The sequence below is a fragment of the Hydrogenophaga sp. FW305-3-2-15-A-LB1 genome, assembly GCF_058787875.1.
The window spans coordinates 1-56,224 of sequence record NZ_JBYTAE010000031.1 but is presented as its reverse complement, the minus strand read 5'-3'; the positions used below and the strand labels follow the sequence as shown (position 1 = coordinate 56,224).

Genomic DNA, 56,224 nt, shown 5'->3' with positions numbered 1-56,224 from the left:
GAGGAGTTGGGTGGGGCGGACCATGCGGGCATTTTGCGGCAAGGCGCCGCCGCGCGCTGACGCCCGCGCGGCGCAGGGCGGATAATCGATGGCCATGCACATCCGATTCACCAAGATGCAGGGCGCCGGCAACGATTTCGTCGTGCTTGACGAGACGCGAGGCCGCCTGGGCCTGAGCGCCGCGCAGTACCGCTTTCTGGCCGACCGCCACTTTGGTGTCGGTGCCGACCAGATCCTCAGCGTGCGCGCTTCGCCCGGGCGCGGGCTGGACTTCGAGTACGTGATCCACAACGCCGATGGCGGCCAGGTGGAGCAATGCGGCAACGGCGCGCGCTGCTTCGTGCGCTACGTGCACGACAAAGGCCTGAGCACGAAGAACCCGCTGCGCGTGAAGGTGATGAACGCCGAGCTGGAACTGAAGATGCACACCGATGGCCGCGTGACGGTGGACATGAGCCCCCCGGTGTTCGCGCTCGATCGCGTGCCTTTCAACGCCGAGGGCCTCACGCCCGAGCCCATGGGCGGCTTCGAGCGCTGGCCGCTGGCGCTGCCCTATGCCGGCGATGTGCCGGTGGCCGTGCTCTCCATGGGCAACCCGCACGCGGTGCTGCTGGTGGACGACGTGCAGGCCGCCCCGGTGCCGTCCTGGGGCCCCTGGATCGAAACGCACGAACGCTTTCCCCGCCGTGTCAACGCCGGTTTCCTGCAGGTCGTCAGCCGCAGCGAGGTGCGCCTGCGCGTGCACGAGCGCGGCGCGGGCGAGACCCTGGCTTGCGGCACGGGCGCCTGCGCCGCCGTGGTGGCCGGCATCCGCCTGGGCCTGCTCGACGAGCGGGTGGACGTGCACACCCGGGGCGGCGTGCTCACCATCGAGTGGCAGGACACCCCCAGCCACGACCAGCCGGTTTTCATGACCGGCCCCGCCACCACCGTTTTCGACGGTGAGATCGACATTCCCGACCTCGCCTGACCCCGCCACCGAACCGCACACGCCATGAACGCCAACCACATCCCGCCCATCACCGAAGACGACATCGCCAACTACCTGGCGAACACACCCGACTTCTTCGAGCGCCACGCCAGCCTGCTGGCGGCGGTGCAACTGACCAGCCCACACGGCCAGCGCGCGGTGAGCCTGCAGGAGCGCCAGGCCGAGATGCTGCGCGAGAAGATCCGGGGCCTGGAGCTCAAGGGCGCGGAGATGATCCGACACGGCAACGAGAACACCGTGATTGCCGACAAGCTGCAGCGCTGGACGCGCGAACTGCTGCTGACCCGCGACGCGCGCGAGCTGCCCGAGGTCACCACGAAGGCCATCGCCGACCATTTCCTGGTGCCGCAGGTGGCCATCAAGGTCTGGGACGTGGAGCCCGCGTACGCCGAGGAAGCCTTCGCCCAGGGCGCCAGCGACGACGTGAAGGCGTTTGCCTCGTCGCTTATGCGCCCGTACTGCGGAGCCAACCCGGGGCTGGAGGCGGCGCAGTGGCTGGCCGATTCGGCCTCGGCCGCCTCGCTGGCCCTGATTCCCCTGCGCGCGGGCATCGCGCCGCAAGCCTTTGGCCTGCTGGTGCTGGCCTCGCCCGACACCCAGCGCTTCGCGCCCGACATGGGCACCGACTTCCTCGAACGCATCGGTGAGCTGACCAGCGCGGCCCTGTCGCGCCTGCGCCCCCCGTACTGATTCTGGCGCCCATGAATCTGCCCGAGCGCTCCCTGGCTGGCCCGACCGGGACGGGCGACGATGCCGCGCTGGTGCAGGCCTACCTGAACCACGTCCGGGTGGAAAAGCGGCTGGCGGACCGCACCGTCATCCTGTACACGCTCGACCTGGAGCGCCTGACGGCCCATGCCCGCGAGGCCGGTGTGGCCCTCAGAGTCGTTCATAACGCCCACATCCGCCGCTGGATCGCGCAGATGCATGGCGCCGGGCGCAGCGCGCGCGGCATCGCGCTGATCCTTTCGGGCTGGCGCGGTTTTTATGTGTGGCTGGGCCGCCAGGGCCTCGTGGATCACAACCCGGTGCAGGACGTGCGCGCGCCCAAGGCCGGCAAGCCGCTGCCCAAGGCTTTGGGGGTGGACGATGCGGTGCAGCTGGCTTCGCACCAGGAGGCGTCGGACGACCCGGCCCTGGAAGCGCGCGACGCGTGCATCACCGAGTTGCTGTACGGCTGCGGCCTGCGCATCGGCGAGCTGGTGGGGCTGGACGTGGCCGCCAGTGGCAGCGCGCGCGGCTGGATCGATGCGCAGGACGGTGAGGCCCACGTGCTGGGCAAGGGCTCCAAGCGGCGCAGCGTGCCGGTGGGGCGCCAGGCGCTGGCGGCGCTCGCGGCGTGGCTGGCGCAGCGCGCGGCCTGGGCCGGCGAAGACCCCGCCCTGTTCATCGGTTCGCGCGGCCAGCGGCTGACGCCGCAGCACATCCGTGTGCGGCTCAAGCGCCGCTCCCTGCTGGCCGGGTTGTCCACGCCGGTGCACCCGCACATGCTGCGGCACTCGTTCGCGAGCCACGTGCTGCAGTCCAGCGGCGACCTGCGGGCGGTGCAGGAGCTGTTGGGCCACGCGAGCATCAGCACCACGCAGGTGTACACCCGGCTCGATTTCCAGCATCTCGCGCAGGTGTACGACGCGGCGCATCCGCGCGCGGGCAGCCGGGCCGGCCAGGCGCCCGAGCCGCTGACCGGCCAGCCTGTGGCGCCGGTGCCGCGCACCCCGCGTTCACGCTGAAGCATGCCCCCTGGTGGCCCTGGCCCGGGGCATTGCTTGTAGGATGCTGCACCGCCCCGAGCGACCGTTCCATTTCAATCTTCCGGAGACCTTCATGTTCAAGTTCCTCGCCGTGCTCAAGACCCTGATGCTGGGGGCCGTGCTGGCCACGTCCCTGCAGGCGCATGCCCAGGCCCAGGCCCAGCCGGCCGTCAAGGTGGTCTACCACCTGAGCGATGGCATTCCGCAGGCCACGCGCGCGATTCAGAACATCCGCAACCACCTGGCGGCGGACCCCACGGCCAAGATCGTGGTGGTGACGCACGGCGCGGGCATCGATTTCCTGCTGGACGGCGCCAACAACACGGCCGGCCAGCCGTTCTCCGGGGCGATCGGCGACCTGTCGGCCAAGGGGGTCGGCTTCTTTGTCTGCAACAACACTTTGGTGTCGCGCAACATCGATCCGGGCAAGGTGGCCATGGAAGCCAAGATCGTGCCTTCTGGCGTGGCGGAAGTCGCCCGCCTGCAGGCGCGTGAAGGCTTTGTTTATCTGCGGCCCTGAGTTTTTCTTTCTGAGACCTCGCGTCGGGCCGGTGGCGATGCCCGACTGCTCCGGCCCTGCTCGCGGGTGACTGCCCGGGTCCATCGCAACCCCCTCGTCAACACCAGGTTGGCACGCAGCCTCTGTGGCAACCGCGAATGGGGGCCTGCGCATTCGGGCATCGCCACCGTCCCGCAAGCAGCGCAGGCACACCACCGAGGGCGCGCCAAATTTTGTAGTGGGTCGGGTGGAGCGAACCGAGGAAAGCAACCCCATCAGGCCTGTTTTTTGCATATCCCGAAAGAGGCACAAAACGCGAGGGTGGCATACACTTCCCGGTTGCCCATTTCGCCACCCCCTCATCTGCCAGCGCCTGCCATGTCACTCATCCCCGCGACCATCCTCACCGGCTTCCTCGGCTCTGGGAAAACCACGCTGCTCAAGCGCGTGCTCAGCGAGGCACACGGCCAGAAGATCGCCGTGGTCGAAAACGAGTTCGGTGAAGAGAACATCGACAACGAAATCCTGGTGGCCGACACCACCGAAAACATCATCCAGATGAGCAACGGCTGCATCTGCTGCACCATCCGCGACGACCTGCGCGCCACGCTGCAGGACCTCGCACAGAAGAAACGCAAGGGCGAACTCGACTTCGAGCGCGTGGTTATCGAGACCACCGGGCTGGCCGATCCGGGCCCCGTGGCCCAGACCTTCTTCATGGACGACGAGATAGCCGAGCAATACCTGCTGGACTCCATCCTCACGCTGGTCGACGCCAAACACGCCGCCGAGCAACTCAACGAACGCCAGGAAGCCCGCCGCCAGGTGGGCTTTGCCGACCAGATATTCATCAGCAAGTCCGACCTCGTGAGCGAGGAAGACCTCGGCGCCCTCACGCACCGCCTCAAGCACATGAACCCGCGCGCCCCCATGCGCCCGGTGCATTTCGGCGACGTGGCGCTCAAGGAAGTGTTCGACCTGCGCGGCTTCAACCTCAACGCCAAGCTCGACATCGACCCCGACTTCCTCAAGGTCGATGACCACGATCACGCGCACGACCATGGCCACGACGACCATGCGCACGAGCACCACGACCACGAGCACGATGAGCACTGCAACCACCCCTCGCACCAGCACGACCACGGTGGCCATGGCCACCATCACCACCACGACGACGATGTGAAAAGCTTCGTCTACCGCGCCACGCGCCCGTTCAGCCCGGAAAAGCTCGAAGACTTCCTGGGCGCGATCGTGCAGGTGTATGGACCGCGCATGCTGCGCTACAAGGGCGTGCTGCACATGCAGGGCACCGACCGCAAGGTGATCTTCCAGGGTGTGCACCAGCTCATGGGCAGCGACCTCGGGCCCGTGTGGGCCGAAGGCGAGCCGCGCACCAGCAAGATGGTCTTCATCGGCATCGACCTGCCCAAGGACATCCTGGTGCAGGGCCTGGACCAGAGCCTGGTCTGATGATGGCGATGGGCCGTGACCCCTTAGCCCCCCGTTCCGATCGGAGCTGAACGTGCCGTTTGTCTCGCTTCTCCAACGACGGGCCCGGGCCCCGGTGCGGGATTCCGGGAGGAACAGGCGGGGCTCGTTACAATCGCGGCCCAAGTTGGCCGGCCGGCCGCCTTTGCGGGCACCGATCGACCAATGCCGAGAGCCGTTCGGCAATGAGGGTATAACGTCGCATCCGGCGGCCCACCGTGATGCATCTCGGGCCCAGCCCGCCGCAGCGCACCGCCCGAGATCCCGCTTCGTCAGTCACTGAGAGGAGACCCGTTGTGAAAGCCCCGGCAACCAGGACAGCGAAATCAGGCAAACCCGCCGCGTCGGGAGCCAAGGCACGCGCGTCGGCGGCGAAAAAGACCACAACGGTGGCCAAAACCCAGAAAACGGCCGCCAAGCCCGCAGCCAAACCCTCCAAACCCGTGGCCAAGGCCGCGGTCAAAACCGTTGCCAAGACCCCTCTGAAAACCCCCGCCAAGACCGACGCGAAGCCTGCCGCCAAAGCCAAGACCCCGGCCAAGCCGGTGGTGAAGGCAGCGGTCAAGGCGGTCGCCAAGGGCAAGGCGGTGGTGGCCAAGAAGTCACCCGCCCCCAAGGCCACGCCCGCCAAAACCGCCGCGCGCGCGCCGGTGAAGGCGGCCACCCCTGCGGTCAAACCGGCGGCCAAGGCCGCCCCCAAAGCAACGACCCAGTCCGCTGCCAAAGCGGCTGTATCCTCCGTGACCCCTTCGGTTCCCAAGGCCGCGCCTGCCGCAGCCCCTGCTTCCAAACCTTCCAGCGCCAAGCGCCCGGCGGCTCCCCCACCGGTCGTGGTGGAGCCCACCCCTCGCCCTCTGGGCAAGCGGGCGGCCAAAAAGGTCATGATGGAGCAGATGACGCAGGCCGCCGTGGTCCCCACCCACGCCCCAGACGCTGTCAAAGCGACTTTCTCCCATATGAATCAACGTGCCGTCATGACCCCTCCCGTGCCATCCTCCATCCAGAAAGACCCCAAGCGGGCCAACAACTGGAAGACCCTGCCGGTCGAGCAACTCACCGACCTGGACGTGCAAGCCATGCCCGACAGTGAGTACATGAGCGACCTGCAGCTGGCCTACTTCCGTCGCAAGCTGTCCCAGCTCAAGGCCGACATGCTGGCCAACGCTGGCGAAACCACCGAGCACCTGCGCGAAGACACCGTGGTCGTGCCCGATCCGGCCGACCGCGCGACGATCGAAGAAGAACACGCGCTCGAATTGCGCACCCGGGACCGGGAACGCAAACTGCTGAAGAAGATCGAACAGGCGATCGCGCGCATCGACTCCGGCGACTACGGTTACTGCGAAGAAACCGGCGAGCCCATCGGTGTCGGTCGCCTGATGGCCCGGCCCACCGCCAGCCTTTCGCTCGAAGCCCAGCAGCGCCGGGAGCTCAAGCAGAAGATGTTCGGGGACTGAGCCCAGTTCCTCGCCGTTCGTTTCAGTTTCCGTTTCATTTCCGGTACCGACTTTCCATGTCCAAGGACGACTCCAGCGGCGGCTTCCTGTCCAAGGTGGTGAAGTTCGTGCGCCATCCGACCACCAGCTGGTCGGACCTGGACACCCGGACGGCCGATCGCGAGAGCGAGTACAGCAAGGCCGCGCTCAAGGAAATGATCGAGCGCAAGCGGCGCAACGACTTCGTGCGCAAGCGCGAGTTCGACATGCTGCGCAAGATCCGCAGCCGCGAGGGCACCGGGGCCGAAGGGCCCGGCATGCGTCCTTCGTTCTTCCAGAGCAGCCTGCCGTCCAAGCCGGACGACCGGGCCGAGACCCTGAAGAAGATCGATGAGATCGAGGCCCAGATGTCGATGCAGTGGTGGAAGACCAAGGGGCCCGATTCCCTGGTCAGCACCGGCTCCGGCCTGAACACCGGCACCCACGGCCCTGGCAACCTTGCCTCCGCCAAATCCAAGCAGGTGCCCCTGGCGCCCAGCGTGCCCGAGTCCAGCGTCCGGCAGCGCAAGGCGCAGTACGACGAGACCGAACCCGGTCCCTTGCCCAATCCGACCGCCTCCGCGCCTGCGACGGTGCAGTCGCTGGACATCCCGGCGCTGAACATCCCGGCGTCCGCCTCGGCGCCCGCTGCCCTGCGCAAGAGCTGGAGCCCGGCGCAGGAACGCGAGGTGGCGTCCGCCGCCCCGCCGCCGCCTCCACAGCCGCCTGCGCGCACCGGCTTGGTGGCGCCCACGGCCACGAACGAGCACCGCAGTTCGGGCCAGGAGTTCTCGGCCTCGCATTTCTACGCCCTGGATGTGCAGGAGATCGCGCAGGACCCCGAAGTGGAGGAGGCCGCGATCCGTTTTGCCAACGGCGACGACGCCGGGGCGGAGCAGGGCCTGCTGGAGGTCTTGGGTGAGGGGGGCGCCAAAGCCGACGAAAAGGAAGACTGGCTGGCCCTGTTCGACCTGTACCGCGCCACGGGACAGCTCGCCCCCTTCGAGAGCCGCGCGGTGGATTTCGTCAACCGCTTCAGCCGTTCCGCGCCCCAGTGGTACGACATGCCCGAGACCGTGGCCGGCATGACCGGCAAGGTCTATGTGCCCTCCACCGGCCACAACCGCGCGGTGTGGGTGAGCGAGCCGGAACTGGACGCGCACGCGGTGGGCACCCTGCAGAACGTGCTGTTGCGCGCGGCACAGCCCTGGGTGCTCGACTGGACGCCGCTCGAAAGCATGGATCTCAAGGCGGCGCGCGCGCTGCTGGGCATCTTCACCTTGTGGGGCGACCAGGAAGTGGAGTTGCGCTTCCAGGGGTCGTCGCCGTTCCGGGACTTGCTCAAGAGCCAGACGCCCTCGGGCCGCCGCGACGTCGAACAGCTCTGGTGGGAGTTGCGCATGGCGGTGCTGCGCGTCATGAACCGGCCGGACGAGTTCGAACTCACCGCGCTCGATTTCTGCGTGACCTACGAGGTGTCGCCACCGGGTTGGGAAAAGCCGCGCTGCTACTACTCGTCGCAGTCGGCGGACAGGCCCGGCGAGGCCGGCCAATCGGTGCTGGGCGAGTCCGTGCTGGAGCAGGTGGCGTCGGGCTTCCCGCACAGCGAATCGGTGCTTGACAGCGAAGCGGGTGACTACAGCCAACTGGGTCTGGTCGAGCTCTCGGGCGAGATCCGAGGCGATCCGCAGGTCACGCTCGAAGCGCTGGAGCGCAAGCTCAAGGGCGCCGACGTGCTCATCATTTCCTGCCGCAACCTGATCCGGGTCGACTTTTCGGCCGCGGGCACCTTGCTCAACTGGGTGTCGAACCACCATGCCGAAGGGCGTGTGGTGCAGTTCGTGGACGCGCACCGACTGGTGTCGGCGTTCTTCCACGTGATCGGCATCACTGAATACGCCAAGGTGGTCGTCCGCATCGACTGACCGAGGCCGCTGCCGGCCCTCCTTGCATTTCTGTTGCACAAACGCGCGCGCCGCCGTTGCAATCGCACAGACCGTCCTCAACTGAAGCGCCATGGAATCATTTCACGGAACCACCATCGTCTGCGTGCGGCGCGAGACACCCCAGGGCGTGCAGGTCGCCATCGGCGGTGACGGCCAGGTCACGCTGGGCCACATCGTCGTCAAGGGCACGGCCCGCAAGGTGCGCAAGCTCTACCGCGACCAGGTGCTCGCGGGTTTTGCCGGCGCCACCGCCGACGCCTTTACATTGTTCGAGCGCTTCGAAGCCAAGCTCGAGAAGCACCAGGGCCACCTGGTGCGCGCGGCCATCGAACTCACGCGCGACTGGCGCACCGACCGCGTGCTGCGCCGCTTGGAGGCCATGCTCGCGGTGGCCGATCACAGCGCTTCGCTGATCATCACCGGCAACGGCGACGTGCTCGAACCCGAGCACGGCATCGTGGCCATTGGCTCGGGCGGCGCTTACGCGCAGGCCGCGGCCAAGGCCCTGATCGACCACACCGACCTCAGCGCGGAAGAGGTGGTGCGCAAGTCGCTCGCGATCGCGGGCGAGCTGTGCATCTACACCAACATGAACCACACCGTGGAGGTTTTGTAATGTCCTCCATGACGCCCCAGGAAATCGTTTCCGAACTCGACCGTTTCATCATCGGCCAGAAGGGCGCCAAGCGCGCCGTGGCCATCGCCTTGCGCAACCGCTGGCGCCGCCAGCAGGTCGATGAAAAGCTGCGACCCGAGATCACGCCCAAGAACATCCTGATGATCGGACCCACCGGTGTGGGCAAGACCGAGATCGCGCGCCGCCTGGCCCGACTGGCCGATGCGCCCTTCATCAAGGTCGAGGCCACCAAGTTCACCGAGGTGGGCTATGTGGGCAAGGACGTGGACAGCATCATCCGCGACTTGGCCGACATCGCGATCAAGCAGACGCGAGAGGTCGAGATGCGCAAGCAGCGCACCCGCGCCGAAGACGCCGCCGAGGACCGCATCCTGGATGTGCTCATTCCGCCGCCGCGCGGCGTGGCGGGCGAGCCGTCCGCCGTGGCCACGCCGGAGGGCACCGCACGCCAGAACTTCCGCAAGAAGCTGCGCGAAGGCCAGCTCGACGAGCGCGACATCGAGATCGACCTGGCCGAGGCGCGGCCGTCGATGGAGATCATGGGCCCGGCCGGCATGGAAGAGATGGCCGAGCAACTGCGCGGCATGTTCAGCCAGATGGGAGCCGGCAAGCGCCAGACGCGCAAGCTCAAGATCGCCGAGGCCATGAAGCTGCTGATCGACGAAGAGGCGGGCAAGCTGGTCAACGAGGAAGAGATCAAGACCCGCGCGCTGCACAACGCCGAGCAGAACGGCATTGTGTTCATCGACGAGATCGACAAGGTCACTTCGCGCAGCGACGCGGGCGGGGCCGAGGTGTCGCGCCAGGGCGTGCAGCGCGACCTTCTGCCGCTGGTGGAGGGCACCACGGTGTCCACCAAATACGGTGTGGTCAAGACCGATCACATCCTCTTCATCGCCAGCGGTGCGTTCCACCTCGCGCGGCCGAGCGACCTGATCCCCGAACTGCAGGGCCGTTTTCCGATCCGCGTCGAGCTGCAGTCGCTGTCGGTGGAGGACTTCGAGGCCATCCTCACGCAGACCCATGCCTCGCTGGTGAAGCAGTACCAGGAGCTGCTGGCCACCGAAGGCGTGACGCTGGCCTTTGCACCCGACGGCATCCGCCGCCTCGCGCAGATCGCCTACGACGTGAACGAGCGCACCGAGAACATCGGTGCGCGCCGTCTCTCCACCGTGATGGAGCATTTGCTGGACGAGGTGAGCTTCGACGCCACGCGCCTGCAAGGCCAGACCATCACCATCGACGCGGCCTATGTGGACGCCCGCCTGGGCGAACTCAGCCGCAACGAAGACCTTTCGCGCTACATCCTCTGAAGTCTCTCAGGGCCTCGGCTTCGCGCCGAGTGCCCTTTCGGCCCGTCCGCACCCCGTGTCGCGGGCGTCGCGCCAGCCTTTTTCCTCCCACCTGATCATTCATACAGCCCTGCATGTAACAGGGTTTTGAAGCTTCACATGCAGTGCTTGTTGTAAGTGCTTGCTTTTAATGTGTTTTTGACCGCGATAAAGCTTCTAAATGCTTCCTAAGTGGTTGATTTCATTGAAAAAATGTGTAGCTGGCCCGTTGCGCGCCGGGTATTTCCTGATAAAGTGGAAAAAAGTGCAATTAAGTGGTGAAAAGTGTCTTCTAAGGGCTAAAAGCGGTGTTCCAGGGTGCGTCTTCTCTCAGTCTCGATGTGAAGGGCCGGCTGTCCATGCCGACCCGGCACCGGGACGCCCTGGGCGCGGCACTCACCATCACCAAGCACCCCCACGGCTGCCTCATGGTATTCCCCCGCAGCGCCTGGGAACAGTTCCGTGACCGCATCGCCTCCTTGCCCATGCAGGCGCAGTGGTGGAAGCGCATCTTTCTGGGCAATGCGATGGACGTGGACATGGACACCTCCGGTCGCGTGCTGGTCTCGCCTGAACTGCGCGCGGGCGCCGGCATCAGCAAGGACGTGGTCCTGCTGGGCATGGGCGCCTACTTCGAGCTGTGGGACGCGCAGGTCTATGCGGCGCAGGAAGCCGAAGCCATGAAGGCCGAGATGCCCGATGTCTTCAAGGACTTCTCTTTCTAAGGGCCATGGTGCAAGGCGCATGGAACCATCAAACCGTCCTGTTGAACGAGGCTGTGCAAGCCCTCGGCATCAACCCGGACGGGCACTACGTCGACGCCACTTTCGGGCGCGGCGGCCACTCCCGGCTGATCCTCGAGCAGTTGTCCCGCAAGGGGCGGCTGACCGTCTTCGACAAAGATCCTCAGGCGGTCCAGGCGGCAAAGGAACTGGCGGCCAGCGATGGCCGTTTTTCCATCCGGCACGAGGGGTTCAGCCACCTGGGCGAACTGGGCGATGCGAGCGCCGACGGCCTGCTGATGGACCTGGGCGTGAGCTCCCCGCAGATCGACGACCCCGAACGGGGTTTTTCTTTTCGCCACGACGGACCTCTGGACATGCGCATGGACACCACGCGCGGCCAGAGCGTGGCTCAGTGGCTGGAGACGGCCGAGGTCTCAACCCTGTCGGAGGTCATTCGTGACTATGGCGAAGAACGGTTTGCTCAATCGATTGCAAAGGCGATTGATCGTCGCCGACAGGAACGGGGCCCTTTTCGAACCACCAGCGAGCTGGCCGAAGTCGTGGCTGGCGCGGTCAAAACCCGCGAGCCGGGCAAGGACCCTGCAACGCGCACATTTCAGGCTTTTCGGATTTTCATCAACGCCGAGCTTGAAGAGTTGCAACAAGCGCTAGAGGCCAGCCTGCACGTGTTGCGTCCCGGAGGAAAACTGGTGGTGATCAGCTTCCATTCGCTCGAAGACCGCATGGTCAAGCAGTTCATGGCGCGCCATTCGCGCGCCGTGGTGGACCGCCGCGTGCCTTTCGCCGAACCCGCGCCCATGGCCCTGTGCGGCCTCAAGCGCGTGATGCCTTCCGACGAGGAAGTCAAGGCCAATCCGCGCTCGCGCAGCGCCGTCATGCGCGTGGCCGAGCGCACGGAGGCGCCGGCATGATCCGCCTGAACCTCGTGCTGCTGGCGGCCGTGATCGCGAGCGCCTTCTACCTTGTGCACACCCAGTACGAATCGCGCCGGCTTTACACCGCGCTGGACCGCTCGCAGGCCCAGGCGCGCAAGCTGGAGTCCGAGCACGAGCAACTGCAGGTGCAGAAACGCGCCCAGGCCACGCCGGCGCGGGTGCAGCTGCTGGCCGCGCGCCAGTTGCAGATGCGCCCGGTGACGCCGGGCATCACGCAGTACGTCACCGTGTTCGAGCCGTCGCAGCCGGCGGCAACGAACCCCACGCCGGAGCGCTGACCATGGGGCGCAGCATCAACTACTCCGCGAGCCCCCTGCTGGCCAGCCGCACCCCGGTGTGGCGCAGCAAGTTCATCGTGGCCGCGCTGGCCGTGGCTTTCGCGGGCCTGGCCGGCCGCGCCGCCTACGTGCAGGTGTTCGGCAACGACTTCTTCCAGCGCCAGGGCGAAGTGCGTTTCGCACGCACGCTGGAACTGCCGGCCAACCGCGGCCGCGTGCTCGACCGCAACGGCCTGATCCTCGCGTCCAGCGTGGTCGCGCAAAGCATCTGGGCGATTCCTGAAGACGTGGACCGCGCCGAGCCCAAGCTGCGCCAGCTCGCCAAGCTGCTCGAGATGCCGCTGGCCGACCTGCGCAAGCGCCTGGCCGATGACGACAAGACCTTTGTCTGGATCAAGCGCCAGGTGGACGATCCGGTGGCCAAGGAGATCGCGGCGCTCGGCATCAAGGGCATCTACCAGCGCCGCGAGTACAAGCGCCAGTACCCCGAGGGCGAGGCCGCCGCGCACGTGGTGGGTTTCACCAACGTGGAAGACATCGGCCAGGAGGGCGTGGAACTCGCGTTCAACCAGCAGCTGGCCGGCAAGAGCGGCTCGCGCCGCGTAATCAAGGACCGGCTCGGCCGTGTGGTCGAGGACGTGCGCGACGTGGTGCCGCCGGTGGATGGCCCCGACCTGCAGCTGTCCATCGACAGCAAGGTGCAGTACTTCGCGTACCAGAAGCTCAAGGACGCGGTGCTGGCGCACAAGGCGCACGCCGGCAGCGTGATCGTGCTCGACACGGTCTCGGGCGAGGTGCTGGCCCTGGCCAACTACCCCAGCTACAACCCCAACCGGCGCCAGAACCTCACGGGCGAGCAGCTGCGCAACCGCGTGCTCACCGACAGTTTCGAACCCGGTTCGACCATGAAGCCCTTCATCGCCGCGCTGGCGCTGGAAAAGGGCCTGGTCACGCCCAACACCCCCATCCACACCGCGCCCGGCCGCATCACCATCGGCGGCTCGACGATCAGCGATTCGCACCCGAACGACGTGCTCACCGTGTCCCAGGTGATCCAGAAGTCCAGCAACGTGGGCACGGTCAAGATGGCCATGCAGATGAGCCCGCGCGAGATGTGGGAAACCTACGCGCAGGCCGGCTTCGGCCAGAAGCCGCAGGTGCCGTTCCCCGGTGCGGTCACGGGCCGCCTGCGTCCCTACAAAACGTGGCGCCCGATCGAGCAGGCCACCATGAGCTACGGCTACGGCCTGTCGGCCTCGCTGTTCCAGCTCGCGCAGGCCTACACCATCTTCGCGCGCGACGGCGAGCTGATTCCCCTGACCCTGCAGAAGTCCGACACCCAGACCGCCGGCGTGCGTGTGTTCAGCGCCAAGAACTCGATCGCCGTGCGCCAGATGCTCGGCCTGGCCGCCGGCCCGGGCGGCACCGGCTCGCGCGCCCAGACCATGGGCTATTCGGTGGGCGGCAAGAGCGGCACCGCGCACAAGCAGGAAGGCAAGGGTTACGCCGAGAAGAAGTACCGCAGCTGGTTCGTGGGCCTGGCGCCGGTGGAAGCGCCGCGCATTGTGGTCGCGGTGATGATCGACGAGCCCAGCAACGGGCAGTACTTCGGCGGCCTGGTGGCCGCGCCGGTGTTCAGCGAGACCGTGCAGCAGACCTTGCGCATCCTCGGCGTGCAGCCCGACATGAACGTGAAGCCGCAGATCGTCACCCACGTGGTGGAGGAGTCGTTCTGATGCTGCGCACCATCCAGGACCCCCAGGCCGTGGCCGACTGGCTGCGCGAGCGCGGCGTGCGTGCCCTGCACTGCGACAGCCGCCGCGTGGGCGCGGGCGATGGCTTCGTGGCCTGGCCGGGTGCGGCCACCGACGGGCGCCGCTTCGTGGCGGGCGCGCTCCAGGCCGGCGCCGTCGCGGCGCTGGTGGAGCACGAGGGCGCACCAAGCTATGGCTTCGACGGCGAACGCGTGCTGGCGGTGCCAGGCCTCAAGGCCTCGGCCGGCGCGATCGCCAGTGCCTTCCACGGCACGCCGAGCGCCGCCCTCGACATGGTGGCCATCACCGGCACCAACGGCAAGACCTCCACCGCCTGGTGGACGGCGCAGCTGCTGTCCTTCTGCGCCAAACCCTGCGCGGTGATCGGCACGCTGGGCATGGGGCGCCCGCCCCAGCCCGGCCAGGCGGAACGACCGCTGGTCGCCACCGGCCTGACCACGCCCGACCCCGTCATGCTGCAGGCCGAACTGCGCCGCTTCGTCGACACCGGCCTGAAGGCCTGCGCCATCGAGGCCTCGTCCATCGGCATTGTCGAAGGCCGGCTCAACGCCACGCAACTGCGCGTGGCCGTGTTCACCAATTTCACGCAGGACCACCTCGACTTCCACGGCAGCATGGAGGCCTACTGGACCGCCAAGGCCGGGCTGTTCGACTGGCCGGACCTGGCCAGCGCGGTGGTCAACATCGACGACGCCCGCGGCGCGGACCTGGCCGCCACGCTCGCTCGCCGGGGGCTGGACCTCTGGACCGTGGCCATCGAAGCCGGCCACCACGGGCGCGCGCGCCTGTTCGCGCAGGACCTGGCCTTCACCGACAGCGGCATGGCCCTGCAGGTTGGCGAGCGCGACGCGCGCGGCCGTACCCTGGCCCAGCACGCGCTGAGCCTGCCGCTGGTGGGCCGCTACAACGTGTCCAACCTGCTGTGCGTGCTGGCCAGCGCGCGCGCCCTCGGCGTGCCCCTGGCCGACGCCGTACAGGCCTGCGCCGCGCTCACGCCCGTGCCCGGCCGCATGGAGCAGGCCGCGGTCGGCCAGCCTGGTCAGCCGCTGGTGCTGGTGGACTACGCGCACACGCCCGACGCACTCGAAAAAGCCCTGCAGGCCCTGCAACCGCTGGCGCGCCAGCGCGGCGGCGCGCTCTGGGTGGTGGTGGGTTGCGGCGGCGACCGCGATGCCGGCAAGCGCCCGCTGATGGCCGCGGCCGCCGAGCGCGAGGCGCAGCGCCCGGTGCTCACCAGCGACAACCCGCGCAGCGAAGACCCGATGGCCATCCTGCGCCAGATGGTGGCCGGCCTCTCCTCGTCGGATGCCGCACTGGTCGAACCCGACCGCGCCCAGGCCATCGCCCTGGCGGTGGCGCGCGCCGAGGGGCGCGACGTGGTGCTGATCGCCGGCAAGGGCCACGAGGACTACCAGGACGTGATGGGCGTGAAGAAACCGTTTTCCGATCTGCAGCAGGCGCGCGCCGCGCTCGCGCAGCGCCACGGACAGGGGGCCCACGCATGAAGACCCTGGGCCAGCTCCTGCCGCAGCTCGACGGCGCCCGCGTGGTCGGCCAGCCCGATCTGCCGTTCACCCGCGTGCACACCGACACCCGCAGCCTGCAGCCGGGCGACCTCTTCGTGGCCCTGAAGGGCGAGCGCTTCGACGCGCACGACTTCCTGCCGCAGGCGCGAGGGCAGGGCGCGCTGGCCGCCATCGCCCACCAGGGCCTGGCCGAGTCCGGCCTGCCCGGCGTGGAAGTGCCCGACACCCGGCGCGCGCTCGGCGAGCTGTCGCGCCGCTGGCGCAGCCAGTTCGACCTGCCGCTGATCGCCGTGACCGGCAGCAACGGCAAGACCACGGTCACGCAGATGATCGCGTCCATCCTGCGCGCCGCCGCGGGCGAGGCCGCGCATGCCACCCAGGGCAACTTCAACAACGACATCGGCGTGCCGCTCACCCTGCTGCGCCTCACCGCCGCGCACCGCCTCTCGGTGGTGGAGCTGGGCATGAACCACCCGGGCGAGATCGCCGAACTCGCCGCGCTGGCGCTGCCCACGGTGACGCTGGTCAACAACGCGCAGCGCGAGCACCTGGAATTCATGGCCACGGTGGAAGCCGTGGCGCGCGAGAACGGACAGGTCATCCAGGCGCTGGGCGCCGACGGCGTGGCCGTGTTCCCCTCCGACGACACCTACACCCCGCTGTGGCGCGAGTTCGCCGGAGCGCGGCGGATCATCACCTTCAGCGACCGCGACGAGGCCGCCGATGTGAAGGCGCTCAAGACCGAGTGGGCCGAAGGCGCGTGGGCGCTGAGCTTCGCCTCGCCGCTGGGCGAAGCCTCGGCGCGCCTGCGCATCGCCGGCCGCCACAACGTGCGCAACGCCCTGGCGGCCACCGCCTGCGCCCTGGCCGCCGGTGTGCCGCTGGACGCCGTGGTGCGCGGCCTGGACGCATTCGAACCGGTGGGCGGGCGCTCGCGCGCCCTCGCGCTGCGCGTGAACGACCGCCACGTCACCCTGATCGACGACACCTACAACGCCAACCCCGACTCGGTGCGCGCCGCCATCGACGTGCTGGCCGAGCTGCCCGCGCCGCGCCTGCTGGTGCTGGGCGACATGGGCGAGGTCGGCGAACAGGGCCTGGCGTTCCACGACGAGGTGCTGCGCCACGCCCTGGCGCGCGGCATCGAGGCCGTGCACGTCGCGGGCGACTGGATGCGCCAGGCCAGCGCGCCCCTGCCCAAAATCATTCATTGGGTCGAAGTGCCAGCCCTGGCTGGCGCCGTCTGCGCCGCCGTGACCGACGACCGGCCGGTGTACCGCAGCGTGCTCGTCAAGGGCTCGCGCTTCATGCGCATGGAACGCGTGGTGCAGGCGCTGCTGGCGCTGGACCCCGCTCAAACAAGAGACAAGAAGGACAACGCCCATGCTGCCTAGCCTGGCCCTCTGGCTGCAAGGCCTGTCGCCCGAATTCGGATCCCTGCGGGTGTTCCAGTACCTCACCTTCCGCGCCGTGATGGCGGCCATGACCGCGCTGCTGGTCGGCCTGGTCGCGGGCCCGTACTTCATCCGGCGCCTGGCCGCGCTCAAGATCGGCCAGCCGATCCGCGAGTACGCCATGCAGACCCACCTGAGCAAGGGCGGCACGCCCACCATGGGCGGTGTGCTCATCCTGTTCTCGATCGCGCTGTCCACGCTGCTGTGGTTCGACCTCACCAACCGCTTCGTGTGGATCGTGCTGCTGGTGACCCTGGGTTTCGGTGCCATCGGCTGGGTGGACGACTGGCGCAAGGTGGTCAACAAGGACCCGGAAGGCATGCGCTCGCGCGAAAAGTACTTCTGGCAGTCGGTGATCGGCCTGGTGGCCGCGTTCTACCTGGTGTTCAGCGTGTCCGAGTCCAGCAACCTGCGCGTGCTCGAACTCTTCGTCGCCTGGGTGCGTTCGGGTTTCAGCGTGGACCTGCCGCCGCAGGCCGGCCTGCTGGTGCCCTTCTTCAAGGAAATCAGCTACCCGCTGGGCGTGTTCGGTTTCGTGATCATGACCTACCTGGTCATCGTCGGTTCGAGCAACGCCGTCAACCTCACCGACGGCCTCGACGGCCTGGCCATCATGCCGGTGGTCATGGTCGGCTCGGCGCTGGGCGTGTTCGCCTACGTCACCGGCAACACGGTGTTCGCGCGCTACCTGCTGCTGCCGCACATTCCCGGCGCGGGTGAGTTGCTGATCTTCTGCGCCGCCATGGCCGGCGCGGGCCTGGCTTTCCTGTGGTTCAACACCCACCCGGCGCAGGTGTTCATGGGCGACGTGGGCGCGCTCGCGCTGGGTGGCGCGCTGGGCACCATCGCCGTCATCGTGCGCCAGGAAATCGTGCTCGCCATCATGGGCGGCATCTTCGTGGTCGAGGCGCTGTCGGTGATGCTGCAGGTGAGCTGGTTCAAGTACACCAAGCGGCGCTACGGCACGGGCCGGCGCCTGTTCCAGATGGCGCCGCTGCACCACCACTTCGAGAAAAAGGGCTGGAAGGAGACGCAGGTCGTCGTGCGCTTCTGGATCATCACCATGCTGTTGTGCCTCGTGGGGCTGTCCACGCTCAAGCTGCGATGAATCAGCAGTCCGTCCTCATCCTCGGTCTGGGCGCCTCCGGCCTGGCCATGGCGCGCTGGTGCGTCCGCCAGGGCGCGCGCGTCACCGTGGCCGACACGCGCGAGACGCCGCCCCAGCTGGCGGTGCTGCGCGCCGAGTGCCCGGACGCGAATTTCGTGGCCGGACCATTCGACGACACGCTGCTGGCGCGCGCCGAGTGGAGCCTGATCGCGCGCAGCCCGGGCCTGGCGCCCGAGATGCTGCAGGGCGTGTTCGGCTGGGCAACGGAGCGCGGCGTGGCCGTGGTCGGTGAGCTCGACCTGTTCGCCCGCGCCCTGCGCGAACTCTCGCAGCGCGCGCGCCTGCCGTACAAGCCCAAGGTGTTGGGCATCACGGGCACCAATGGCAAGACCACCGTCACCTCGCTCACCGGCCTGCTGCTGCAGCGCGCCGGCCTGAACGTGGCCGTGGCCGGCAACATCGGCCCGGCCCTGCTCGACGTGCTGTCCGCCGCGCTGGACACCGAAGCCGTGGCGCAGGCGGCCGACGACGAACGCGCGGCGGCCGAAGAAGCGCAGGCGCAGGCCGAAGCGCAGGCCCAGATGGCCACCGAGGCCCCCGTGGCCGTCGAAGCCGAGGCCGTGCCCGCGGAAGACGCGGATGCCACGATCGACGAGGCCGATGAAGCCGTGGTCCCGGCAGACGCCGAGGCAGAAGACGAAGGCCCGACCCAGCTCGTGCCGCCGCCCGTGGAGCCCCCGCAGCCGGCGCACCTGCCCCAGGCCTGGGTGCTGGAACTCTCCAGCTTCCAGCTCGACGGCACCGCCGGTGGCGACTGGGACGGCGTGCCCACCGCGGCCACCGTGCTCAACCTCACCGAAGACCACCTGGACTGGCACGGCAACATGGCTGCCTACGCCCTGGCCAAGAAGGCGGTGTTCGGCGCGCAGGCCCTGATGCTGCTCAACCGCGACGACCCGCTGGTCATGGGCATGCAGCCCGGCCTGGTGACCGTGAAAGTGGGCAACCGCAACCGCCAGCAGAGCGCGCGCCCCTGGGCCAGCTTCGGCCTGGACGCGCCCACCCGCGCGGGCGACTGGGGCATCGAATCGGTCAATGGCATGGCCTGGCTGGTGCGCGCCCTGGCGCTGGACGAAACGCGCAAGCGCGGCCGTGGCGCCGAAGAAGACGAAGAGGTCTATTTCCAGCGCCTCATGCCTGTGGACGCGCTGCGCATCCGTGGCCGCCACAACGCGGCCAACGCCCTGGCCGCGCTCGCGCTGGCCACGTCCACCGGCGCCGCGCTCGGTCCCATGCTGCACGGCCTGCGCGAGTACCGCGGCGAGCCGCACCGCGTGGAACCCGTGGCCATCCTCGACGAGGTCGAGTACTTCGACGACAGCAAGGGCACCAATGTGGGTGCCACGCTGGCGGCCGTGCGCGGTCTGGGCGTGGACCGCCGGCTGGTCGTCATCCTGGGTGGCGATGGCAAGGGGCAGGACTTCCTGCCGCTGGCCGAGCCGCTGGCCCGCTTCGCGCGCGCCGTGGTCTACATCGGCCGCGACGCCGGCCGCATCCGCGAGGCCGTGGGCACCGCGCTGCAAGAGGCCGGGGTGCCCCAGCTCGATGCCGCCACGCTGCCCGACGCCGTCGCGCTCTGCGCGCAGCAGGCGCGCGCGGGCGATGCGGTGCTGATGTCGCCGGCCTGCGCCAGCCTGGACATGTTCGACAACTACATGCACCGCGCCCGCGTGTTCGTGGAAGCGGTGCACGCCCTGGCCGCCGAGCAGGGCCTGAGCCTGGAGGGGGGACTGTGAAGAAGAAAACCGCCGCCGCCGCCCAGGCCAACCGCGCCCCCTGGGGCGAGCGCCTGCGCGCCGGCCTGGCCGGCCTGCTGCCACGCTTCCCGGGACGCGACCTCGCGGGCGCGCTCGCTGGAGGCTCCTCGCGCGACAACCTGCCGGTGCGACTGTCCAACCGCACCTATGCCGGCACGCGCAACGTGGCGGTGCGCGAACTCGGTTTCGACCAGCCTCTGCTGTGGGTGGTGGTGGCGCTGCTCGCCTGGGGCCTGGTGATGGTGTATTCCGCCTCCATCGCGCTGCCCGACAACCCGCGCTTCCAGAACTACGCCCACACCCACTTCGTGCTGCGGCACGGCATCTCCATGGTGATCGGCGTGATCGCGGCCATGGTGGCCTTCCAGTTCCCGCTGCGCTCGTGGGAAAAGATGGCGCCCTGGCTGTTCGCGCTGGCGCTGGTGCTGCTCGCGCTGGTGCTGCTGCCCTTCATCGGCCGGGGCGTGAACGGCGCGCGCCGCTGGATCTCGCTGGGCATCATGAACTTTCAGCCCTCCGAACTGGCCAAGCTGGCCGTGTTGCTCTACGCCGCCAGCTACATGGTGCGCAAGATGGAGGTCAAGGAACGCTTCTTCCACGCCGTGGCCCCGATGGCGGTGGCCGTGGGTGTGGTCGGCATGCTGCTGCTGGCCGAGCCCGACATGGGCGCCTTCATGGTGATCGTGGTGATCGCCATGGGCATCCTGTTCCTGGGTGGTGTGAACGCGCGCATGTTCTTCCTGATGGCGCTGGTGGTGGTGGGCGCGTTCGCGCTCATGGTCATGACCAGCGAGTTCCGCCGCCAGCGTGTCTTCGCCTACCTCGACCCCTGGAGCGTGGAGCACGCCCTGGGCAAGGGCTACCAGCTCTCGCACTCGCTGATCGCCTTCGGCCGGGGCGAGATCTTCGGCGTCGGCCTGGGCGGCAGCGTGGAGAAGCTGCACTGGCTGCCCGAGGCGCACACCGACTTCCTGCTCGCCGTGATCGGCGAGGAGTTCGGCCTGCTCGGCGTCGTGGTGCTGATCGCGCTGTTCCTCTGGCTCACGCGCCGCATCATGCACATCGGCCGTCAGGCCATCGCGCTCGACCAGGTCTTCGCCGGCCTGGTGGCACAGGGCGTGGGCCTGTGGATGGGCTTCCAGGCCTTCATCAACATCGGCGTGAACCTGGGCGCGCTGCCCACCAAGGGCCTGACGCTGCCGCTGATGAGTTACGGCGGTTCGGCCATTCTGCTGAACCTGGTGGCCATCGCGCTCGTGCTTCGCGTGGACTACGAGAACCGCCAGATGATGAAGGGAGGGCGCTCGTGACGGCTCCCTGCGCCCTCATCATGGCCGGTGGCACCGGCGGCCACATCTTCCCCGGCCTGGCCGTGGCCGAAGCCTTGCGCGAGCGCGGCTGGCGCGTGCACTGGCTGGGCGCGCCCGGCAGCATGGAAAGCCGGCTCGTGCCGCCGCGCGGCTTCGCGCTGGAGACCATCGACTTCGGTGGCGTGCGCGGCAAGGGGCTGGTCACGGTCGCGCTGCTGCCGCTGCGCCTGCTGCGTGCCTTCTGGCAGTCGCTGCAGGTGGTGCGCCGCGTCAAGCCCGACGTGGTCGTGGGCCTGGGCGGCTACATCAGCTTCCCCGGCGGCATGATGGGCGTGCTCGCCGGCAAGCCGCTGGTGCTGCACGAGCAGAACTCGGTGGCCGGCATGGCCAACCGGGTGCTGGCCGGTGTCGCCGACCGCGTGTTCACCGCCTTCCCGAACGTGTTCAAGAAGGCCGAATGGGTGGGCAACCCCCTGCGCACGCCTTTCCTGCGCCAGGCCGCGCCGGCCGAGCGCTTCGCCGGCCGCAGCGGCCCGCTGCGCCTGCTGGTGGTGGGCGGCAGCCTGGGCGCGAAGGCGCTCAACGACGTGGTGCCGCAGGCGCTGGCGCTGCTGCCCAAGGTGCAGCAGCCGCAGGTCACGCACCAGAGCGGCGAGAAGCAGATCGACGCGCTGCGCGCCAACTACATCGCCGCTGGCATCCACGCCGAGCTCACCCCCTTCATCGACGACACCGCGCAGGCCTTCGCCGACGCCGATCTCATCGTCTGCCGCAGCGGCGCCAGCACCGTGACCGAGATCGCCGCCGTCGGCGCGGCCGCGCTGTTCGTGCCGTTTCCCTCGGCGGTGGACGACCACCAGACCACCAATGCCCGCTTCCTGGTGGATGCCGGCGCCGCCTGGCTGGTGCCCCAGACCGAACTCACCCCCCAGCGGCTCGCGCAAACCCTGCAGACCGTGCAGCGCGAGCAACTGCTGGCCATGGCCACCCAGGCCAAACAGATGCAAAAGACCGAAGCCGTGGCGGCCGTGGTGTCCGCCTGCGAGCAACTCGCGAAAGTCCCGAATCCATGAAGCACGCCATCCGTCACATCCACTTCGTCGGCATCGGCGGTGCCGGCATGAGCGGCATCGCCGAGGTGTTGCTCAACCAGGGCTACCGCATCTCCGGTAGCGATCTGGGCGAGAGCACCGTCACGCGCCGGCTGGTGGCGCTGGGCGCCCAGGTGTTCGTGGGCCACGACGCCGCGAACATCGAGGGCGCCGACGCCATCGTCACCTCGACCGCGGTGAAGGAAGACAACCCCGAGGTGGTGGCCGCGCACGCGAAACTCGTGCCGGTGGTGCCGCGCGCGGTGATGCTGGCCGAGCTGATGCGCATGAAGAAGGGCGTGGCCATCGCCGGCACGCACGGCAAGACCACCACCACCAGCCTGGTGGCCAGCGTGCTGGCCGCCGCCCAGCTGGACCCGACCTTCGTGATCGGGGGCCGCCTCAACAGCGCCGGCGCGAACGCCCAGCTGGGGTCGGGCGAGTACATCGTGGTCGAGGCCGACGAGTCCGACGCCTCCTTCCTCAACCTGCTGCCGGTGCTCTCGGTCGTCACCAACATCGACGCCGACCACATGGACACCTACGGCCACGACTTCGGCAAGCTCAAGTCCGCCTTCGTGGACTTCCTGCACAAGATGCCGTTCTACGGCGCGGCCGTGGTGTGCGTGGACGACGCGGCGATCCGCGAGATCCTGCCCCAGATCGCGCGGCCCATCACCAGCTACGGCTTCGCGGAAGACGCGCAGGTGCGCGCGATCAACGTGCGCGCGGTGGACACGCAGATGCACTTCACCGTGCAGCGCCGCAACGGCGTGGAGCTGCCCGACCTGGACGTGGTGCTCAACCTGCCCGGCAACCACAACGTGCTCAACGCCCTGGCCGCCATCGGCATCGCGGTGGAGCTGAACGTGCCCGACGAGGCCGTGCAGCAGGCGCTGGCCGAGTTCAAGGGCGTGGGTCGGCGCTTCCAGCGCTACGGCGAAGCCGCGCTGCCTTCGGGCGGCAGCTGCACCGTGGTGGACGACTACGGCCACCACCCGGTGGAGATGGCCGCCACGCTGTCGGCCGCGCGCGGTGCCTACCCGGGCCGCCGGCTGGTGCTGGCCTTCCAGCCGCACCGCTACACCCGCACGCGCGACTGCTTCGAAGACTTCGTGAAAGTCATCGGCCAGGCCGATGCCGTGCTGCTGGCCGAGGTGTACGCGGCCGGCGAAGCCCCCATCGTCGCGGCCGATGGCCGCTCGCTGGCGCGCGCGTTGCGCGTGGCCGGCAAGCTCGAACCCGTGTTCGTGGACGACATCGCCGCCATGCCGCAGGCCGTGCTCGACAACGCGCGCGACGGCGATGTGGTGCTCTGCATGGGCGCGGGCACGGTGGGCGCGGTCGCCGGTCGCGTGATCGAGCTGGCGCAGGGAGCAACCGCATGAAACAGGAGAAGGCAATGACGGTGGATGCCAGGTCGCTTGGCAAGGTGGCCGTGCTGATGGGCGGGCGCTCGGCCGAGCGCGAGGTCTCGCTCATGTCGGGCAAGGGCGTGCTGGCCGCGCTGCAATCGAAGGGCGTCGACGCGCACGCCTTCGATCCGGCCGAGCGCGAGATGGGCGAACTCAAGCGCGAAGGTTTCCAGCGCTGCTTCATCGCGCTGCACGGCCGCTTCGGTGAAGACGGCACGGTGCAGGGTGCCCTGGAGCTGATGGGCATTCCCTACACCGGCCCCGGCGTGATGGCCTCCAGCGTGGCCATGGACAAGCTCATGACCAAGCGCATCTGGATCGCCGAAGGCCTGGCCACGCCGGCCTGGCGCCAGGTGCACAGCGCCGACGAGACCCTGGCCGCGTTCAAGGCGCTGGGCTCGCCCATGATCGTCAAGCCCGTGCGCGAAGGCTCCACCATCGGCCTGACCAAGGTGACCAGCGAGGCGCAATGCGCCGCCGCCTACGAACTCGCTGCCAGGCTGGACCCGCTGGTGATGTGCGAGCAGTTCATCGCGGGCGACGAGGTCACCTGCCCGGTGCTGGGCACGGGCGCCGACGCAAGAGCCCTGCCGGTGATCCGCATCGTCGCGCCCGAAGGCAACTACGACTACCAGAACAAGTACTTCACCGACGACACCAAGTACCTCGTGCCCTGCGGCCTGCCCGAAGATGAAGAGGCCGCCATTCAGGCGCTGGTGCTCAAGGCCTACCTCACGCTGGACTGCCGCGGCTGGTCGCGCGCCGACGTGATGATCGACGCCAAGACCCGCAAGCCCTGGCTGCTCGAGATCAACACCTCGCCGGGCATGACCGGCCACTCGCTGGTGCCGATGTCGGCCAAGGCGGCCGGCCTGTCGTACGAAGACCTGTGCGTGGCGCTGCTGGCCACCGCCTCGCTGGACCACGCGGCCTGAGCCCCGGAACACCACCATGCCCAGCACCGAACTGCCCTTGGACGTCAAGCTCATGACCGTGGTCACGCACGTCCTGGTCGCGGTGTTCGCCGTGCTGAGCCTGGGCCTGTTCACCACCTGGCTGGTGCGCCACCCGATCTGGTCGGTCAAGGCCATCGCCGTGCATGGCGACGTGGCGCACCAGAACGCCGTGACCTTCCGCGCCCAGCTCTCGTCGCAGATGAAGACGCGCCTGAACGGCAGCTTCCTCACCGTGGACCTGCAGCAGGTGCGCCAGCTGTTCGAGTCCGTGCCCTGGGTGCGCAAGGCCGTGGTGCAGCGCGAGTTCCCCAACCGCCTGCGCGTGACGCTGGAAGAGCACCAGGCCGTGGCCTGGTGGGGCGAGTCGGGTTCGGGCCAATTGGTCAATCGCCTGGGCGAGGTGTTCGATGCCAGCCCCGACGACAGCGATGGCCTGCCCGAACTGGCCGGCCCGGTCGAGAAGTCGGCCCAGGTGTGGTCGCTCTACCAGCTGCTGCAAACCGAACTCGGCCGCCTCGACCTGGGCCTGGAGCGGCTCGAACTCACCGAGCGCGGCACCTGGCGCGCCAAGCTCGACAGCGGCGCCCAGGTGGAGCTGGGCCGCGGCACGCCCGACGAACTGCTGGCGCGCACGCGCCGCTTCACCGGCACGCTGGCGCAGCTCACCGAACGTTACGCGGGCGCGGTTCAGTCCGTGGACCTGCGCTACCCCAATGGCTACGCGCTGCGCCTGCGCGGCGTGACCACCGTGACCGACACGCCGGCTGGCGGATCTCAAAACCGAAGGTAATCAAGAAGCAATCATGGCCAAGGAATACAAGGATTTGGTGGTCGGACTCGACATCGGCACCGCCAAGATCATGGTGGTGGTCGCCGAGGTCCAGTCCAACGGCGAACTCAAGCTCGCGGGCCTGGGCGTGTCGGCCAGCCACGGCCTCAAGCGCGGCGTGGTGGTCAACATCGACGCCACGGTGCAGAGCATCCAGCAGGCCTTGAAAGAAGCCGAGCTGATGGCCGACTGCCGCATCGCGCGCGTCTACACCGGCATCACCGGCAGCCACATCCGCGGCATCAACTCCAGCGGCATGGTGGCCATCAAGGACCGCGAGGTCAGCGCCACCGACGTGGCGCGCGTGATCGAGACCGCCAAGGCGATCAACATCTCCACCGACCAGCGCCTGCTGCTGGTGGAGCCGCAGGAGTTCGTGATCGACGGCCAGGAGGTGAAAGAGCCGATCGGCATGAGCGGCATCCGCCTGGAAGCCAAGGTGCACATCGTCACCGGCGCGCAGAGCGCGGCCGAAAACATCATCAAGTGCGTGCGCCGCTGCGGCCTGGAAGTGGACCAGCTCATGCTCAACCCGCTGGCGTCCAGCCAGGCCATCCTGACCGACGACGAGAAGGAACTCGGCGTGGCGCTGGTGGACATCGGCGCGGGCACGACCGACGTGGCGATCTTCTCGGGCGGCGCGATCCGCCACACGGCGGTCATCCCGATCGCGGGCGACCTGATCACCAGCGACATCGCCATGGCCCTGCGCACGCCGACCAAGGACGCCGAAGACATCAAGGTGGAAAGCGGCTGCGCCAAGCAGCTGCTGGCCGATCCGGACACGCAGGTGGAAGTGCCCGGCCTGGGCGATCGCGGCCCGCGCATGCTCAGCCGCCAGGCGCTGGCCGGCGTGATCGAGCCGCGCGTGGAGGAAATCTTCTCGCTGGTGCAGCAGGTGCTGCGCGACTCCGGCCATGAAGAGATGCTGTCGTCGGGCATCGTGCTCACCGGCGGCAGCGCGGTGATGCCGGGCATGGTCGAACTGGGCGAGGACATCTTCCTCAAGCCCGTGCGCCGCGGCATCCCGAACTACACCAGCGCCCTGTCCGACATGGTCGCGCAGACGCGCGCGGCCACGGTGATGGGCCTGCTCGAGGAAGCGCGCCTGGCGCGCGTGCGCGGGCACAAGGTGGCACAGAAAGCGGGCTCGATGCAAGGCGCACTCGAGCGGGTCAAAAACTGGTTTGTGGGGACCTTCTGATGAACAACGCGAACACGCTGTCTTCGAGCCCGGCCCTCACGCCGGCCAATGCCATGAGCCTGGAACGCCACCAGCGAGGGCGGTGCACCGAATGCACCGGGCCGCCTGGATGAACCCTCGCCATTCCCCGATTCCGCAGATTTTTTGTATTGACAGATTGCCCGGCGACACCGTTCCAAGGGCCACAAAAGGAGCTTCCAAATGAGCATCGAAATGATCGAAGTTGAAGAATTCAACCAGGGCACCCAGATCAAGGTCATCGGCGTGGGCGGCGGCGGCGGCAACGCGGTCGAGCACATGATCTCGCGCAGCGTGCAGGGCGTGGAGTTCATCTGCGCCAACACCGACGCGCAATCGCTCACGCGCAGCGCCGCGCACAAGACCATCCAGCTCGGCACCAGCGGCCTGGGCGCGGGCAGCAAGCCCGAGAAGGGCCGTGACGCGGCCGAAGTCGCGGTGGACGACATCCGCGAAGCCATCGCGGGCGCGCACATGCTGTTCATCACCGCCGGCATGGGCGGCGGCACCGGCACCGGCGCGGCCCCCGTGATCGCCCGCGTGGCCAAGGAAATGGGCATCCTCACCGTCGGCGTGGTCACCAAGCCGTTCGACTGGGAAGGTGGCCGCCGCATGACCAACGCCGACAGCGGCCTGGCCGAGCTCGAAGCCAACGTGGATTCGCTGATCGTGGTGCTCAACGAGAAGCTGCTGGAAGTGCTGGGTGACGACGTCACGCAGGACGAGGCTTTCGCGCACGCCAACGACGTGCTCAAGAACGCCGTGGGCGGCATTGCCGAGATCATCAACGAGTACGGCAACGTGAACGTCGACTTCGAGGACGTGCGCACCGTGATGGGCGAACCCGGCAAGGCCATGATGGGCACGGCCGTGGCCGCCGGCCCGGACCGCGCGCGCATCGCCGCCGAGCAGGCCGTGGCCTGCCCGCTGCTGGAAGGCATCGACCTGTCGGGCGCCAAGGGCGTGCTGGTGCTGGTGACGGCGGCCAAGGGTTCGCTCAAGCTGTCGGAGTCCAAGCTGGCGATGAACACGATCCGCGCCTACGCTTCGCCGGAAGCGCACGTGATCTACGGTGCCGCTTACGACGACGCCCTGGGCGACGAGATGCGCGTGACGGTGGTGGCGACGGGCCTGTCGCGCCAGGGTGTGCGCCGCACGGCGCCTCCGCTGCAGGTGCTGCGCACCGGTACGGACAACGTGCCGTTCAATGTGCCGACCGTGAACGCCGCTGTGGGCGGCCCGGGTGCTGCGCAGCCGGACTACAACTCCATGGCGGTGCCCAGCGTCTGGCGCACCAACCGCACCCAGGCCGCGGCCAAGGTGGATGCGCTGGCTTCCGGCGGCATGGACGATTTCGAGATTCCGGCTTTCCTGCGCAAGCAGGCGGACTGAGTCTCTTCCCCGGGTTTTCTTGCCTGCACCTCGCGGGCTCGTGGACCCCGGGCGCTCTGCTCCGCGGGTATCCCCCGGACCGGCTTCGCCGGTCCTCCTCCTTTACCCCGCTGCGCAGAACGCCCGGGGTCCACGAGCTGAAGAAGCGTTTGTTTGCCAGCGGTTCTCTTGCACGTAGGTCAGCGGTGATCGGGGTGGCCGGCGCAGCGGGGTAAAGGAGGAGCCCGTGGCGCAGCCACGGGCGGGGGACACCCGCGGAGCCGGTCACCCCGGTCGCCGCTGACCGTCTCAGCCGGAGAAAAACGGAGAAAAGCCTTCCCTATCAAGGCCATCAGCTTTCTAAACCATGTTCTGGCGCCCGGAAAACTACAATTCAAGGATGCTTGCCCAACGCACCCTCAAATCCCTGACCAAGGCCGTCGGTGTCGGCCTGCACAGCGGTCAGCGGGTGGAGCTGACACTGCGGCCGGCCGCGCCCGACACGGGCATCGTGTTCCGCCGGGTCGACCTGTCCGCGCCGGTGGAGATCCCGGTCAATGCCATGGCGGTGTCCGACACCCGCCTGGCCTCCACCATCTCCAACGGCGGCGTCAAGGTGCACACCATCGAGCACCTCATGAGCGCCTGCGCCGGCCTCGGTCTGGACAACCTCTACGTCGACATCACGGCCGAAGAAGTGCCCATCCTCGACGGTTCCTCGGCCTCCTTCGTCTACCTGCTGCAAAGCGCCGGCATCGTGATGCAGAACGCGCCCAAGCGCTTCATCCGCGTCACCAAACCGGTGGAAGTGCGCGAAGGCGACGGCCGCACGCTCAAGTGGGCGCGGCTCGACCCCTTCCACGGCTACAAGCTGGCGTTCGAGATCGAGTTCAACCACCCGGCCGTGAACTCCACCGGCCAGCGCGTGGAGTTCGACTTCGGCAGCGGCCAGTACGCGCGCGAGATCGCCCGCGCCCGCACCTTCGGTTTCACGCGCGACGTGGAAATGATGCGCTCCAACGGTTTGGCCATGGGCGGCGGGCTGGACAACGCCATCGTGATGGACGACGTGAAAGTGCTCAACGCCGACGGCCTGCGCTACCAGGACGAGTTCGTCAAGCACAAGATCCTCGACGCCATGGGCGACCTCTACATCGTGGGCAAACCACTGCTGGCCGCCTACAGCGCCTTCCGCAGCGGCCACGCGATGAACAACCAGCTGCTGCGCGCCCTGCTGGACCAGCCCGACGCCTACGAGATCGTGAGCTTCGAACACGAGCGCGAAGCCCCGCGCGGCTTCGCCCAGCTCGCACCGGCCTGGTAAGCGCCGCCACCACCACCCCTCATGCTGCTGTTCCGCTGGACCGTGATGTTGCTGCTGCTGGCAGCGGGCGTGTGTTTTGCCTTCTACATCGGCACCGGCCAGGCACGTTACCGCACCTGGGGCATCGTGATCCTGAAGTGGACCGTCATCGCGGCCCTGGGCTTCTTCGGCGTGCTCGTGCTGGAGCGCCTGCTCTAGCCAGACCGCCGTTCAGTCAGTGCGATGGCGGCTCGGTCACCGGCCGCACGAAGGCGCTGAAGAGCTGCAGCTCGCTGGTGTGGATCAGGCCGATCTTCATCTCCACTTCCATCTCGCGACCCTGCCGGTCCACCACCGTGCGCCGAAGCAGCCGGCCCGTGAACGGGGCCTTGCCGGTGGTGTGGAAATGCGCCAGCGCCTTCACGAAAGCGATGTGGTAACGCTCGGGCAGGATGGTGTCGGCCAGCGATTCGCCGCGCACCTCCTGGCGCTTCCAGCCGAACAGGGTTTCGGCCGCGGCGTTCCAGTCGGTGATGCAACCGTCGAAATCGATGCCGATGAAGGCTTCCTGCGCGCTGTCGATCACGGTCTGCACACGCTCTTCGTTGGCGCGCAGGTCGTCCACCGTCTCGCGCAACTCGGCGGTGCGCTCGCTCACGCGCCGCTCCAGCGCGGCATGGTTCTGGCGCAGCGCCGCCTCGTTGGCCTGCAGGCCCTTCACCAGGGAGTTGAAGGCATTGCCCAGCATGGCCACCTCGCGGTAGGCCGCGGTGGTGGGCGCCTTCACCGCGTAGCCGGCCTCGATGCCGCGCGCCACGTCGGTCAGGTCGAGCAGGGGCCGGGTGATCAGGCGCGCCACCAGCCAGCCCAGCAGGGAAAACAGCAGTGCCGCCGCGATGCCGCCGAGCAGCATGCGCCGGTGCAGCTGGTTCACCGGGGCGTAGGCCTCGTCCAGCGTCTGCCGCACCAGCACGCGCCAGCCCAGGCCGGCGTAGGTGTCGAAGCCGTTGTCGCGCGTGTGGCCCACGAGGTAGGTCTGGCCATCGGGCCACGTTTCCGTCGCATGCCCCGATTCGCCGCGCCCCGCGGCTTCCACGCTCGGCACCTTCAGCACCGTGCCTTGCAGGTCCTTGGGGCCGAGCAGCACCGCGCCGGTGGTCGAGACGATCAGCAGGTCGACGCTGCGGTGGCGGCTCACGGGGGTGAAGATCGCGTCCTGGATCTCGCTGGCCCAGTTCCACGACAGGTGCACGCCCAGCACGCCCGTGGTCTGGCCGGCCGCGTCGGTGAGCGGAAAGGCGATGTCGACGAAGCGCATCGGCTCGCTGCCCGGCGTGCCCAGCAGCTGGGCGAGCAGCACGGCATCGTGCACGTCGCCCATGGGGTGGCCGTCCATGGCGTTGCGGAACCAGGGGCGCGCCGACACATCCACGCCTTCGAGCATGCCGCGCGTGGCGGTGCGCACCACGCCCGCGGTGTCGGTCACGCCGATCCAGGCGTAGTGCGGGTAGCTCTTCTGCAGGGCCTCGATCTCGCCGCGGACCGCGCCGAAGTCGGTGTGGCCGCTCAGGCGTTGGGCGATCAGGCGCACCTCGCGGTAGCGCTCGAACATGGACCGGTCCAGCCGGCTCGCGGTCTGCTGCGCCAGCTCGGTCAGGTTGGCGCCGATGGCCTCGCGCACCTGGTTGCTCGCGGCGCGGTCGCTGAACAGCGTCAGGCTCAAGGTGAGCAACAGCGACAGGACCGTGAATGCGATGGCGAGCCAGGCCCCCAGGCTGAAACGGCGCAACGGCGAAGAACCCTCCATGCCCATCAATACACCCGGCCGGCCTTGTAGGTGGCGTGGGTGCGAGCCTGTTGGGTGGAGACCTTGTTGATCGCCGCCAGGGTGCGGCTCACCTGGGCGTGGGTGATGGCCAGGCCGAGCGCGTCGGCCGCGTCCTTGCCGGGCAGGCCGGGCAGGCGCAGCAGGCGCTTGACCATTTCCTGCATCTGCGGCTTGCCGGCCCGGCCGTTGCCGGCCACGGCCTTCTTCAACTGCAGCGCGGTGTACTCGGCCACCTCCAGCTTGTTGGCCACGAGGGCCGTGAGGCAGGCGCCACGTGCCTGGCCCAGCAGCAGCGTGGCCTGGGGGTTGACGTTGACGAACACGATTTCACAGACCGACATCTGGGGCTGGTAGCGCGCCACCACCTCGGTGATGCCGTCGAACAGGATCTTGAGCCGCTCGGGCAGCAGGGCGCCGTCCTTCGGGCTGGTCTGGATGGTGCCGCTGGCCACATAGTGCAGGGCAGCGCCTTCGGTGTCGATCACGCCGAAGCCGGTGCATTGCAGGCCGGGGTCGATGCCGAGGATGCGCATGGTGGAAGGTCTCAAAGGTCGAAGGTCCAGCGCACCGAATGGAAGAACACGGGCGCGGCGAAGCACAGGGCGTCCACGCGGTCGAGCAGGCCGCTGGCACCGGTGACCGAGCGGCCCGCCAAGCCCCAGTGGGTCACGCCGCGGTCGCGCTTGATGGCCTTCATGACCAGGTGGCCGAAGCTGCCGGCCACACAAGCCACCAGGGCCATGGCCAGCGCGGGCAGGGGCTTGAAGGGCGTGAAGCCGGAGAGCACGGCGCCCAGCAGGCCGCCGGCGACCAGGCCCAGGGCCCAGCTGCGCCAGTGGAAGCTGCCGCTGATAGCGGGGGCCACCGGCCGGCGCAGGCCGCGCGCGGCCAGGTGCTGCACCAGCATGCAGGTCTGCACCACCAGCACCAGGAAGAACACCAGGAACGCGGTCTTGCCGACGAAACCGGGGAAGCTGAGCAGCAGCAGGGCGGGCACGTGGCTCATGCCGTACACGCAGACCATGATGCCCCACTGCAGCTTGGCGTTGCGCTCGAGGAAACGCTGCGGGTCGTTGCCCAGCGCGCTCACCACGGGAATCGCGAGGAACACGTAGACCGGGATGAACACGGTGAACAGGTTGAAGCGTTCCGTCCAGACCAGCGCGTACTGCAGCGGCAGCACGATGAAGAAGGCCAGCACCAGGCTGCGGTGGTCGCCCCGGCGCGTGGGCGAGAGGCTGATGAACTCGCGCAGGATGAAGAACGAGACCAGGCCGAACAGCACGATGGCGAAGCCCTCGCCCATGACCCAGCCGACCCAGAACACCAGCATCATCATCCAGGAGCTGCGCAGCAGCGCCTGGTTGTCCTGCAGGCGCAGCGCGCGTTCGCCGCTGGCGTCGTCGTCGCCCGAGCGGCGCTCGCGCAGCGACAGCAGCACGCCCACGCCGCTGGCGATGATCAGCAGGCCGAACAGCACCACGAAGACGAGGCTGACCTGCTGGTCGGGGGTGAGGCTGCGAAGGAAGGAACCCATCAGACCGTCCGCCGGGCCGCCCCAAGGGCGGTCTGCGCCCCCTTGGGGGGCAATGAGTACATGAAATGACGAGTGTGGGGGCTCATGTTCTTAGACGTCCCGAAGGGCCATGACGGCCTCGCGGGCCCGTTTCAGGAAATCGGCGCGCGGTTCCTCGGCGCCCAGCACCAGCGGTTCGCCGAAGGTCACCGAGCACAGCACCGGCACCGGCACCACCTCGCCCTTGGGGATCACGCGCTGCACGTTGTGGATCCAGGCCGGCACCAGCACCACGCCGGGAAAGCGCTGCGCCAGGTTGTACAGGCCCGACTTGAAGGGCTGCGGGTCTTCCTCGTGGCCGCGCGTGCCCTCGGGAAAGAGGATCAGCGAGTCGCCGCTCTCCAGCGCCTGCACCAGCGGCGCCAGCGGGTCTTCGTCGCCCTTGCGCTCGCGCTCCACGTACACGGCGTTGAACACCTCGGTGGTGATCCAGCGCTTGAAGTTCGACGCGGTCCAGTAGTCCTTGGCCGCGATCGGGCGCGTGATGCTGCGCAGCTCCTGCGGCAGCGCGGCCCAGATCAGCACGAGGTCGGCGTGGCTCTGGTGGTTGGCGAAATAGATGCGCTGCTCGGCCTTGGGCGGGCAGCCGTGCCAGCGCGCCTGCGCGCCGGTGAGCAGGCGCACCAGGCCCAGCAGGAACACGCTCATGACGGAGGCAGGAAGCTTCATGGATCGCTTTGCGAGCGAGGTGCCGCGTCCAGAGACGCCACGGAACGGGCTTTGCCCGGCCGCAGGCGTCGCCCCCCTTTGGGGGGAAGCCGCGAAGTGGCGCACGGGGGGCTCATGGTAATGCGACCCCGCCCATGCGGGCCACGATGGTGCCGGTGCGGCGCGCCAGGTAGGCCGAGCCCTGGCGGGTTTCGAAGAACTTGGGCGAGGGCAGCATCACCGCCAAGCGCGCCGCCTCGTGCGGGCTGAGTTTGCTGGCCGGCTTGTTGAAGTAGCGCTGCGAGGCGGCCTCGGCGCCGAAGATGCCTTCGCCCCACTCCACGCTGTTGAGGTAGATCTCCAGGATGCGGCGCTTGTCGAGCAGGGCTTCGAGCATCAGCGTGAGCACCAGCTCCTGGCCCTTGCGCAGCAGCTGGCGTTCGCCGGAGAGCAGCAGGTTTTTCGCGAGTTGCTGCGTGATGGTGGAGCCGCCGACCACCTTGGGCTCGCGCGCGGGCTGGGCGGGCTGGCGCGCGGCGCGTTTTTCGGCCAGTTGCTGGCGGCGCTCGTTCTTCTGCCAGGCGCCTTCGATCGCGCCCCAGTCCACGCCCCGGTGGTCGGTGAAGCCGGCGTCTTCGGAGGCGATCACGGCGCGCTTGAGGTGCGGGCTGATCTGGGCATCGGGCACCCAGTGGTGCGACCAGCGCCAACCCTTGTCGCTCTGCAGGCTGGCGCCCGCGATGCGCCAGGCCTCGGAGCGCATGAAGGCGGTGCTGGTGGGATCGACCGCGACCATGAGCGCGATGCGCGCCAGAAAGAACAGCTGCAGGGCCAGCCCTGCGAGGACCAGCCACAGCAACCAGCGTCCGAGGGACCTCATGCGGTGTGGACCTATTGCCCCGAGAGCTGGGTCTGCAGCGTCTCGTCGCGCGTGAAGCGGAAGCGCGAGACGACCACGATCTGGTCGGCCTGGCGGCGCATGGCTTCGTTGAAGCGGCCGAACGAGAGGCTGCGCACGATGGCCTGGGCTCGGCGGTCGAGCTGGCTGATGCCCGAGGGCTGCACCACCTCGGTGTCGAGCACGGCGCCGTTGTGGTTGACCGTGATGGTCATGGTGAGTTCGCCGTAGAGCTTGCGGCCGCCGACTTCGGGGAAGTTGGTGGTGCCCCGGTCCTCGATCTTGCGGCGCAGCTCGTCGTAGTAGATGGCGTAGACCGCCTCGCGCGTGGCCGGGCTGATGTAGCGCTTCTTGGGCCGCGCGTTTTCTTCGTTGATGCGCTTTTCGATCTCGGCCAGGATCTTCACCAGCGCGCGGCGCTTCTGCTCGCGCTCCGACGAGGCCTGGCTGGGGTTGACCGACTCGGGGTCGGGCGGCGGCATCTTGGCGAGCTCGCGGCGCACCTGGGCCAGCAGGCGGTTCTGCTGCTCGCGCAGCATCTCGATCGTGCGCTCGTCTTCTTCGTGCGCGTCGCCGATGCGGGCCACCGTGGCAGGTGGCAGGGGCGAGGTGGCGCGGCCGCGTTCGGCCTCGCCACCGCCGGCCAGCGAGGTCTGCGCGATGGCCGTGGCCTTGTCGGGCCGTTCGTTGCCGCGCGCGTTGACGAGGATGACTTCCAGCGGCGTGTCCTGGAACACGCGGTTGAAGCGCTCGGGGTCCACGAAGCGCACCGTGAGCAGCGCGGCGTGCACGGCCACCGACACCCCCAGCGCCAGTTGCAGCGTGCTCAGCTTCTTGAAAAAGGACAGGGCGGACGGCTTCACGCGGGCATTATCCGTGCTGGGTGTCGCCTGGGCCTCAATCCCCTGCCGGGCCGGGCGTTTGGGGGGGCTGGGCGGCGTTTTCGCCCTCGGTTTCGTTGACGTCGATGGCCAGGGCCAGCGGCGCGGCCAGTGCCTCCTCTTCCTCGGCGTCGTCGCCCGCGGTCTCGCCCACGTCGTCCACCGGCAGGTCCAGCCGCTCGGTGACGGTGCCGTGGATGTCGAGCGTGATGTCGTCGATCTCACCCAGCTTCACGCGCACGTGCGCGCCGCGCGGCAGGCCGTCGGCGCCCAGCACCGGCAGCACCAGGGGCAGGGTGTCGGCGCGCACCAGGTTGTCCTTGATCAGGGTGGCGGTGAGCTCGGTGACGCCTTCCTGCCGCAGGTACTGCAGCGTCCAGTAGCGCTCCATGCCGTTCTGGAAGCCGTTGTACGCGGTGTAGGCGGCGTCGAAGGCGCTGATGATGGAGAACAGGTTGGCGTCCTTGGGCTTGAACGGCGCGGCCAGCGCGGCGGTCTTGCCGTGGCGCGCGCAGGCAATGATCTGCCACTGGTTGACCAGGTCCACGTAGCGGCGCAGGGGCGAGGTGCTCCATGCGTAGCTCTTGACGCCGATGCCCGCGTGCGGCTGCGCCTTGGTGCCCATGCGCACCTTGACGCCGGGCTGCAGGCTGGCCTGGCTGCGGTAGATGCCGGGCACGCCGCAGTCGGCCAGCCAGTTGCCCCAGGTGCTGTTGGCCAGGATCATGGCCTCGGCCACCATCAGGTCCAGCGGGGCACCGCGTTTGCGGGTGCCGATGACCACCCGCTCGTCGCCCTGCGGTTCGTCGCCGCTCACGCCTTCGAGGCGGAAGGTGTAGTCCGGGCGGGTGAAGTTCTCGGGTTTGCCGCGCACCACCTCGCGTTGCGCCTTGAGGTGCAGGGCCAGGCGGAACAGGAAACCCAGCGAGGGTTGGAGGGCCGCGATCTCGGCGGGGACATCGGTCGCCGGCGCCTCGCCCGCGAGCCAGGCTTCGGTGATCACCGTGTCGAGCTGGTCGTGCCGCAGGTTGAGCGCGATCGGCACGCGCTCCAGCGCGGTGCGGCTGCCGGTGACGGCCAGGGTGGCTTCGTCGAAGCTGACGTACAGGGACACGGCGGGGCAATCGCGCCCGGCCATGAGCGTGTAGGCCTGCACCACCTCGTCGGGCAGCATGGTGAGCTTGTGGCCGGGCATGTAGACGGTGGACAGGCGCGTGCGCGCCACCTGGTCGATGGGGCCTTCCGGCGCCACGGCCAGGCCGGGCGCCGCGATGTGGATGCCCAGCGTGACACTGCCGCTGCCCAGGCCTTGCAGCGAGAGCGCGTCGTCGATCTCGGTGGTCTGCGAATCGTCGATGGAGAAGGCCTGCACCGGCGCCAGGGGCAGCTCGTCGGCGATGACCGGGGCCTGCAGCGGGGGGAAGCCCGTGCCCTTGGGAAACTGGTCAAACAGGAAGCGCTGCCAGTGGAACTGGTAGGCGCTGCTGATGGCGCCCGCGTTCTGCAGCAGGGTGAGCGGCGCGGTGTGGCTGGTGCGCGCGGCTTCCACCACGGCCTTGTACTCGGGCGCGTTCTTGTCCGGCCGGAACAGCAGCTTGTAGAGCTGCTGGCGCACCGGCGCCGGGCAACTGCCGCTGGCGAGCTCGGCCGCCCAGGCCTCGATCTGTGCCTGCACCTGTTTCTTCTTCTCGATCGCGGCCAGGGCCTGCGCGAGGATGTCGGCCGGCGCCTTCTTGTAGCGGCCCTTGCCGGCGCGGCGGAAGTAGTGCGGCGCGCCTTGCAGGCACAGGAGCGCGGCCACCTGTTCGGTGATGCCCGCCTTGTCGCTGAAATACTCGTGGGCGAGGTCCACGAACCCGAACTCGTCCTCGGGCGCGAATTCGTAGGCCAGCTCCAGCTCCATGGTCTCCGCCAGGGCGGTGGCCGCCGGCATCAGCTGGCTGGGGGCGGGTTTTTCGAAGCGCAACAAGGCATTGGCCGACTTGACCTTGACGCGTTTGCCGGATTCGAGCTCGACTTGCAGGGAACTTTCGGCCTCGGACAGGAGGCGGCCGGTCAACAGCTTGCCGGCTTCATCAAACAGGATGTGCATGGGCGCGATTGTCCCATGGGGCCGTTACAGGTCCAGGAAACGGAACAGGTCGTCGATGTGGTCGTCGAAGTCGCTGATGGCGTGGTCGCCGCCCTCCAGCAGGCGGGTCGTTCCCCCTGCGCAGAAGGCCTGCATTTCGCGCCAGTCCAGCACCTCGTCGCCTTTGGCCACGATGGCGAACTGGCGCTCCGGCGAGGCCGGGTGCAAAGGAGCCAGGCGGGCGATGTCGTCCTGCTGTTGCTGAAGCTCCCCCATGAAGGCCGGGTCGACGACGAAGCGCGCCTGCGGGTCGTGCCAGGCGGTCTGTTCGCCGATGTATTTCACCAGGTCGCGCGCGGGAAACACGGCCGGGTTGAGCAGCACCGTGCGGCGGCAACCGGTCTGCAGCGCCAGCCAGCGCGCGTAGAAGCCGCCCAGCGACGAGCCGACCACGCCCATGGTCTCGCGCGGCCAGTCCTGCACGCCGCGCGCCACCATGTCCATGGCTTCGCGCGGGGAGGGCGGCAGTTGAGGGCACCACCAGACCACCTCCGGGTGCCGCGCCTGCATGCGCGCGGCAACCTTCTGCGCCTTCATCGATTGCGGCGACGAACGAAAACCATGCAGATACAACAGGTGGGTGGTGGGGGATGTCATGAGCGAAGGATAATCGGGGCCCAACATGGCCGCCGTCTTCGACAAACCCACCCTGCTGCAGCGCATCGCCCCGATTTTTCAGGGCTTTGACGGCTGGCTGCTGTTCGCCATCCTGCTGATGGCCGGCGCCGGCCTGATCACCATGTATTCGGTGGGCTTCGACCACGGCACCCGCTTCGCCGCCCACAGCCGCAACATGCTGCTGGCCGTGGGGCTGATGTTCCTCGTGTCGCAGGTACCGCCGCACCGGCTGATGACGCTGGCCGTGCCGCTGTACACCCTGGGCGTGATGCTGCTGCTGGGCGTGGAGCTGTTCGGCATCATGCGCAAGGGCTCGCAGCGCTGGCTGGACATCGGTGTCACCGTCATCCAGCCCAGCGAACTCATGAAGATCGCCATGCCGCTGATGCTGGCCTGGTGGTTCCACCGCCGGGAAGGCCAGCTCAAGCCGCTGGATTTCGTGGCGGCCGGCATCCTGCTCATCATTCCGGTGGCGCTCATCCTCAAGCAACCCGATCTGGGCACCTCGCTGCTGGTGATGTCGTCCGGCCTGGCCGTCATCTTTTTCGCCGGCCTGAGCTGGAAGCTGATCCTGCCGCCGGTGCTGCTGGGCGTGATCGGCGTGGTGACGCTGATCGCCATGGAGCCGCAGATGTGCGCGCCGGGCGTGGACTGGCAGATCCTGCACGAGTACCAGCGCCAGCGCGTGTGCACCCTGCTCGACCCCTCGAAAGACCCGCTGGGCAAGGGTTTCCACATCATCCAGGGCATGATCGCCATCGGTTCGGGCGGCATCTGGGGCAAGGGCTTCATGCAGGGCACGCAGACCCACCTGGAATTCATTCCCGAACGCACCACCGACTTCATCTATGCCGCGTTCTCAGAGGAATTCGGGCTCATGGGCGTGCTGGGCCTCATGTCTGGCTTCATCTTCCTGATCGTGCGCGGCCTGCTGATCGCGGTGGAGGCGCCGACCCAGTTTTCCCGGCTGGTGGCGGCCGCGGTCACGCTCAACGTGTTCGTCTATGCCTTCGTCAACATGGGCATGGTCAGCGGCATCCTGCCCGTGGTGGGCGTGCCGTTGCCCTTCGTGAGCTATGGCGGCACGGCCATGGTGACGCTGGGCGTGGGGCTGGGCATCCTGATGGCGATCGCCAAGTCCAAGCGCCTGATGCAGTCCTAGAGCGGTTGACGGCAAGGCCCTGACGGCAGCGCGCGGCGCCAGGGTTCTTACAATGGGCCGATGATTTCACGCGAACCCACCCTGGCCCGTCTGGCCACCGCCCAAAGCCTGTTGCTCGAACCGTTCGGGTTGAGCCCCACGCACCTGCAGCGCGCGCTCGGCGAGATCATGTCGCACGGCGTGGACGACGCCGACCTGTATTTCCAGACCACGCGCAGCGAAGGCTGGAGCCTGGAAGAGGGCATCGTCAAGACAGGCAGCTTCAGCATCGACCAGGGGGTCGGCGTGCGTGCGGTCAGCGGTGAAAAGACGGCGTTCGCCTATTCCGACGACCTGTCCTGGGACTCGCTGATCGATGCCGCCCACACGGTGCGCTCGATTTCGGCACAGGGCCAGGGCCGCAAGGTGCGCGTGCCGGCGGTGAAGGTGCCCAAGTCGCGTTCGCTCTACCCGGGCCTGGACCCGATCGCCACGCTCGACAGCACCGCCAAGGTCGCGCTGCTGGAAAAAGTGGAGCGCATGGCCAAGGCCAAGGACCCGCGCGTGAAGCAGGTCATGGCCGGCCTGGCGAGCGAATACGACGTGGTGCTGGTGGCGCGCGCCGACGGCACTTTGGCGGCCGACGTGCGCCCGCTGATCCGCCTGTCGGTGACGGTGATCGCCGAGCAGTCGGGCCGGCGCGAAGCCGGTTCGTCCGGCGGCGGCGGCCGTTTCGGCCTGGCCTATTTCGACGATGCCATGGTGCAGTCCTACGTGGACGAGGCCGTGTCCTACGCGCTGACCAACCTCGACGCACGCCCTGCACCGGCCGGCGAGATGGTGGTGGTGCTGGGCTCGGGCTGGCCCGGCATCCTGCTGCACGAGGCGGTGGGCCACGGGCTGGAAGGCGATTTCAACCGCAAGGGCTCCAGCGCTTTCGCCGGCCGCATCGGCCAGCGCGTGGCCGCCAAGGGTGTGACCGTGCTCGACGATGGCACCATCGCCGACCGCCGGGGCTCGCTCAACGTGGACGATGAAGGCCACACCTCGCAGCGCAATGTGCTGATCGAGGACGGCATTCTGCGCGGCTACATCCAGGACGCGATGAACGCGCGCCTGATGGGCGTAAAGCCCACCGGCAATGGCCGTCGCGAGAGCTACGCCCACGTGCCCATGCCGCGCATGACCAACACCTACATGCTGGGTGGCGACAAGGCGCCCGAGGAAATCGTGGCCAGCATCAAGAAGGGCCTGTACGCCACCAACTTCGGCGGTGGCCAGGTCGACATCACCAGCGGCAAGTTCGTGTTCTCGGCCAGTCAGGCCTACTGGGTGGAGAACGGCCAGATCCAGTACCCGGTGAAGGGCGCCACGCTGGTGGGCAATGGCCCGGACGCGCTGACCCGCGTCAGCATGATCGGCAACGACATGAAGCTCGACAGCGGCGTGGGCACCTGCGGCAAGGAAGGCCAGAGCGTGCCGGTGGGCGTGGGCCAGCCGACGCTGCGCATCGATGGCCTGACGGTCGGCGGCACCGCTTGACTCGGCGTTTTCAATTGCCTGTGCTACATTTCGAACCCATGTCTTCGCGCTTCGCCTTTTTTGCCTTTTATTTTTGGTTCTCAGTCCCCGGCGGACGAGAGGCGAAGCTGTAAGCGCATCACCGAATCTCGATACAACCGCCGGAGCTCCAAGCCCGGCGGTTTTTTTTCGCCCTTTCGAACCGTTTTTTGATTCAACCCCACTCAGGAGCCCCGTGATGACCGCCAAGAACGCCCCCGCCAGCAGCGACGCCTGGCATGCCCGTCCTGTCGACAAAACCAGCCAGACCGACGACGAACGCATCAAGGACATCACCGTGTTGCCCCCTCCTGAACACCTGATCCGCTTCTTCCCCATCGGCGGCACGCCGGTGGAAGCGCTCATCAGCCAGACCCGCCAGCGCATCCACCGCATCCTGCATGGACAGGACGACCGTCTGCTGGTTGTGATCGGCCCGTGCTCCATCCACGATCCGGCCGCCGCGGTCGACTACGCGCGCCGTCTCAAGCCGCTGCGCGAGAAGTACGCCGACACGCTGGAGATCGTGATGCGGGTCTACTTCGAGAAGCCGCGCACCACCGTGGGCTGGAAGGGCCTGATCAACGACCCCTACCTGGACGAGAGCTACCGCATCGACGAGGGTCTGCGCATCGCGCGCCAGCTGCTGATCGAGATCAACCGCCTGGGCCTGCCTGCGGGCAGCGAGTTCCTCGACGTGATCTCGCCGCAGTACATCGGCGACCTGATCGCCTGGGGCGCCATCGGCGCGCGCACCACCGAAAGCCAGGTGCACCGCGAGCTGGCCTCGGGCCTCTCGGCCCCGATCGGCTTCAAGAACGGCACCGACGGCAACATCAAGATCGCCACCGACGCGATCCAGGCCGCCTCGCGCGGCCACCATTTCCTCTCGGTGCACAAGAACGGCCAGGTGGCGATCGTGCAGACCAATGGCAACAAGGACTGCCACGTGATTCTGCGCGGTGGCAAGGCGCCCAACTACGACGCCGCCAGCGTGGCCGCTTCGGTGAAGGAACTCGAGGCCGCGAAGCTGCCGCCGCGCCTGATGGTCGACTGCAGCCACGCCAACAGCAGCAAGCAGCACGAGAAGCAACTCGAGGTGGCGCGCGACATCGCGGGCCAGATCGTCGGCGGCTCGCGCAGCATCTTCGGCGTGATGATCGAGAGCCACATCGAAGCCGGCGCGCAGAAGTTCACCCCGGGCAAGGACGAGGTGGGTGCGCTCAAGTACGGGCAGAGCATCACCGACGCCTGCCTGGGCTGGGGCGATTCGCTGCAGGCGCTCGAGGTCCTGTCGGCGGCGGTGCAGACCGCCCGCCACGCGCGGGGCTGATGCCGCCACGGGCTTTCACGGGGTGGATCGCGCACGGCGCGCGGTCCACAATGGGGCGAACCACCGATCAGGAGAACCCGACATGCGCAGCCAAGTCACCGTGAGCTGGGGCGGCACCGCCTCTTACCCGTTCGATCTCGAGGAGGTGCAGCCGATGCCGCACGACCATGCGCGCGCCTGGCTCGACGAACAGTTCACCACCCTGGGCTGTGACCCGATCCGGCCGACCGGCAAGGTGCTGACGGCCGACAAGATCCTGTGCGTGGCCGAAGCCGCTGGGGAGGGCCATTTCCGGGATGCGGCGCACCGTCCCTGGGCGGTGGCCTTTGCCCGCGCCGCGAGCGCGGCGCTGGCCAAACCGGTGGTGTCGATCGACGTGCCGAAGCACGTGCTGACGTACTGAGGGTCAGGCGGCCAGGGCCTTGAGCAGGCGGTCGTGCACACCGCCGAAGCCGCCGTTGCTCATGCAGACGATGTGGTCGCCGGGCTGGGCGGCCGCCGTCACCTGGGCCACCAGTTCGTCGATGTTGCGGCCGATCTGCGCCCGCGCACCCATGGGTGCCAGGGCCTCGGCCGCGTCCCAGTCCAGCCCGCCCGAGTGGCAGAACGCCAGGTCCGCCGCCTCCAGGCTCCAAGGCAGTTGGGACTTCATCGTGCCCAGCTTCATGGTGTTGCTGCGCGGCTCGAACACCGCCAGGATGCGACCGCGCGGCTGGCCCAGCTTGCGTTGCAGGCCATCGAGCGTGGTGCGGATGGCGGTGGGGTGGTGCGCGAAGTCGTCGTAGACCGTGATCGCGCCGCCCGCGCGAGGCACCATGCCCCGCACTTCCATGCGCCGGCGCACGTTCTCGAAGCTGCTCAAGGCGCGCGCGGCGTCCGCCGGGGCCACGCCCACGTGCTCGGCCGCGGCGATGGCCGCCAGGCCATTGAGCTGGTTGTGCACGCCGGTGAGTGCCCACTCCACACGGCCGACTGGTTGGCCGCGGTGCAACACGTCGAAGGCGTGGGGTTCGCCCTGGGCGGTGAAATCACTCACCGCCGCACCGAAGCTGCGCAATTCGCTCCAGAGGCCCTTGTGCAGCACGCGCTCCAGGCTTTCTTCCAGGCCGTTGACGACCACACGGCCGTTGCCCGGCACGGTGCGGATCAGGTGGTGGAACTGGCGTTCGATCGCCGCGAGGTCGTCAAAAATGTCGGCGTGGTCGAACTCGAGGTTGTTCAGGATCGCGGTGCGGGGCCGGTAGTGCACGAACTTGCTGCGCTTGTCGAAGAAGGCGGTGTCGTACTCGTCGGCTTCGATGGTGAAGGTCTTGCCCTGGCCCAGGCGGGCCGACACACCGAAGTTCATCGGCACGCCACCAATCAGGAAGCCGGGCTGCAGGCCGTTGGCCTCCAGGATCCAGGTCAGCATGCCGGTGGTGGTGGTCTTGCCGTGCGTGCCTGCGACGGCCAGCACATGGCGGCCCTGCAGCACGTGTTCGGCCAGCCACTGGGGCCCGCTGGTGTAGGCCGCGCCGCTGTCCATGATGGCTTCCATCAGCGGGAACTTGGGTGTGCCATCCGCCGTGCGGGCACGGCTGACCACGTTGCCGACCACGAACACGTCGGGCTGGAGGGCCAGCTGGTCGGCGCCGAAGCCTTCGATGAGGTCGATGCCCAGCGCGCGCAGCTGGTCGCTCATGGGGGGATAGACGCCGGCGTCGCAGCCGGTCACGCGGTGGCCGGCTTCGCGGGCCAGGGCAGCGAGACCGCCCATGAAGGTGCCGCAGATGCCCAGAATATGAATGTGCATCCCGGGATTCTAGGGGGCGCACCCACCGGGTTTGCGGGTATGGACCGTGCGCGCCGTGGGCGCCGCCGCCAGCGGGCACAATCCCCCTCCATGGATGCCAGCCGAGACGACACTTCCCACGAGATCGCCGCCGTGGCCGCCCGACTGGTGGTCGAGGAGGGCCTGGAATATGCCGCGGCCAAGCGCCGCGCGGTCAAGCAGCTGGGCTTGCCGGCGCGCACGCCCCTGCCCGACAACGCGATGCTGGATGCCGCGGTGCGCGAGGACATCGCCGTGTTCTGCCCGGAAACCCAGGCCGTCGAGTTGCGCGCGTTGCGCGAACTCGCCTTGCTCTGGATGGACCGCCTGCAGGCCTTTCGCCCCCACCTGGGCGGCGCCGTCTGGCACGGCACGGCCACCCGGCACAGCGATATCTATCTTCAGCTGTTCTGCGAAGACCCCAAGGCGCCTGAGTGGACGCTGCTCGATCACCGCGTCGAATACCACCCGGGCACGGTCAACGGCTGGCGCGGCGAATCCGTGGAGGCGTTGACGCTGCGCGTGCGAAGCGAGGCGCTGGGCCAGTGGGTGCTGGTGCATCTGATGGTGCACGACCTGGACGACCAGCGCGGCGCCCTCAAGCCCGACGCCCAGGGGCGCAAGCCGCGCGGTGACGCGGCGGCCTTGCGCCGCCTGCTGGCCGGGGAGGTGGCGGCATGAGCCTGCAACGAAGAACCCTCTGGATGGCCGGCGTGGCGGTGGTCGCTGGCGGTGCCGGCGCCTTGCTGGCCACGCGGCGCCTTCAGCTCCAACCGGTGATGAGCGAGGCCGAGGCCGCGTTCTGGGCCGGGTCGTTCGACGGGCCGAACGGTGAAGCCGTGCGCATGAGCGATTTCCGTGGCAAACCCTTGCTGGTGAATTTCTGGGCCACCTGGTGCCCGCCGTGCGTGGAGGAGCTGCCCATGCTGAACCAGTTCCACACCGCGCAGGCCGCCAAGGGCTGGCAGGTGCTGGGCCTGGCGGTCGATCAGCCCAGCGCGGTGCGCAGCTTCATGCAGAAGCTGCCGCTGAATTTCCCGGTGGGCATGGCAGGCTTCGCGGGCACGGAACTCAGCCGCAGCCTGGGCAACGCCACCGGGGCCTTGCCCTTCAGCGTGGTGTTCGGGGCCGACGGGGCGCTGCTGCACCGAAAGCTCGGCAAGGTGTCGGAGACCGATCTGGCGCAGTGGGCCGAGTTGGGTTGACCTTTCGTCAACCCACTCGAACTCGACGAGAAAAAGAGGTAAATTCGTCGTTTTCACAAAAATGACTCTTTGAGTCATCCCTCGCCCCGGGTCGAAAACCCTCCAGCGGGCGAGGTTGGGAAGCCGGTCCATTCGTGTACACTGCGGCACCCCGGCGGGTTGGTCAGCTCTCATTTCGTTGAAATTGAGTGCTTTTAGATCAACTTGACCGAACTTCGTTGGAGAAATCATGGATTTGAGAAAACTGAAGACACTGATCGACCTCGTGTCCGAGTCGAACGTGTCCGAGCTGGAAATCACCGAGGCCGAAGGCAAGGTGCGCATCGTCAAGAGCGCGCCTGTCGTGGCCGCCGCGCCTGTGACCTACAGCATGGCCCCCGCACCGGTGTCTCCACCCCTGGTGCCGGCCGTCGACGTGACGCCCGCCGCTCCGGTGGCCGCCGCCCCTGCCGCGCCGGCCGGGCACACCGTGAAGTCGCCCATGGTGGGCACCTTCTACCGTGCGTCGAGCCCGGGTGCGAAGCCCTTCGTCGAGATCGGTGACACCATCAAGGAAGGCGAGACGATCTGCATCGTGGAAGCGATGAAGATCCTCAACGAGATCGAGGCCGACAAGTCCGGCACCGTGACCCAGATCCTGGTGGAGAACGGCCAGGCGGTGGAGTACGGACAGCCCATGTACGTGATCGAATAAAGAAGAAGGCCCCGAGCCCATGTTCAAAAAAATCCTGATTGCCAACCGGGGGGAGATCGCGCTGCGCATTCAGCGCGCCTGCCGGGAAATGGGCATCAAGGCGGTGATGGTGTATTCCGAGGCCGACCGCGACGCCAAGTACGTGCGTCTGGCCGACGAGGCGGTCTGCATCGGCCCGGCGCCGAGCGCCCAGAGTTACCTCAACATGCCGGCCATCATCTCGGCCGCTGAAGTGACCGACGCCGAAGCCATCCACCCCGGCTACGGTTTCCTGTCGGAAAACGCCGATTTCGCCGAGCGCGTCGAGAAGAGCGGCTTCACCTTCATCGGCCCCACGCCGGAGTCCATCCGCACGATGGGCGACAAGGTGTCGGCCAAGCAGGCCATGATCCGCGCGGGCGTGCCCTGCGTGCCGGGTTCCGAAGGCGCGCTGCCCGACGACCCCGTCGTGATCAAGCGCACCGCCAAGGCGGTGGGCTACCCGGTGATCATCAAGGCCGCCGGTGGCGGCGGTGGGCGCGGCATGCGCGTGGTGCACACCGAAGCGGCCCTGCTGCACGCGGTGCAGACCACCAAGGCGGAAGCCGGTGCGGCCTTCGGCAATCCCGAGGTCTACATGGAGAAATTTCTCCAGAACCCGCGCCACATCGAGATCCAGATCCTGGCCGACCAGCACCGCAACGCGGTGTACCTGGGCGAACGCGACTGTTCCATGCAGCGCCGCCACCAGAAGGTGATCGAGGAAGCGCCTGCACCCGGCATCCCGCGCCGCCTGATCGAGAAGATCGGCGAGCGTTGCGCCGCGGCCTGCAAGAAGATCGGTTACCGGGGCGCCGGCACCTTCGAGTTCCTGTTCGAGAACGGTGAGTTCTACTTCATCGAAATGAACACCCGCGTGCAGGTGGAGCACCCGGTGACCGAGTGGATTTCGGGCGTGGACATCGTGCGCACCCAGATCGCGGTGGCCGCGGGCGAGAAGCTGCCGTTCACGCAGCGCCAGATCGAGTTGCGCGGGCATGCCATCGAGTGCCGCATCAACGCCGAAGACGCCTACAAGTTCACCCCGTCGCCCGGTCGCATCACGACCTGGCACGCTCCGGGTGGCCCGGGTGTTCGCGTGGACTCCCACGTCTACACCAACTACTTCGTGCCGCCGAACTACGACTCGATGATCGGCAAGATCATCGTGCACGGCGACACGCGGGAGCAGGCCCTGGCGCGCATGCGCACGGCGCTGGCCGAGACCGTGATCGAAGGCATCAACACCAACATCCCGCTGCACCGCGAGCTGATGGTGGACGCGAACTTCGTGACCGGCGGCACCAACATCCACTACCTGGAAGAGTGGCTGTCCCAACGTGAGCGCTGAAGCCTTCCAACTGACCCAGCCGCCGGCTGGGTCTCTTTTTGAGCTGGTGCTGCTGGTGCCCGAGGCGGCGGTGGACGACGTGGGCGATGCCCTGGTCGCGCTGGACGCGCTCAGCGTGTCGGTGGAAGACGCCGACGCGATGACCGACGCCGAATCGGCGCTGTTTGGCGAGCCTGGCATGCCGCCGCCCAAGGAGGGCTGGCAGCGCTCGCGCGTGGTGGCGCTGTTCCCCACCGACGCCGCGGCCCGCGACGCCGCGCAGTTGCTGGCGGTGCAGGACTTCTTTGCGGGCTGTGTGGTGCAGGGCGTGCGCCAAGTGCCCGATCAGGATTGGGTGCGGCTGACGCAGTCGCAATTCGAGCCGGTCGAGATCACGCCCAGCTTCTGGATCGTGCCGACCTGGCACGAGCCGCCCGCCGCCGCGCAACAGGTCATCCGGCTCGACCCCGGTCTGGCCTTTGGCACGGGCACCCACCCGACGACCCGCATGTGCCTGCGCTGGACCGCGCAACACGGCCCCGTGGGGCCGCGTGTGCTGGACTACGGTTGTGGCTCGGGCATCCTGGCCATCGGTGCGGCCAAGTTCGGTGCGCGCGAGATCATCGCGGTGGACATCGACCCCGCGGCGGTGGAGTCCACCCGACTCAATGCCGAGGCCAACCACGCGGTGCTGTCGGCCGGCTTGCCCGATCTGGCGCGGGGCGAACACGATCTGGTGCTGGCCAACATCCTGGCCACGCCCTTGAAGGTGCTCGCACCGTTGCTGTGTTCGCACGTGCGCCCGGGTGGCCGGCTGGTGCTCGCGGGCATTCTGGCGCGCCAGGCCGATGAGCTGATCGAAGCCTATGCGCCGTGGGTGGCGTTGCAGGTCAGCGACGAAGAGGATGGCTGGATCCTCATGACCGCCGTCAAGGCCTGAGGCTGCCTGTCGCGCCCGCGATAATCGGCGCATGAGTTTCACCACCCGTTGCCCCTCGTGCGGAACGATGTTCAGGGTCGTCGCCGACCAACTGAAGATCTCCGAGGGCTGGGTGCGCTGTGGCCATTGCGCCGATGTGTTCGACGCCACGCTGTACCTGCAGCCGTGGATCCCTCCGGGCGAAGAAAGCACGCCCGACGATTTCGTGGCGGCGGCGCCTGCACCCGAACCGGCGCCGGCATCCGCGCACGCGGCGTTCGACGCCGACCTGGAGGCAGAGCTGGAGGCCGAGTCTCAGCGGTCCGTGGAAACGGTCGAGGAATCTGCCGATGCGATGTGGGGCACCGAGGCCGTCGCGGACGAGCGTGCCGTCGAGACCTTGCCGCCACCGATCATCGATGCCCCGTCCGCTCAGGCCCGGCCCGATGAGCAGGAGTCCGATTTCCACGCCGAACTGGAGCGCTTCGCCGCCGGACTGGGTCGTTTGAAAGCCGATGGCGCTGCCGCCGATCCCACGGAACAGGTGGAGTCGGACGAAGAGGCGGTCGTGCCCCCCGTCGATGCCATGCCCGATGCCCCCGGACCGCAGGACGTGGGTAACCTGGACGCTGATAGGCCGGATTCGCCCGAGCTGGTGCCCGGCTTCGTGAGGCAGGCGCAGCGGCAGGCCTTCTGGCAATCCCGTGGCATGCGCGCCGTGCTCTCGCTGCTGGCCGTGGTGTTGGTGGTCGTGCTCGCCGGGCAATGGGTCCTGCAGGAGCGCGATCGATTGGCCGCCTGGCGGCCCGGCCTGCAGCCCTGGCTGCAGCGGGCGTGCGAACCCGTGGGCTGCGTGGTGGCGCCGGTGCGCCGCATCGACGCGATCGTCATCGACAGCACTTCGCTGGTGCGCCGGCTCGGCAACTTCTATTCCTTTGACCTCGTGCTCAAGAACACGGCCTCCATGGCGCTGGCTGTGCCCGCGCTGGAGCTGAGCCTGACCGACATCAGCGATCAGGTGATTTCGCGCCGCGTGTTCCTGCCCGAGGAATGGCCCGATGCCCCAGCGCTGTTGCCGGCGAACGGCTCGGTGAACGTGAGTTTTCGACTGTCACTCGCCCTGGGCGACGCCACGCCCATGGCGGGTTACCGCGCCCTGATTTTTTACCCTTGATCTGGAAGATTTTTCATGTCCATTCTGGTTTGCGGCTCGCTCGCCTTCGACACCATCATGACCTTCGAGGGCCGCTTCGCCGAGCAGATCCTTCCGAGCCAGCTGCACATTCTCAATGTGTCCTTCCTGGTGCCGGGTCTGCGCCGGGAATACGGTGGCTGTGCCGGCAACATCGCCTACGGCCTGCGCCAGCTCGGTGCCGATGCGGTGCCGCTGGCCATGCTCGGCAACGACGGCGGCGAGTACCTTGATCGCCTGCGCGAACTGGGCGTGGACACGCGCCACGTGTCGTCCTCCGCCGAGAGCTACACCGCGCAGGCCATGATCATGACCGACCGCGACAACAACCAGATCACCGCCTTCCACCCCGGCGCGATGTCGACGGCGCACGACAACCCGGTGCCTCGGCGCGACGACCTCAAGGTGGCCATCATTTCACCCGATGGCCGCGATGCGATGCTCACGCACGCGCGCCAGCTGCACGAGGCCGGTGTGCCCTTCGTGTTCGATCCCGGCCAGGGCCTGCCCATGTTCAATGGCGAAGAGCTGCGGCAGTTCATCGGGCTGGCCAGCTGGGTCACGCTCAACGACTACGAAGCCCAGATGCTGTGCGACCGCACCGGCCTCACGCTCGACGCCATCGCCGCGCAGGTGCGCGGCCTCATCGTGACGCTGGGCGCGGAAGGCTGTGACGTCTGGGATGGTGGCGCGGCCAAGGTGCGGGTGGCGGGCCTCCCGGCGGCCACGGTGGTGGACCCCACGGGGTGTGGCGATGCGTTCCGCGCGGCCCTGCTGCATGGTCTGGAACAGGGGTGGCCGCTGCAGCGCTGTGCCGAGTTGGGCAACCGCATGGGCGCGGTGAAGATCGCCAGCCGGGGCGGTCAGAACTACACGCTCTGAGCCCGGACAACGGGCATGAAAAAAGCCCGGCGCTTTCGCGCCGGGCTTGCAGGTCATCTCAACGAGAATCTCAGGGCTTGCTGGACGTGGGGAACGGCCACGCAGCCTGAGGGTTGAGCTTCGTCTGCGCCGCAGGAGCAGCAGGGGCCGCCGGCTTCTTGGCCGGCTCAGCTTTTTTTGCTGGGGCTGCCTTCTTCGCAGGGGCCTTCTTTGCAGGGGCCTTTTTCACAGCGGCTTTTTTGGCCGGCGCTTTCTTGGCTGCAACCTTTTTGGGAGCAGCTTTCTTGGCGACAACCTTCTTCGCCGGCGCTTTCTTGGCAGCGGCTTTCTTCGCCGGAGCCTTCTTGGCGACGACCTTCTTGGCCGCGGCCTTCTTCGCCGGTGCTGCCTTCTTCGCAGCAACCTTCTTCGCCGGTGCTGCCTTCTTGGCCGCAACCTTCTTCACGGCGGGCTTCTTGGCCGCGACCTTCTTGGCCGGAGCCTTCTTCGCCGGTGCTGCCTTCTTCGCAGCGGGTTTCTTGGCCGGAGCCTTCTTAGCCGGTGCGGCCTTCTTGGCCGGGGCTTTTTTTGCAGTTGCCATTGTTTTCTCCTTGATCAAGTTGCAAAGAGCACTTCAGCCAGCCTTGTTGCCGGTGAAGTGATTCAACGCCCTGGAGCCGTGTGGATGCATCCACGGCTGGCCCCAAGGTTTTGAATCCTGTGACAAAACCCTGCGCCCGGCGTCTGCGCGACGGTGACAGGGTTTTGATTGAGCGGAAATCATGTTGTTGGTCGGTATGGGCAATGCGGCTCCGGCTGCGTGGGCATCAATCCCAGGACAATGCCCCGCCGGTTTGGTATTCGATCACGCGCGTTTCGAAGAAATTGCGTTCCTTCTTGAGGTCGATCATCTCGCTCATCCAGGGGAACGGGTTCTCTTCGTTCGGGAACAGGGGCTCCAGGCCGATCTGCGTGGCGCGGCGGTTGGCAATGTAGCGCAGATAGCCCTTGAACATCGAGGCGTTCATGCCGAGCACGCCGCGCGGCATGGTGTCCTCGGCGTAGCGGTACTCGAGCTCGACAGCCTTGAGGAACAGCTCCTTGATCTCTTCCTTGAACTCGCTGGTCCACAGCATCGGGTTCTCCATCTTGATCGCGTTGATCAGATCGATGCCGAAGTTGCAGTGCATGGACTCGTCGCGCAGGATGTACTGGTACTGCTCGGCGGCACCGGTCATCTTGTTCTGGCGGCCCAGGGCCAGGATCTGGGTGAAGCCGACGTAGAAGAACAGGCCTTCCATCAGGCAGGCGAACACGATCAGGCTCTTGAGCAGGCGCTGGTCGGTCTCGGGCGTGCCGGTGTGGAAGTTCGGGTCCATGATCGCCTCGATGAAGGGGATCAGGAACTGGTCCTTGTCACGGATCGACTGGACTTCGTTGTAGGCGTTGAAGATCTCGGACTCGTCCAGGCCGAGCGACTCCACGATGTACTGGTAGGCGTGCGTGTGGATCGCTTCCTCGAACGCCTGGCGCAGCAGGAACTGGCGGCACTCGGGCGCGGTGATGTGGCGGTAGGTGCCCAGCACGATGTTGTTGGCGGCCAGCGAATCGGCGGTGACGAAGAAGCCGAGGTTGCGCTTGACGATGCGGCGCTCGTCTTCGGTCAGGCCGTTGGGGTCTTTCCAGAGCGCGATGTCGCGGCTCATGTTCACTTCCTGCGGCATCCAGTGGTTGGCGCAGGTGGCGAGGTACTTTTCCCAGGCCCATTTGTATTTGAACGGCACCAGCTGGTTGACGTCGGTCTGGCCGTTGATGATGCGCTTGTCGGCCGCGTTGACGCGGCGCGCAGGAGCGGCCGGCGCGGCGGTGGTGTTGATCGAAGCGGAGGGGAGAGGCGCGCGCTCACCGGACGGTGAGGACAGTGAGGCTTGCAGACCCGACGTGCCGGTGGGCAGTGGGCTGTTCGCTGGCTTCGAAGAGGGCGTGGTGTGATCGTCCCAGGTCAACATAGAGGTTTCCAATGTTCGGATTATGAAAGTGTGTGCATGAAATGCAAAGTGATCAGGCGAGATGCGCACATTTTGTGTTGCGGTGTTGCATCGAATTGCATTCGAGGGACACCGCAACACGTGCACGCATGACGGCCGAAATCACTGGCACGCTTCGCAACCCGGGTCGTCGATGGCGCAGAACTTGATGTCGGTGGCGGACTCCACGTCGGTGATGTCCGCGGGTGCCGCAGCCGGAGCGGAGGCCGCGGCGGCGCTGGTGTTGCCGACGGAAACGGCGTTGAGCTGACCGGTGCGGCCGGTGGATTTTTCGATCTGCGTGGCCGAGGTCGTGCGCAGGTAGTAGGTGGTCTTGAGACCGCGCAGCCAGGCGAGCTTGTAGGTGTCGTCGAGCTTCTTGCCCGAGGCGCCGGCCATGTAGATGTTCAGGCTCTGCGCCTGGTCGATCCACTTCTGGCGGCGGGCGGCGGCTTCCACCAGCCACAGCGGTTCGACTTCGAAGGCGGTGGCATACAGCGCCTTCACGTCCTGCGGCACGCGGTCGATCGGGCGCAGCGAGCCATCGAAGTGCTTGAGGTCCATGACCATCACGTCGTCCCACAGGCCCAGGCGCTTGAGGTCTTTCACCAGGTAGCTGTTGATGACGGTGAACTCGCCGGACAGGTTGGACTTGACCGAGAGGTTGCCGAAGCAAGGCTCGATGGAGGCGTCCACGCCGATGATGTTGGAGATGGTCGCGGTCGGCGCGATGGCCACGCAGTTGGAGTTGCGCATGCCGTCGGCCGCGATCTTCTGGCGCAGGGCGTCCCAGTCCAGGCTGCTGGAGCGGTCCACGTCCACGTAGCCGCCGCGCTCGCGCGCCAGCAGGTCCAGGGTGTCGGGCGGCAGGATGCCCTTGTCCCACAGCGAACCGCGGTAGCTGGCGTAGCGGCCGCGCTCGCGGGCGAGTTCGGTCGAGGCCCAGTAGGCGTAGTAGCAGACGGCTTCCATCGAGCGGTCGGCGAAGTCCACCGCTTCGTTGGAGGCGTAGGGAATGCGCAGTTCGTACAGCGCATCCTGGAAGCCCATGACGCCCAGGCCCACCGGGCGGTGGCGCATGTTGGAGTCGCGCGCCTTCTTCACCGCGTAGTAGTTGATGTCGATCACGTTGTCGAGCATGCGCATGGCGGTCTTGATGGTCGCCTGCAGCTTGGCGTGGTCCAGCACCTTGGCGCCGTCGTCACCGCGCTTGACGTGGTTGAGCAGGTTGACCGAACCGAGGTTGCACACGGCGGTTTCGGTGTCGCTGGTGTTGAGCGTGATCTCGGTGCACAGGTTGGAGCTGTGGACCACGCCGGCGTGCTGCTGCGGGCTGCGCACGTTGCAGGCGTCCTTGAAGGTGATCCAGGGGTGGCCGGTCTCGAACAGCATCGAGAGCATCTTGCGCCACAGGTCGCTGGCGGGCACTTTGCGGTACGGCTTGATTTCGCCGCGCGCGGCCTTCTCTTCATAGGCCAGGTAGGCTTTTTCGAAGTCGGCGCCGAACAGGTCGTGCAGGTCGGGCACGCTGTTGGGCGAGAACAGGCTCCATTCGCCCTTTTCCATCACGCGCTTCATGAACAGGTCGGGAATCCAGTTCGCCGTGTTCATGTCGTGCGTGCGGCGGCGGTCGTCGCCGGTGTTCTTGCGCAGTTCGAGGAATTCCTCGATGTCCAGGTGCCAGGTTTCCAGGTAGGTGCAGACCGCGCCCTTGCGCTTGCCGCCCTGGTTGACGGCCACGGCGGTGTCGTTCACCACTTTGAGGAAGGGCACGACGCCTTGCGATTCGCCGTTGGTGCCCTTGATGTGGGAACCCAGGGCGCGCACGCGCGTCCAGTCGTTGCCCAGGCCGCCGGCGAATTTGGAGAGCAGCGCGTTTTCCTTGATCGACTCGTAGATGCCGTCGAGGTCGTCGGGCACGGTGGTCAGGTAGCAGCTGGAGAGCTGCGAGCGCAGCGTGCCGCTGTTGAACAGCGTGGGCGTGGACGACATGAAGTCGAACGAGGACAGCACCTCGTAGAACTCGATGGCGCGGGCTTCGCGGTCGATCTCGTTGAGCGACAGGCCCATGGCCACGCGCATGAAGAAGGACTGCGGCAGCTCGATGCGCGTCTTGCGCACGTGCAGGAAGTAGCGGTCGTACAGCGTCTGCAGGCCGAGGTAGTCGAACTGCAGGTCGCGCTCGGGCTTGAGCGCGGCGCCCAGGCGGGCCAGGTCGAACTGCAGCAGTTTTTCGTCGAGCAGGTCGTTGTCCACGCCCTTCTTGATGAAGAGCGGGAAGTTCTCGGCGTAGCGCGCGCCCATTTCGGCGGCGGGCACTTCCTCGCCCATCACTTCCTTGACGATGGTGTGCAGCAGCAGGCGGGCGGTGGCGTAGGTGTAGTCGGGATCTTTTTCGATCAGCGTGCGCGCGGCCAGGATGGAGGCCTTGTAGACCTCTTCCATGGGCACGCCGTCGTACAGGTTGCGCTTGGTCTCGGCGACGATGGGGTCGGCCTTGACGTCCTTGCCCAGGCCGCTGCAGGCGGCGGCGATCAGGCCTTGCAGGCGCTGCAGGTCCAGCGGCACGCGCTCGCCGCCGTCGAGCACGTGCAGCACGGGCTCGGCCGGGTGCGCCACTTCGGCCAGGTGCGCGCGCTCCTGCGTGCGGCGTTCGCGGTAGAGCACGTAGGCGCGGGCGACTTCGTGGTGGCCACTGCGCATCAGGCCGAGTTCGACCTGGTCCTGCACGTCTTCAATGTGGAAGGTGCCGCCACCCGGGCGCGAGCGCATCAGGGCGCGGGCCACGTTCTGCGTCAGCTCGTCCACCGTCTCGCGCACGCTGGCCGATGCGGCGCCCTGGGTGCCGTGCACCGCCAGGAAGGCCTTCATCATGGCGACGGCGATCTTGCTGGGCTCGAACGGCACGACGGCGCCGTTGCGGCGGATGATCTGGTAGTTGGCGAAAACCGAGCTGCTCGCGGCCAGCGAAGCCGCGGCCGGGGTACCGGCGGTGGGCTTCAGCGAGGCGGGGGACGGGGTGGTGATGGGAGAAGCGGTCAGCATGGGTTCCTCTTTCATTTGTTGTTGGGTGAACTGCATCGGGGGCGCGGTGTCCGATGGCAGGTTGGTGGCTTGGGTGCCGGTATCAACGCAGGCCGCAGGGGGTGGACGCGGTCGTCTGAAGGGCATTGTTCAGGCGACGGCCATACTGGGCGGGGTAGGGTTCGGGACTCACAAGGCAACACTATATCTGGTGTGCATGTCCCGTTCAAGCCACTACGGGTAGTGTTTACGAGAAAAAGCGGTCGTTAGACGCGGCGCATTTTTCGTCAGACAAAAAATGCTGGTTCACATCCTCGCGCCCTGTGCGAATGATCGCTGGCGATTGGGCGGTTTGCTTGAATCCCGGTGGGCAACACCAATGCCGGCGGGGGCTTTGGCGCGATTTGTCTTGGCTGGCCGCGCCGTTGCACGGCCGGTGAGAACGGGGCGTTTTTGGCGTGGTCCTGGCTCAGTCGCCAGCGACGCTGTGACCGAGTGTGTCTTGTGGGAAACACGCTTCGGGCCAGTGAAGGTCGGCGCGCAGGCGCGACCAGTCGAAACCCGGTCCGGGGTCCTGCTTGCGTCCCGGCGCGATGTGCTCATGGCCCGCCACATGGCGCACCGGATAACGTTGCACCAGTCGGGTGCACAGCCGCGCCAGGGCGGTGTACTGCGCGGCCTCGAAACGTTCGCCCTCCAGCCCCTCGAGTTCGATGCCGATGGAATCGTCGTTGCAGTTGTCGCGCCCGCGCCAGCACGATGCGCCCGCGTGCCATGCGCGCGCATCGGCATCGACAAACTGCACCACTTCGCCGTCGCGGCGCACGAAGAAATGCGACGACACCTCCATGCCCCGGATCTGCTCGAAGTAGGGGTGGGCGCTCCAGTCCAGCTGGTTGGTGAAGAGCTGTTCCACCTCCGGGCCGCCGTACACGCCCGGGGGCAGGCTGATGGAGTGGATGACGATCAGGTCGATCTGTGCACCGTCGGGACGCGGGCCGAAGTTGGGCGAAGGGTTGTGGCGCGCCGTGCGCAGCCAGCCGCCCTGCCAGGGATCATCGCGCTCGGCGGAATCAGGCCGTGGTGGTGTCGTCATCGTCCGACGGCATGGCGATGCCCAGCCGCTGGATGCGGTAGCGCATCTGGCGCAGGTTCAGGCCCAGGCGGGCCGCGGCCGCGGTGCGGTTGAAGTCGCATTCGCGCAGCGCCTTGAGCAGCACTTGGCGCTCCTGTTCGTCCAGGTAGGTCTGCAGGTCGGCGGGAATCTCTTCGGGCG

The 56,224-nt window shown here is 67.7% G+C and carries 51 protein-coding genes; 37 read left to right on the top strand and 14 right to left on the bottom strand.

All coding sequences use genetic code 11. The annotated features are described in order from the left end of the window. Positions 1-94 precede the first annotated feature (94 nt). The 26 genes from dapF (at position 95) to AC3WPZ_RS11605 (ending at position 29,473) form a co-directional block, all read left to right on the top strand. A complete protein-coding gene (gene dapF / locus AC3WPZ_RS11730; RefSeq protein ID WP_492439659.1) occupies positions 95-970 on the top strand; it encodes a diaminopimelate epimerase in 876 nt (291 codons plus the stop codon). Positions 971-994: 24 nt separating this feature from the next. Beyond that, on the top strand, positions 995-1,681 hold the full coding sequence (locus AC3WPZ_RS11725) for a DUF484 family protein (RefSeq protein WP_492434218.1): 687 nt from the start codon (positions 995-997) through the stop codon (positions 1,679-1,681). A gap of 11 nt (positions 1,682-1,692) precedes the next feature. After that, positions 1,693-2,721 (top strand): tyrosine recombinase XerC, encoded by a 1,029-nt coding sequence (locus AC3WPZ_RS11720; protein ID WP_492439657.1) that lies wholly within the window; start codon positions 1,693-1,695, stop codon positions 2,719-2,721. A 94-nt stretch (positions 2,722-2,815) separates the two neighbouring features. Next, positions 2,816-3,262 (top strand): DsrE family protein, encoded by a 447-nt coding sequence (locus AC3WPZ_RS11715; protein ID WP_492439655.1) that lies wholly within the window; start codon positions 2,816-2,818, stop codon positions 3,260-3,262. Positions 3,263-3,619: 357 nt separating this feature from the next. Continuing rightward, on the top strand, positions 3,620-4,711 hold the full coding sequence (locus AC3WPZ_RS11710) for a CobW family GTP-binding protein (protein ID WP_492434224.1): 1,092 nt from the start codon (positions 3,620-3,622) through the stop codon (positions 4,709-4,711). Between the two features lie 314 nt (positions 4,712-5,025). Continuing rightward, complete coding sequence (gene dksA / locus AC3WPZ_RS11705) at positions 5,026-6,186, top strand: RNA polymerase-binding protein DksA (RefSeq protein WP_444687339.1); 1,161 nt, start codon at positions 5,026-5,028, stop codon at positions 6,184-6,186. 56 nt (positions 6,187-6,242) lie between these two features. Continuing rightward, entirely contained in the window at positions 6,243-8,129 is a 1,887-nt protein-coding gene (locus AC3WPZ_RS11700) for an STAS domain-containing protein (protein WP_444687338.1), read from the top strand. Between the two features lie 91 nt (positions 8,130-8,220). Then, the gene (hslV, locus tag AC3WPZ_RS11695; protein ID WP_291118076.1) at positions 8,221-8,766 is read left to right on the top strand and encodes an ATP-dependent protease subunit HslV; all 546 of its coding nucleotides are present in this window, start codon (positions 8,221-8,223) and stop codon (positions 8,764-8,766) included. Then, positions 8,766-10,100 (top strand): ATP-dependent protease ATPase subunit HslU, encoded by a 1,335-nt coding sequence (gene hslU / locus AC3WPZ_RS11690; protein WP_444687337.1) that lies wholly within the window; start codon positions 8,766-8,768, stop codon positions 10,098-10,100. Before hslV ends, hslU begins: the two co-directional genes overlap by 1 nt. A 326-nt stretch (positions 10,101-10,426) precedes the next feature. Beyond that, positions 10,427-10,843 carry a division/cell wall cluster transcriptional repressor MraZ gene (gene mraZ, locus AC3WPZ_RS11685; protein WP_291118081.1) on the top strand — a complete coding sequence of 139 codons (417 nt, stop codon included), beginning with the start codon at positions 10,427-10,429 and terminating at the stop codon, positions 10,841-10,843. A gap of 5 nt (positions 10,844-10,848) precedes the next feature. Next, a complete protein-coding gene (gene rsmH / locus AC3WPZ_RS11680; protein ID WP_382154556.1) occupies positions 10,849-11,775 on the top strand; it encodes a 16S rRNA (cytosine(1402)-N(4))-methyltransferase RsmH in 927 nt (308 codons plus the stop codon). Further along, positions 11,772-12,077, top strand: a complete 306-nt coding sequence (ftsL, locus tag AC3WPZ_RS11675) for a cell division protein FtsL (RefSeq protein WP_291118087.1) — start codon at positions 11,772-11,774, stop codon at positions 12,075-12,077. The genes rsmH and ftsL overlap by 4 nt, the downstream gene beginning before the upstream one ends. A 2-nt stretch (positions 12,078-12,079) precedes the next feature. Continuing rightward, the gene (locus tag AC3WPZ_RS11670) at positions 12,080-13,813 is read left to right on the top strand and encodes a peptidoglycan D,D-transpeptidase FtsI family protein (protein ID WP_382154559.1); all 1,734 of its coding nucleotides are present in this window, start codon (positions 12,080-12,082) and stop codon (positions 13,811-13,813) included. Next, a complete protein-coding gene (locus AC3WPZ_RS11665; RefSeq protein ID WP_492439653.1) occupies positions 13,813-15,357 on the top strand; it encodes a UDP-N-acetylmuramoyl-L-alanyl-D-glutamate--2,6-diaminopimelate ligase in 1,545 nt (514 codons plus the stop codon). Before AC3WPZ_RS11670 ends, AC3WPZ_RS11665 begins: the two co-directional genes overlap by 1 nt. Then, the gene (locus AC3WPZ_RS11660; RefSeq protein WP_492439651.1) at positions 15,354-16,772 is read left to right on the top strand and encodes a UDP-N-acetylmuramoyl-tripeptide--D-alanyl-D-alanine ligase; all 1,419 of its coding nucleotides are present in this window, start codon (positions 15,354-15,356) and stop codon (positions 16,770-16,772) included. Before AC3WPZ_RS11665 ends, AC3WPZ_RS11660 begins: the two co-directional genes overlap by 4 nt. After that, entirely contained in the window at positions 16,762-17,940 is a 1,179-nt protein-coding gene (mraY, locus tag AC3WPZ_RS11655; RefSeq protein ID WP_382154568.1) for a phospho-N-acetylmuramoyl-pentapeptide-transferase, read from the top strand. The genes AC3WPZ_RS11660 and mraY overlap by 11 nt, the downstream gene beginning before the upstream one ends. Then, a complete protein-coding gene (gene murD / locus AC3WPZ_RS11650; RefSeq protein ID WP_492439649.1) occupies positions 17,937-19,736 on the top strand; it encodes a UDP-N-acetylmuramoyl-L-alanine--D-glutamate ligase in 1,800 nt (599 codons plus the stop codon). Before mraY ends, murD begins: the two co-directional genes overlap by 4 nt. A gap of 65 nt (positions 19,737-19,801) precedes the next feature. Beyond that, entirely contained in the window at positions 19,802-21,067 is a 1,266-nt protein-coding gene (gene ftsW / locus AC3WPZ_RS11645; protein ID WP_382325722.1) for a putative lipid II flippase FtsW, read from the top strand. Continuing rightward, positions 21,064-22,140 (top strand): undecaprenyldiphospho-muramoylpentapeptide beta-N-acetylglucosaminyltransferase, encoded by a 1,077-nt coding sequence (murG, locus tag AC3WPZ_RS11640; protein ID WP_444687334.1) that lies wholly within the window; start codon positions 21,064-21,066, stop codon positions 22,138-22,140. Before ftsW ends, murG begins: the two co-directional genes overlap by 4 nt. Continuing rightward, positions 22,137-23,546 (top strand): UDP-N-acetylmuramate--L-alanine ligase, encoded by a 1,410-nt coding sequence (gene murC / locus AC3WPZ_RS11635; protein ID WP_382154578.1) that lies wholly within the window; start codon positions 22,137-22,139, stop codon positions 23,544-23,546. The genes murG and murC overlap by 4 nt, the downstream gene beginning before the upstream one ends. Beyond that, on the top strand, positions 23,543-24,508 hold the full coding sequence (locus AC3WPZ_RS11630) for a D-alanine--D-alanine ligase (RefSeq protein WP_492439647.1): 966 nt from the start codon (positions 23,543-23,545) through the stop codon (positions 24,506-24,508). The genes murC and AC3WPZ_RS11630 overlap by 4 nt, the downstream gene beginning before the upstream one ends. A gap of 16 nt (positions 24,509-24,524) precedes the next feature. Next, a complete protein-coding gene (locus AC3WPZ_RS11625) occupies positions 24,525-25,319 on the top strand; it encodes a cell division protein FtsQ/DivIB (protein ID WP_382321732.1) in 795 nt (264 codons plus the stop codon). A 13-nt stretch (positions 25,320-25,332) separates the two neighbouring features. Then, on the top strand, positions 25,333-26,562 hold the full coding sequence (ftsA, locus tag AC3WPZ_RS11620) for a cell division protein FtsA (RefSeq protein ID WP_291118114.1): 1,230 nt from the start codon (positions 25,333-25,335) through the stop codon (positions 26,560-26,562). Positions 26,563-26,763: 201 nt separating this feature from the next. Further along, entirely contained in the window at positions 26,764-27,972 is a 1,209-nt protein-coding gene (ftsZ, locus tag AC3WPZ_RS11615; RefSeq protein ID WP_444687330.1) for a cell division protein FtsZ, read from the top strand. A gap of 379 nt (positions 27,973-28,351) precedes the next feature. Further along, positions 28,352-29,275, top strand: coding sequence for a UDP-3-O-acyl-N-acetylglucosamine deacetylase (gene lpxC, locus AC3WPZ_RS11610; protein ID WP_382321729.1), 924 nt, complete (start codon positions 28,352-28,354; stop codon positions 29,273-29,275). A gap of 21 nt (positions 29,276-29,296) precedes the next feature. Then, positions 29,297-29,473: a hypothetical protein gene (locus AC3WPZ_RS11605; protein ID WP_291119276.1), complete on the top strand. Its 177-nt coding sequence runs from the start codon at positions 29,297-29,299 to the stop codon at positions 29,471-29,473. Between the two features lie 16 nt (positions 29,474-29,489). On the opposite strand, the gene AC3WPZ_RS11600 is transcribed toward AC3WPZ_RS11605, so the two are convergent. From AC3WPZ_RS11600 to AC3WPZ_RS11565, 8 genes are all read right to left on the bottom strand, one after another. Then, entirely contained in the window at positions 29,490-31,043 is a 1,554-nt protein-coding gene (locus AC3WPZ_RS11600; RefSeq protein WP_444691479.1) for a PAS domain-containing protein, read from the bottom strand. 23 nt (positions 31,044-31,066) lie between these two features. Beyond that, entirely contained in the window at positions 31,067-31,615 is a 549-nt protein-coding gene (gene ruvC, locus AC3WPZ_RS11595) for a crossover junction endodeoxyribonuclease RuvC (RefSeq protein ID WP_291119282.1), read from the bottom strand. An 11-nt stretch (positions 31,616-31,626) separates the two neighbouring features. After that, a complete protein-coding gene (locus AC3WPZ_RS11590; RefSeq protein WP_382321721.1) occupies positions 31,627-32,619 on the bottom strand; it encodes a phosphatidate cytidylyltransferase in 993 nt (330 codons plus the stop codon). 90 nt (positions 32,620-32,709) lie between these two features. Next, positions 32,710-33,327, bottom strand: coding sequence for a lysophospholipid acyltransferase family protein (locus AC3WPZ_RS11585; RefSeq protein ID WP_492439644.1), 618 nt, complete (start codon positions 33,325-33,327; stop codon positions 32,710-32,712). Positions 33,328-33,439: 112 nt separating this feature from the next. After that, complete coding sequence (mtgA, locus tag AC3WPZ_RS11580; protein ID WP_492439642.1) at positions 33,440-34,186, bottom strand: monofunctional biosynthetic peptidoglycan transglycosylase; 747 nt, start codon at positions 34,184-34,186, stop codon at positions 33,440-33,442. Between the two features lie 11 nt (positions 34,187-34,197). Continuing rightward, positions 34,198-35,067 carry an energy transducer TonB gene (locus AC3WPZ_RS11575; RefSeq protein WP_382154605.1) on the bottom strand — a complete coding sequence of 290 codons (870 nt, stop codon included), beginning with the start codon at positions 35,065-35,067 and terminating at the stop codon, positions 34,198-34,200. A 34-nt stretch (positions 35,068-35,101) separates the two neighbouring features. Beyond that, positions 35,102-37,177 carry a ribonuclease catalytic domain-containing protein gene (locus tag AC3WPZ_RS11570; protein ID WP_492439639.1) on the bottom strand — a complete coding sequence of 692 codons (2,076 nt, stop codon included), beginning with the start codon at positions 37,175-37,177 and terminating at the stop codon, positions 35,102-35,104. Positions 37,178-37,201: 24 nt separating this feature from the next. Continuing rightward, positions 37,202-37,813 (bottom strand): YqiA/YcfP family alpha/beta fold hydrolase, encoded by a 612-nt coding sequence (locus tag AC3WPZ_RS11565; protein ID WP_492439637.1) that lies wholly within the window; start codon positions 37,811-37,813, stop codon positions 37,202-37,204. A gap of 25 nt (positions 37,814-37,838) precedes the next feature. On the opposite strand from AC3WPZ_RS11565, the gene rodA reads away from it, so the two are divergent. The 4 genes from rodA (at position 37,839) to AC3WPZ_RS11545 (ending at position 42,271) form a co-directional block, all read left to right on the top strand. Next, positions 37,839-38,996: a rod shape-determining protein RodA gene (gene rodA, locus AC3WPZ_RS11560; RefSeq protein WP_444687326.1), complete on the top strand. Its 1,158-nt coding sequence runs from the start codon at positions 37,839-37,841 to the stop codon at positions 38,994-38,996. A 60-nt stretch (positions 38,997-39,056) separates the two neighbouring features. Further along, entirely contained in the window at positions 39,057-40,517 is a 1,461-nt protein-coding gene (tldD, locus tag AC3WPZ_RS11555) for a metalloprotease TldD (RefSeq protein ID WP_291119303.1), read from the top strand. Positions 40,518-40,734: 217 nt separating this feature from the next. Continuing rightward, a complete protein-coding gene (locus tag AC3WPZ_RS11550) occupies positions 40,735-41,868 on the top strand; it encodes a 3-deoxy-7-phosphoheptulonate synthase (RefSeq protein ID WP_382154620.1) in 1,134 nt (377 codons plus the stop codon). An 82-nt stretch (positions 41,869-41,950) separates the two neighbouring features. Continuing rightward, a complete protein-coding gene (locus AC3WPZ_RS11545) occupies positions 41,951-42,271 on the top strand; it encodes a hypothetical protein (protein WP_291119309.1) in 321 nt (106 codons plus the stop codon). A gap of 3 nt (positions 42,272-42,274) precedes the next feature. On the opposite strand, the gene mpl is transcribed toward AC3WPZ_RS11545, so the two are convergent. Continuing rightward, a complete protein-coding gene (gene mpl, locus AC3WPZ_RS11540; protein WP_492439635.1) occupies positions 42,275-43,660 on the bottom strand; it encodes a UDP-N-acetylmuramate:L-alanyl-gamma-D-glutamyl-meso-diaminopimelate ligase in 1,386 nt (461 codons plus the stop codon). Positions 43,661-43,750: 90 nt separating this feature from the next. Between mpl and AC3WPZ_RS11535 the strand changes: the two genes are divergently transcribed. From AC3WPZ_RS11535 to AC3WPZ_RS11505, 7 genes are all read left to right on the top strand, one after another. Further along, positions 43,751-44,359 (top strand): hypothetical protein, encoded by a 609-nt coding sequence (locus AC3WPZ_RS11535; protein ID WP_492439633.1) that lies wholly within the window; start codon positions 43,751-43,753, stop codon positions 44,357-44,359. Further along, complete coding sequence (locus AC3WPZ_RS11530; protein WP_382154629.1) at positions 44,356-44,883, top strand: TlpA family protein disulfide reductase; 528 nt, start codon at positions 44,356-44,358, stop codon at positions 44,881-44,883. Before AC3WPZ_RS11535 ends, AC3WPZ_RS11530 begins: the two co-directional genes overlap by 4 nt. Before the next feature lie 229 nt (positions 44,884-45,112). Next, on the top strand, positions 45,113-45,577 hold the full coding sequence (gene accB, locus AC3WPZ_RS11525) for an acetyl-CoA carboxylase biotin carboxyl carrier protein (RefSeq protein WP_444687322.1): 465 nt from the start codon (positions 45,113-45,115) through the stop codon (positions 45,575-45,577). A 19-nt stretch (positions 45,578-45,596) separates the two neighbouring features. Beyond that, positions 45,597-46,946 carry an acetyl-CoA carboxylase biotin carboxylase subunit gene (accC, locus tag AC3WPZ_RS11520; RefSeq protein WP_291119323.1) on the top strand — a complete coding sequence of 450 codons (1,350 nt, stop codon included), beginning with the start codon at positions 45,597-45,599 and terminating at the stop codon, positions 46,944-46,946. After that, entirely contained in the window at positions 46,936-47,865 is a 930-nt protein-coding gene (gene prmA, locus AC3WPZ_RS11515) for a 50S ribosomal protein L11 methyltransferase (protein ID WP_492439631.1), read from the top strand. Before accC ends, prmA begins: the two co-directional genes overlap by 11 nt. Positions 47,866-47,896: 31 nt before the next feature. Continuing rightward, positions 47,897-49,018 carry a DUF3426 domain-containing protein gene (locus tag AC3WPZ_RS11510; RefSeq protein ID WP_492439629.1) on the top strand — a complete coding sequence of 374 codons (1,122 nt, stop codon included), beginning with the start codon at positions 47,897-47,899 and terminating at the stop codon, positions 49,016-49,018. A gap of 15 nt (positions 49,019-49,033) precedes the next feature. Further along, complete coding sequence (locus AC3WPZ_RS11505) at positions 49,034-49,918, top strand: carbohydrate kinase family protein (protein WP_382154641.1); 885 nt, start codon at positions 49,034-49,036, stop codon at positions 49,916-49,918. Positions 49,919-49,988: 70 nt separating this feature from the next. Here AC3WPZ_RS11505 and AC3WPZ_RS11500 read toward each other — a convergent pair whose 3' ends face one another. The 5 genes from AC3WPZ_RS11500 to AC3WPZ_RS11480 all read right to left on the bottom strand — a co-directional run. Beyond that, positions 49,989-50,498 (bottom strand): histone H1-like DNA-binding protein, encoded by a 510-nt coding sequence (locus AC3WPZ_RS11500; RefSeq protein ID WP_382163865.1) that lies wholly within the window; start codon positions 50,496-50,498, stop codon positions 49,989-49,991. Between the two features lie 226 nt (positions 50,499-50,724). After that, complete coding sequence (locus AC3WPZ_RS11495; RefSeq protein WP_492439627.1) at positions 50,725-51,906, bottom strand: ribonucleotide-diphosphate reductase subunit beta; 1,182 nt, start codon at positions 51,904-51,906, stop codon at positions 50,725-50,727. 141 nt (positions 51,907-52,047) lie between these two features. After that, positions 52,048-54,969 (bottom strand): ribonucleoside-diphosphate reductase subunit alpha, encoded by a 2,922-nt coding sequence (locus AC3WPZ_RS11490; RefSeq protein ID WP_444687320.1) that lies wholly within the window; start codon positions 54,967-54,969, stop codon positions 52,048-52,050. Between the two features lie 448 nt (positions 54,970-55,417). Next, entirely contained in the window at positions 55,418-56,044 is a 627-nt protein-coding gene (gene ampD / locus AC3WPZ_RS11485) for a 1,6-anhydro-N-acetylmuramyl-L-alanine amidase AmpD (protein ID WP_492434260.1), read from the bottom strand. Next, a partial coding sequence (locus AC3WPZ_RS11480) for a helix-turn-helix domain-containing protein (RefSeq protein ID WP_492439625.1) occupies positions 56,022-56,224 on the bottom strand: 203 nt, incomplete at its 5' end. The genes ampD and AC3WPZ_RS11480, both read right to left, overlap by 23 nt.

What these genes read in the sequence shown, in the direction of transcription:
- accB (WP_444687322.1), top strand. Translation starts at nt 45,113, where the DNA reads ATGGATTTGAGAAAACTGAAGACACTGATCGACCTCGTGTCCGAGTCG.
- tldD (WP_291119303.1), top strand. Translation starts at nt 39,057, where the DNA reads ATGATTTCACGCGAACCCACCCTGGCCCGTCTGGCCACCGCCCAAAGC.
- mtgA (WP_492439642.1), bottom strand. Translation starts at nt 34,186, where the DNA reads ATGAGGTCCCTCGGACGCTGGTTGCTGTGGCTGGTCCTCGCAGGGCTG.
- AC3WPZ_RS11570 (WP_492439639.1), bottom strand. Translation starts at nt 37,177, where the DNA reads ATGCACATCCTGTTTGATGAAGCCGGCAAGCTGTTGACCGGCCGCCTC.
- AC3WPZ_RS11500 (WP_382163865.1), bottom strand. Translation starts at nt 50,498, where the DNA reads ATGGCAACTGCAAAAAAAGCCCCGGCCAAGAAGGCCGCACCGGCTAAG.
- lpxC (WP_382321729.1), top strand. Translation starts at nt 28,352, where the DNA reads ATGCTTGCCCAACGCACCCTCAAATCCCTGACCAAGGCCGTCGGTGTC.
- AC3WPZ_RS11715 (WP_492439655.1), top strand. Translation starts at nt 2,816, where the DNA reads ATGTTCAAGTTCCTCGCCGTGCTCAAGACCCTGATGCTGGGGGCCGTG.
- murC (WP_382154578.1), top strand. Translation starts at nt 22,137, where the DNA reads ATGAAGCACGCCATCCGTCACATCCACTTCGTCGGCATCGGCGGTGCC.
- AC3WPZ_RS11710 (WP_492434224.1), top strand. Translation starts at nt 3,620, where the DNA reads ATGTCACTCATCCCCGCGACCATCCTCACCGGCTTCCTCGGCTCTGGG.
- AC3WPZ_RS11505 (WP_382154641.1), top strand. Translation starts at nt 49,034, where the DNA reads ATGTCCATTCTGGTTTGCGGCTCGCTCGCCTTCGACACCATCATGACC.
- AC3WPZ_RS11625 (WP_382321732.1), top strand. Translation starts at nt 24,525, where the DNA reads ATGCCCAGCACCGAACTGCCCTTGGACGTCAAGCTCATGACCGTGGTC.
- hslU (WP_444687337.1), top strand. Translation starts at nt 8,766, where the DNA reads ATGTCCTCCATGACGCCCCAGGAAATCGTTTCCGAACTCGACCGTTTC.
- accC (WP_291119323.1), top strand. Translation starts at nt 45,597, where the DNA reads ATGTTCAAAAAAATCCTGATTGCCAACCGGGGGGAGATCGCGCTGCGC.
- mpl (WP_492439635.1), bottom strand. Translation starts at nt 43,660, where the DNA reads ATGCACATTCATATTCTGGGCATCTGCGGCACCTTCATGGGCGGTCTC.
- ampD (WP_492434260.1), bottom strand. Translation starts at nt 56,044, where the DNA reads ATGACGACACCACCACGGCCTGATTCCGCCGAGCGCGATGATCCCTGG.
- AC3WPZ_RS11630 (WP_492439647.1), top strand. Translation starts at nt 23,543, where the DNA reads ATGAAACAGGAGAAGGCAATGACGGTGGATGCCAGGTCGCTTGGCAAG.
- AC3WPZ_RS11585 (WP_492439644.1), bottom strand. Translation starts at nt 33,327, where the DNA reads ATGAAGCTTCCTGCCTCCGTCATGAGCGTGTTCCTGCTGGGCCTGGTG.
- ftsL (WP_291118087.1), top strand. Translation starts at nt 11,772, where the DNA reads ATGATCCGCCTGAACCTCGTGCTGCTGGCGGCCGTGATCGCGAGCGCC.
- AC3WPZ_RS11530 (WP_382154629.1), top strand. Translation starts at nt 44,356, where the DNA reads ATGAGCCTGCAACGAAGAACCCTCTGGATGGCCGGCGTGGCGGTGGTC.
- AC3WPZ_RS11720 (WP_492439657.1), top strand. Translation starts at nt 1,693, where the DNA reads ATGAATCTGCCCGAGCGCTCCCTGGCTGGCCCGACCGGGACGGGCGAC.
- ruvC (WP_291119282.1), bottom strand. Translation starts at nt 31,615, where the DNA reads ATGCGCATCCTCGGCATCGACCCCGGCCTGCAATGCACCGGCTTCGGC.
- AC3WPZ_RS11550 (WP_382154620.1), top strand. Translation starts at nt 40,735, where the DNA reads ATGACCGCCAAGAACGCCCCCGCCAGCAGCGACGCCTGGCATGCCCGT.
- AC3WPZ_RS11665 (WP_492439653.1), top strand. Translation starts at nt 13,813, where the DNA reads ATGCTGCGCACCATCCAGGACCCCCAGGCCGTGGCCGACTGGCTGCGC.
- AC3WPZ_RS11660 (WP_492439651.1), top strand. Translation starts at nt 15,354, where the DNA reads ATGAAGACCCTGGGCCAGCTCCTGCCGCAGCTCGACGGCGCCCGCGTG.
- AC3WPZ_RS11700 (WP_444687338.1), top strand. Translation starts at nt 6,243, where the DNA reads ATGTCCAAGGACGACTCCAGCGGCGGCTTCCTGTCCAAGGTGGTGAAG.
- AC3WPZ_RS11490 (WP_444687320.1), bottom strand. Translation starts at nt 54,969, where the DNA reads ATGCTGACCGCTTCTCCCATCACCACCCCGTCCCCCGCCTCGCTGAAG.
- AC3WPZ_RS11725 (WP_492434218.1), top strand. Translation starts at nt 995, where the DNA reads ATGAACGCCAACCACATCCCGCCCATCACCGAAGACGACATCGCCAAC.
- ftsZ (WP_444687330.1), top strand. Translation starts at nt 26,764, where the DNA reads ATGAGCATCGAAATGATCGAAGTTGAAGAATTCAACCAGGGCACCCAG.
- AC3WPZ_RS11605 (WP_291119276.1), top strand. Translation starts at nt 29,297, where the DNA reads ATGCTGCTGTTCCGCTGGACCGTGATGTTGCTGCTGCTGGCAGCGGGC.
- AC3WPZ_RS11670 (WP_382154559.1), top strand. Translation starts at nt 12,080, where the DNA reads ATGGGGCGCAGCATCAACTACTCCGCGAGCCCCCTGCTGGCCAGCCGC.
- AC3WPZ_RS11495 (WP_492439627.1), bottom strand. Translation starts at nt 51,906, where the DNA reads ATGTTGACCTGGGACGATCACACCACGCCCTCTTCGAAGCCAGCGAAC.
- AC3WPZ_RS11545 (WP_291119309.1), top strand. Translation starts at nt 41,951, where the DNA reads ATGCGCAGCCAAGTCACCGTGAGCTGGGGCGGCACCGCCTCTTACCCG.
- ftsA (WP_291118114.1), top strand. Translation starts at nt 25,333, where the DNA reads ATGGCCAAGGAATACAAGGATTTGGTGGTCGGACTCGACATCGGCACC.
- AC3WPZ_RS11535 (WP_492439633.1), top strand. Translation starts at nt 43,751, where the DNA reads ATGGATGCCAGCCGAGACGACACTTCCCACGAGATCGCCGCCGTGGCC.
- mraY (WP_382154568.1), top strand. Translation starts at nt 16,762, where the DNA reads ATGCTGCCTAGCCTGGCCCTCTGGCTGCAAGGCCTGTCGCCCGAATTC.
- AC3WPZ_RS11565 (WP_492439637.1), bottom strand. Translation starts at nt 37,813, where the DNA reads ATGACATCCCCCACCACCCACCTGTTGTATCTGCATGGTTTTCGTTCG.
- rodA (WP_444687326.1), top strand. Translation starts at nt 37,839, where the DNA reads ATGGCCGCCGTCTTCGACAAACCCACCCTGCTGCAGCGCATCGCCCCG.
- murD (WP_492439649.1), top strand. Translation starts at nt 17,937, where the DNA reads ATGAATCAGCAGTCCGTCCTCATCCTCGGTCTGGGCGCCTCCGGCCTG.
- hslV (WP_291118076.1), top strand. Translation starts at nt 8,221, where the DNA reads ATGGAATCATTTCACGGAACCACCATCGTCTGCGTGCGGCGCGAGACA.
- AC3WPZ_RS11590 (WP_382321721.1), bottom strand. Translation starts at nt 32,619, where the DNA reads ATGGGTTCCTTCCTTCGCAGCCTCACCCCCGACCAGCAGGTCAGCCTC.
- AC3WPZ_RS11510 (WP_492439629.1), top strand. Translation starts at nt 47,897, where the DNA reads ATGAGTTTCACCACCCGTTGCCCCTCGTGCGGAACGATGTTCAGGGTC.
- rsmH (WP_382154556.1), top strand. Translation starts at nt 10,849, where the DNA reads ATGGTGCAAGGCGCATGGAACCATCAAACCGTCCTGTTGAACGAGGCT.
- dapF (WP_492439659.1), top strand. Translation starts at nt 95, where the DNA reads ATGCACATCCGATTCACCAAGATGCAGGGCGCCGGCAACGATTTCGTC.